The following is a 57,671-nucleotide window of genomic DNA, read 5'->3' on the forward strand; positions in this document are numbered from 1 at the left end:
TGCATGACTTCTGCAAAATGATTCATCACAAAATAACCTCGCCCATAGATGGGCTCATTTAAAGGCTGCGCTGATAAATACAACATGTGGCTATCTTCGACAGCCGTCAATTCGACATTTTCACCTCGGCTCGACATGACTGCCATATGCTGTGCATTTAACGGTTCATCTGTTTCAGTAAATTTCAGTTTGCCTGAGCGTAAATATACCAGCGTGGTATCCCCTTCTTGTGCAGGTAGTGTGATACTTTGATTGGCACTGACAAAGACATCAAATACTTGCATAGGTGTATGTGTTTCTGCGGGGCCTTGGGCTGTTAAATATTGCCCTGCAATGATCCTTACATAACCAGCATCTTGGGCTAAATCGACCTTTGGAATATTGGCTTTGGCTAAGCTCTGATAGCGCGCAGGATTCATTTTATCTTTAGCAGGTAAATTGACCCACAATTGCAATATTTCAAATGCTCCGCCCCGCTGTGCAAAGGCATGGCTAAAGACTTCTTCGTGTTGTATGCCTGAAGCAGCAGTCATCCACTGCACATCGCCCTCACAAATGACACCACCGCCGCCAGTCGTATCATGATGTTCAAGTTCACCTTTAAACACTAAGGTGACGGTTTCAAACCCTCGATGTGGATGTTCCAGCACACCTTTTTTCAGTTTGGTTGGTTGCAGTACTCCAGGCCCTAAATGGTCGAGCAATAAAAACGGCGAAACGGTATTACCCAATTCATAATGGGAAAATACTGATGTGACCGGAGCAAAGTCACCAACGGGTGAACCTAAGTCATTGACGTGAATAAAAGCGAGGGTTTTCATCATAAATTTGAAATCTGATCATGATTTGAATTCGGTTCAATATTATTAAAAACTATACGAACTCACGAGAAAATTTTTAGGATTGAATATTCTATGTTTAGGATGAAAATTAAGATACGCGAAAACTCATCCGCAACTGTCCGAGTCAGGACACATTCAATATGTAAAGTTTCTGCGACCTACACAATTGAAGATGGTATTTGACGAGTTTTGCGGATGAAAGATGGTTTTGCTACTTTTGCCGAAACAAAAGTAGATACGAGCTCCAATCATCGAATTTAAAATGAAATGACCCCGTCATGCTGAACATTTAATAAGAAATTTAGACCTTAACTTTTTATAATTTAAGGACACTTCGCCGACTGGAAAGTCTTAGTATTTTTACCACGTTGGCACTGATATTCCTTTTGCGTATTTACACGCTGCCAGTCACCATCCACCAATCTAAAACTATAAATAGTACGAATTGATTTCACCGAATCATCCATCAAACCCGTTTCCGTCACTTTCACCTGCCCCGCATTTGGCGACTCGACACGGTTAAAGTACTGACGAATTTCCACAGTCGACAGCTCTTTACGTAAATCAGGACGTTCTTTTAATACCTGATCGAGTGGCGTAGCAGAAGAACCGACTTTAGACACAATTTTCTGCGTTGTCGCACAACCCGCCAACATCCCCACACACAATGCAGACACAGCAATTAAACGATACATAGAAGCAACTCAAATTTATTATTCAGACCTATCATGCCGAACATTTGTCCAAAACACTATTTAAGCAATGTAAAAGAAGTACCCCATTCCACAAAATCAATGTGCTGTTTCTCATCCATAGGCGGCTACAAAGTCGTGCTATAACCATAAAAAAACGCATCTGAAGATGCGTTCTAGTACGTCTTTAAAAAATTAAAGATCGAACAATTTACCTGGGTTCATAATCGCATTTGGATCGAATACTTTTTTCAATGCTTTCATATATTCGATTTCTTCTGCTGAACGTGTGTAATCGAGGTAAGGCTTTTTGGTCATACCCACGCCATGTTCTGCTGAAATTGAACCGTCATATTTTTTCACAGTTTCAAATACGTATTTATTTACCACTTGGCATTTTGCAAAGAATTCATCTTTACTTAAATCCGCAGGTTTCAAAATATTTAAGTGCAAGTTACCGTCACCAATATGACCGAACCAGCAAATTTCAAAGTCTGGGTAATTCGCTTCCACAATTGCATCAATTTCTTTAATAAATGCAGGCACATGTGTAATCAGAACTGAGATGTCATTTTTGTATGGTGTGAACGGTGCGATTGACTCTGAAATGTCTTCGCGTAAACGCCATAAGCTATGTACTTGGTCTAAGCTTTGGCTCATCACGCCATCCAGTACCCAACCTTGTTCCATGCAATGTTCAAAAATTTCCATTGCCGCATCCATGATCGGTTCAAATGGTGCTTCAAACTCAAGTAATACATAGAACGGACATGGTGTTTCAAACGGACGTTGCACATGACCATTGTCCAATACTTTTTGCATCGCAAGCTCACCAAAGAACTCAAATGCAGTCAGGTCGATTTTCTTTTGGAAGGCATGTAGAACAGGCATAATCGCATCAAAATCAGGCACACCGAGAACCAACACTTGTAAGTCATGGGGTTGACGTTCAAGTTTGATTTCAGCTTCAGTCACTAAACCTAGTGTACCTTCACCACCAATAAATAAGTGTTGAAGTGCATAACCAGTCGCGTTTTTGATCATGCCTTTGTTCAAGCGCAGGACGTCACCTTTACCTGTGACCACAGTCATGCCCAACACCCAGTTACGTGTCATACCGTATTTGATGACTTTAATACCACCGGCATTGGTACCAATGTTACCGCCAATTTGAGATGAACCTGAAGATGCAAAATCAACTGGGTAGTACATGCCTTGTTCTTCAGCATAGTTCTGAAGTTGTTCAGTCACTACACCTGCTTGTACGCGAACCATACGGTCAGCTGGGAAGAATTCCAAGATTTGGTTCATCTTGTCCATGCTTACCACGATTTCACCGTTGGCAGCCACAGCACCCGCAGATAAACCTGTACGACCGCCACTTGGTGTGATCGCTACATTAAATTGGTTGGCAAGTTTTACAATCTGTTGAACTTGTTCTGTGCTTGAAGGGAAAACGACGACCGACGGGTTTGGATCGAAGTGCTTAGTATGGTCACGACCCCAATTTTGGAGACTATCCGCATCGGTTTTAATTCGGCTTTCGCCAACAATAGCGGTCAATTGGGTCAATAACTCTGGGGTTAAAGCGACTGGAGCATTCATCGTTTTCAGACCTTGCAAGAAGTAAACAAGTTTTTTTAAAGGTCCAGACTTCATTCAGTCAAAACTGCGGTAACGCATATTTCAAGGGAAAAAGCCTGAAACAGAGCGCATCAAAATGTCAGGGAATTGGTCATGATGATTTTGAGCGGCTCCATTATAAGCTATAACTGGGCTTTTTTTGACAAAACCCAAAGAAAAACGTGATTTCAAAATGTCACGAGGAATATGGCCAAGTTAATTAGACCAAATCTAAAAAATATTGACTCATCATTCGCCAAAATAGCCATGACGTCGGTCATAAAGGAAATGTATATCAGGCGACTTCCTATGCTATTATATGCGCACTAAATTTGGCCTTTGTAGCGGAGCCGTAATGAGCCAACATCTTTCTTTACCTAAAGATAAAATTCGTTTCTTGTTGTTAGAAGGCGTTCACCAAAACGCAATCGACACTCTAAATGCTGCTGGATACACCAACATTGACTACCGTAAAACTGCGCTTGAGGGTGAAGCGTTGAAAGAAGCGGTTAAAGATGCTCACTTCATTGGTATTCGTTCACGTACTCAATTAACTGAAGAAGTTTTTGAAGCGGCGAACAAACTGATTGCTGTGGGTTGTTTCTGTATCGGTACAAACCAAGTGAACTTAAATGCTGCAATGATTCGCGGTATTCCAGTATTTAACGCACCATACTCAAATACGCGTTCAGTTGCTGAACTAGTACTTGCTGAAGCGATTCTATTACTTCGTGGTGTTCCTGCAAAATCTGCTTCAACTCACCGTGGTGGTTGGAACAAGTCTGCAGTTGGTTCATTTGAAACTCGTGGTAAAACTTTAGGTATTGTTGGTTACGGTTCGATTGGCTCGCAACTTTCTGTACTTGCTGAAAGTTTAGGTATGCACGTAATTTATTACGATGCTGTAACTAAACTTCCAATGGGTAATGCACGTCAAGTCGGTTCTATGGGTGAACTTCTTGCCAATGCAGATGTCGTATCTCTACACGTTCCAGACGTTCCATCAACTCGCAACTTCTTCGGCAAAGACCAATTTGCTCAAATGAAAGAAGGCGCAATCTTCCTCAATGCTGCACGTGGTACATGTGTCATCATTGAAGATCTTGCTGATGCAATCAAATCTGGTCATATTGCTGGTGCAGCTGTAGACGTATTCCCGAAAGAACCTAAAGCAAACGGTGAAGAATTTGTTTCTCCACTTCGTGGCTTAGACAACGTGATTTTGACTCCTCACGTGGGTGGTTCAACGATGGAAGCGCAAGCGAACATCGGTCTAGAAGTAGCTGAAAAATTCGTTGCTTACTCTGATAAAGGTATGACTTTATCTGCAGTGAACTTCCCAGAAATCGCGTTACCGTTGACTGAAGGTAAACACCGTTTACTTCACATCCACAAAAACGTGCCGGGCGTCCTTTCAAAAATCAACAACTTGTTTGCTGAACACGGTATCAACATCTCTGGTCAGTCTTTAATGACTAAAGGTGATGTGGGTTACTTAGTGATGGACGTTGACGCAACTGCTTCTAAAGAAGCATTGGATACACTTCACGAAGTTGAAGGTACCATCCGAGTTCGCGTATTGTTCTAATCGCATTAGACACTGAAGCCACAGCCTTCGGGCTGTGGTTTTTTTATTGTTATAAACTTTTAAAATCTGGCTAGTGCCACTCTCCCGCTCTTCGAGTCATCGAAACAAATTTAGTTTATGCCAAATTTTAAAGTTGCACCGGCTGTCCAAGCACCGCTGATCTTGCTTATTGCCATGATCAGCATGCAAAGCAGCGGTTCATTTGCCAAATATCTTTTCGGTCAATTTCCCATACTGACCGTTTCGGCCATGCGATTAATGCTAGGCGCTTTGATTTTGGCGATTATTTTTAAAGTTTGGCAGATCAATTTTAAACAAGTGAAATGGTCGTCGATCCTCAGCTATGGCTGTGCCTTAGCAGGGATGAATGTATTATTTTACTTGTCGATTGATCGTCTCCCGCTCGGCATTGCCGTCTCTTTTGAATTTATTGGCCCGCTCAGTGTCGCACTATTTGCTGCACGCCGAAAATTTGACTTTATTTGGGTCGGACTGGCTATTTTAGGCCTTATCCTACTTTTTCCTTTTGACCAAGCTGCACAAAGACTTGATCCCGTTGGCATTGCCCTCGCCCTTGGTGCAGGTGCCTGCTGGGCACTCTATATCGTGGCAGGTCAGAAACCTTCTGGCGTTTCAGGCAACCATACAGTTTGTTTAGGTATGTTTGTCGGCATGTGTATGCTTATGCCGATTGCATTATTTGTAAGGATTCCTGCGCATGCCTTTGAACCGATGAGTCTCCTCTATTTTCTTGCTTTAGCCACCTTGGCCAGTGCCATCCCCTTTAGCTTAGAAATGATTGCACTCCGCAATTTAACGGCGCTCAGTTTCGGAACGCTTATGAGCCTAGAACCTGCAATTGCAGCACTCTCTGGTTTTGTCTTTTTAAATGAACAATTACTTTGGACCCAGTGGTTAGCCCTTGCTGTCATTATCTGTGCCTCGATTGGCTGTACCTATACCACGCAAAAAGCCAAAGCCATTTAAATTCAAAATATGTTCCCATGACAATGGATGAACTACATGAATCTCAGACTCAATTTTTTGAATTCAAATTGAATCATGACGTGCTCAGTCCTGCTCTTACATCAGCCGAGCCATAGAATTTTAAATTCAAAATCCATCATGATTTGATCAAATGTTAAAATTCACTCAATTGTTAGCATTAACCGCTATACTGTACTGACTCAAAAATAGGGCTCAACACCGCCCAACAACTGTGTGCCGCATGCCAAATTCACAACTTCTCGCTGTTGTTTTCATGGTGCTCTCCATGATTTCCTATCAGATCAGTGCATCATTCGCCAAACAATTATTTTTGGTGCTTGATCCACTCAGTGTGACCATTTTACGACTCTGTTTTGCTTCAATTATTATCTGCTTAATGTTTCGTTCATGGCACATTTTAAAACGGCTGTCTTTTTTAAAATGGCGGGATCTGCTCTGCTATAGCGCGGCACTCTGTTTGATGAATGTGTTGTTCTATATGTCACTGGGTAAATTGCCACAAGGCATTGCCGTGGGTTTAGAGTTTATCGGCCCTTTGGGTCTGGCATTGTTATCCATTAAAAACAGCAGTGATTATATTTGGGTCTTTTTAGCAATCTTAGGCATTACCTTGATGGTGCCTTGGGGACAAGCTCATGATGGTAATTTCTCAATACTTGGGGCAGCCTGTGCCTTAGCAGCGGGACTCTGTTGGGCATTCTATATTTACTTTGGACAAAAAGTGGTACATCAAAATATTGGTATGCATGCGCTAACGATTGCCATCACACTGTCCGCACTGACCTTGCTCCCGATTGGACTATATAACAATGCACCCGCCCTACTCGATACCCAATATTGGCCGAAAGCCTTATTAATTGCGATTTTAGCCACGGCCATACCTTATGCACTGGATTTAAAAGCGTTAAAAATCCTCAGTAAACTTAGTTATGGGACTTTATCGAGTTTGTCGCCTGCATTAGCTGCCATTACAGGTATGGTTCTGCTTGGCGAAAATATTGGGACGTGGCAATGGCTTGCTTTGGTGTGCATTATGCTTGCCTCGGTCGGGGTGACGATGCGCTCCTCTCGCAATACAACGACTAGCGGATCAGACTAAATTTTTATCTTTATCGTTAAAATAAAAAGACGGCCTCTGCCGTCTTTTTTTGAATTTGTATGAGTCTTCAGGCTTCACTTGCATTTATCCCGTCAAACTGTCTTTATCCGCTTTCTTGTATTTTTTATATTCTGCCAAATATTGTTTGGCTAAACTTTCCTTTTGTTTTTCATCTAAGATTTTACCTGCTTGCTGAAAAAAGCCGTGTTCTTCCTCCTGCAAATGATGATGTACCGTTTCAGATAACTTTTTCGCAATTGCCAACCAACTTGGATTATTAAATTCAGTTTCCGTCAGTTGCTCTAATAATTCATCCATCTCATGATGTTCAGCCAAGGCATGACGGGTAATATTCAGCCCCGAATCGGTCATCATTAAAGGAATATAAAAATATCGGTCTTCTCCGACAGCATGCGCGAATAATTCATTTTTAAGTCGGTCAAACAAATCCCGACGTTCTGGACTATCACCAGAAGTTTGTACTAATTGTTCTGCAAGCGCTCTTTGTTGTTCATGACTTTGACGTAAAGCTTCAAAAATATTCATTCTGATGATGTCCTCTGATGCTTAGCGATAGCTGAGTATTTTTTTTAATTCAGCAAAATAAAGTGCTTCATTTTTATACTAAACATATCAGCATCAGAATACAGCGCAGCTCTGTTAAGTTTTGTTTTAAGCTTGTCCCGTAAAGGTTTGATACCCTAGCCGTACAATCAAAATACTCACCAAAATCAAAAATAGAATTCGAATAAATCCACTGCCGTATTTAATCGCTGCACGTACACCAACGATCGAGCCTAATATATTCGCCACAGCCATCATTAAGCCTATCGCAAATAACACATGGCCTGTGGGCGCAAAAAAACTCAGTGCAGCTAAATTGGTGGTTAAGTTAGCCACTTTAGACAAAGCAGAGGCATGTAAAAAGTCTGCTTGTAGATAACGAATAAAAAAGAAGATAAAGAAACTGCCCGTGCCCGGCCCAAAAATGCCGTCATAAAAGCCAATCACTAAACTACCCAGAGCGGCAAGACCGAGAATTTTAGGGGTCAGTTCTTGGCGTACATGCACCTGACCAAATTGTTTTTTGGCAAAGGTATAAATTGCAATCACGATCAACATGACCAAAACGAAAGGACGTAAGACTTCTTTTGGAATCATTGATACACAGGCTGCTCCCACAAAGGAGGCAACAAATGCACAGCTTGCAATGACCGCAAGTAATTTCCAACGGAGTTTGACTTGGCGTAAAAAAGAATAGGAAGCTGACGCTGTACCAAAAATCGAAGACAACTTATTGGTGCCAAATACAGTCGCTGGAGATAAGTGCGGCATGGCATTCATAATGGCTGGAATTTGAATTAATCCTCCGCCCCCCACTGCTGCATCAATTGCACCGGCAAAAAATGCAAAAAATAAGAGGCTTAAAATAATTTCAAAGTCCATAAGAAGTCTTCAATGCTGTATCAGCTACTCTAGATTTAACACACGCTTAGGCACCAAACGTTTACGGTCTGTAATTTCAGCCAGCCCTAAACAACGCTCACCATCAAATACCAAAACCTGCGCTTCCGCAGCATGCTCAATATTACTTTCCATTCCACGACTAAAATATTCAGCTCGACCTTCCGGCGCTTGCACTTTGCAGAAATGATCGACAGGTGAATACACTGGCAGCAATAATGCTTCACGTTCCCCTTCGGTCAGACTCTCTAAATATTCAATAGTGTAAGTTGGATTGAGATCAAAATGCCCAGTTTGCGTACGGTGTAGATAGGTCAAATGTCCAAAAGTACCCAATGCTTTGGCAATATCTTCGCCTAAAACACGAATATACGTGCCTTTGGAACAGGTGATGTCGAGTGTAATACTATTCTCATTAAATGATAATAACTCGATGGCATAAATCGAAATTGGACGTGCTTCACGCTCTATTTCTATGCCTTTACGCGCCAACTCGTACAGCGGGCGACCTTCTTTTTTCAGCGCAGAATACATCGGTGGAATTTGTTGAATATCCCCTACAAATTGCGCCAAGACATTTTGAATATTTTCTTCAGTCAATGTTGGAACAGCTTGCTCTAATAGTATTTCACCTTCCACATCACCCGTCGTGGTACTGTGTCCTAAAAAGACGGTGGTTTTATAACGTTTAGTCGAATCCAATAAAAAATGCGAAAACTTTGTTGCTTCACCTAAGCAAATTGGTAATAAACCTGAGGCTAATGGATCTAGCGCACCAGTATGTCCTGCTTTTTGTGCACGAAACAACCAACGCACCTTCTGTAAGGCTGCATTCGAGCTAATACCTAATGGCTTATTCAAAAGAAATACACCATGTACAGGACGACGTTGGATCTTAGGAGAGGCTTTTTTCATGTCAAAATTTGGCTAATACAGGAACAGCGCAATGGTAACAACCCACCTCTAACGTTTACAACTCTTCTATGTTTTTATCTGCATTTTATGTCATATTGAGTTCGCATTTAGAACTCTAGAACAATTAAAAACGGAATAAAGGTGCATTGGGATATGCAAAAAAATAAACTTTGGCTCATCATTGCCTTGGTCGTTATCGCTGTTGCTGCATTCATATATTGGCTTGCGCCAAAAGCATCACAAAATGATCCTTCAGATCAATCGATTCAACAACAAAATACGCCTTTAGCTCAGGGCGAAACCGCTACGGCTCAAGCAACAAGCGGTTCTTCGCTGCTCAGTCCAAGTCAACAAGACACGGAAGTTAACTGTCAAATCAGTATGGATGGTTCAAACCGTTTGATCGTGAATGAACAAACACGGAATTGCTTTGAATATTTCATTACTCAGTATGGTGAAAAGTCGATAGATCAAATTAAAAAGGATTTTAAAGCCTACATTGCACAAGGTCATAAAGAACCTGCGCTGTCCCAAATTTATGATTTGTGGGATCGTTATATGAAATATCGTGAACAATTAGGTCATTTACAGCCACCAAGCGACGACAAAGAATCACCACAATATTATCGCTCGATCTACAACAGCACACAAAATTTAAGAAAACAGTTCTTTTCTGATTATGAAATTGAAGGTTTATTTGGCAAGGAAAATACCTATCACGAATACACCCTAAAACGTATGGAAGTGGTGAATGACAAAAAATTGTCTGAATCGGAAAAAGCCAAAAAACTAAAAGACCTGTTTGATGAACTCCCAGAAGATTGGAAAGAAAATCTGGAACAAATCAATAAACTTGAAGATTTACGCAAGCTCACAGCAGACATTAAAGCCCGTGGTGGTTCAAGCGAAGAAATCCATCAAATGCGGTTAAATTTAGTGGGTCCAGAAGCTACTCAGCGCCTTGAAAATCTAGACAGCCAGCGCAGCTCTTGGAAATCTAGCGTAAATCAATACCTCACAGAGCGTGACAGCATTGTGAAAAGCAATATGAGTGACAGTGCGAAACAACAAGCAGTACAGCAACTCCGTAATCAACATTTTAAATCGAAGGAAGATCAGCTCCGCGTCAGTACCTTTGAATCTGTGCATGATCAAGGTGGAAAATTACCTTTCGCAGAATAAGTACAAATAACAATTTAAAAACAACCTCAATTTCAGGATGAAATGATGAAAAAACCACAAGCTCTTTTATGCGCAATTATGGCTGCATCAGCAGCGATCGCCAGCACACAATCCCAAGCTGCGGCTGGACTCCAACATGTCACCGCCAATAGCTCGGCAAGCTATGCCAAGACCAAATATCCGATTGTATTTACTCATGGCATGTTCGGGTTTACTCGCATTGGTTTTGACAGCTTTGGCATGGATTATTTTTATCAAATTTTGCCGGATTTAGCCCGCAACGGGGCAAATACCTTTGCTGCCCAAGTTTCTCCGCTAGAGTCTACAGAAGTTCGTGGTGAACAGCTCCTGAGCCAAGTCGAAGAAGTCCTTGCCCTGACGGGTCAACCTAAAGTGAACCTCATTGGTCATTCACATGGTGGGCCAACAACGCGTTATATTGCAGCGATCAAACCTGAGTATGTAGCATCAGTGACTGGTGTTGCAGGAACATACCGAGGTTCTTTAGTCGCAGATAAAATTCAAGCCAACAAAACCATAGACTCAATCTTTGGCATACTTGGAGATCAACTTTTAGCACCTATTATTACTTGGGCTGAGGGCAACTCTAGTCTACCTAACAGTGTTGATGCATCACTTACCGCGATCAGTGAAAAAGGTTCGGCTGAATTTAATGCAAAATTTCCAACCGCAGCACTAGCAGCGAACTGTAATCAATCGGGTGCCAAAGTCGACAATGGCGTGTATTACTACTCATGGACGGGTACAGCGCAAACCACGAATGTATTAGATGTATTAGATACGGTCATTAGTCAGCTTGCCCCTTTGGTCTATGGAAATCGTGACAATGACGGTTTGGTTGGACGCTGTAGTACTCACATCGGACAAGTAATCCGTGACGACTACAATCACAACCACTTAGATGAAGTAAATATGGTCTTTGGTCTACGCAGCCTATTTTCACCTGACCCAGTTGCGCTCTACCGCCAACATGCCAATCGTTTAAAATTACAGGGTCTGTAACCTCAAAAGTTGGTTCCCTTTCAGCACTGAAAAGGATGCCTTTAAGCGTCCTTTTTTGTTTACAATGTTTTTATTTGTAAGTATTAAACAAGCTAATTCAATAAGTTATTAAATCATAACAACTAAAATAAATAGCAAAAATAAAAGACGAATGTATATAAATATACTTGTCACCTCAACGCCGCCCATGTCCTAAAATGACATGGAATTTCAAACCGAGCATGAAAAAATGGCAAGGCATCTTTGTCTATTCAAACTCTCTAAAATCAAAGATATGGCCTGGCCAGTCACAAAGATGTTGCTTAAAAACAGAGAGTATTTTCATGATTAAAAAGTAATAAAAACAACATCAGATCAAGGAACATTTATGCGATCTTTAGTAAACACGGCCAAGATGGCCTCTGTAGCTGCAGTTGCAGGCTTAGCGATGAGTATATCGGCAAGCACTCAAGCTGCGCCTAGCGTCCTCCAGGTGAAGGAAACGGCAAAATCGGACTACGCAAAAACCAAATATCCAATTTTAATGGTGCATGGTTGGCTCGGTTGGTCACGTATCGGCACCGACACCATCGGACTGGATTATTGGTACCAAATCTTGCCAGATATGGCACGAAATGGTTCAACCGTATTCGCAGCGCAATTATCTCCTGCAAATACCACAACACATCGTGGCGAGCAGTTAATTGCACAAGTTGAAGATGTTTTGGCTATTACAGGGAAACCAAAACTTAACTTAATTGGTCACTCTCATGGTGGTCCAACTGTATTGTATGTTGCTCAAACAAAACCACAGTACATTGCGTCTATTACAGGTGTTGCAGGTACCTATCACGGCTCTAAAGTAGCGGATGATATTCAAGGCAACTCACTTTCTCGTACTGCCTTCAATATTTTAGGTGATTATATTGTCGGCCCACTGATTGCTTTAGGTCAGGCAAAACCTGAGCTTGAAATTGATTTCGATGCTTCTATGAAATCATTATCACAAACAGGTTCTGCTGCATTTAACAGTACAGTTGCAAAATCTGCTGTAGCTGACGGTGTTTTGGCATCTTCAGAAAATTGCAGCAAAAACTTAAAGCAAGTCGACAGCAAAGGCATTCAGTACTATTCATGGACCGGTGTTGCGCAAACCACAAATCTACTTGATATCGATACGATCCTAATGCAACTCGGGCCATTGTCGTATGGCAATAAAGACAATGACGGTATGGTTGCACGTTGTAGTGCTTATATCGGTAAAGTCATTAACGATAGCTACAAACTTAACCATACCGATTTAGCCAATATGATGTTTGGCTTAACAGGGCTATTTGCACAAGATCCTGTGGCGCTGTACCGTCAACATGCAAACCGTTTAAAACTGCAAGGACTTTAATTCTTATCGTTGAAATTTAAATGCAATAAGGGGGCTTCGGCCCTCTTATTTACTTTAATCGATCTGATAAATCATGCTCTTTTATTTTGTTACATTTAGCGTCACAGTTAATCTTTTTCAATTTGCAACAGGTGATCTTTATTGCTTTATTAGAAGTGACAATAAATATTGTCATAAAACAATAATACATTGAGGATCGCTCATGAAATACGGACCATTTTTAGCAGGTTTAATTGCAGCTACATGCATCGGTAATGTATCTGCATCGCAAGCAACCCAAGTCACCGCCAAAGCTAGTTCTAGCTATGCAAAGACAAAATATCCAATCGTATTTAACCATGGTATGGGTGGTTTCATTACCGTTGGTACGGACTCTTTTGGACTCGACTATTGGTATCAAATCCTGCCTGATCTTGCCCGCAATGGTGCAAATGTCTGGGCAACGCGCGTATCGCCGTTTAACTCCACCGAAGTACGTGGCGAACAACTTTTACAACAGGTCCTTGAAATCCGAGCACTCACCGGTGCAGATAAAGTGAATTTGATTGGACATAGTCATGGTGGACCAACGATTCGTTATGTTGCCGGTGTGCGCCCAGATGTCGTGGCTTCATTAACCAGTGTTGCAGGACCTCATCAAGGCTCCCCTGTTGCAGATTTAATTTTAAAAGCTGAAGGCACCGCTGTCGAAGCACCCTTGGTCGGAGCTGTGAATTTTGTCTCTAAAGCCATTGTTTGGGCGCAAGGTCTAGATCCAACGACTTATCCTCATGATGCATTGGCAGGTGGTTCAAGTTTAACGCTAGCGGGTTCTGCAAAGTACAATACCGCATTCCCTCTGGGCTTGCCTAAATCCAATTGTGCTGATGGTAATAGCGTGGAAAAAGGCATTTATAACTATTCATTTACAGGTGTGGGCCAAATCACCAATATTTTAGATTTAGACTCAGCCCTAAAAGTGACCGCATTACTGATCGATGGCGGAAAAGACAATGATGGCCTCGTATCACGCTGTAGTGCCAAGTTTGGTAAAACCATTCGTGATAACTATAACTGGAACCATTTAGATGAAGTTAACCAAGTGCTTGGTCTCAAAGCGCTATTTGCACCAGATCCTGTCGACGTCTATCGTCAACATGCAAATCGTTTAAAACTTCAAGGTTTATAATTTAGTAAAGCTATACATTAAACCCTGTAAATTCAGGGTTTAATGATATTTTCATTAATCAATATACAAAATATCTTTCATTCTGTCGATTAGTTCTCACATTTTACTTTCCTTTTTTTATAATCCTTAATGACAATAAAAATTGTCAGATAGGCAATTTTGTCTATTTGCAAACTGAACTGAATCAAAGTTTGAAAACCAAAACAAAAAGAAAGGAATGAAAAATGAAAGGAAAATTGCTCTGCGCCACGTTCCTTGCAAGTATGGCAGTGACCCAAACGCATGCTGCATTGGGTATACAACAAGCGACCACTAAAAAAGTCATCGACAATTCTGCTGAAACCCAATACCCCCTAGTGTTTGTACACGGGATGTTTGGTTTTAATCGCTTAGGCGGTGCCGTTTTTGGTCTGGATTATTGGTATCAAGTTCTTCCCGATTTGGCAAGCCATAAAGCTACGGCCTTTGCTACACAAATCTCCCCGTTGGAATCCATTGAAGTTCGTGGAGAACAACTGTTAGACCAAGTTGAACAAGTAGTTGCCATTACTGGCAAACCCAAAGTGAATTTAATTGGTCACTCACATGGTGGCCCTACGGCTCGATATATTGCTGGCGTACGACCTGATTTGGTTGCCTCTGTCAGTACAGTCGCAGGCACTAATGACGGTTCACCTGTGGCGGATTTAGTACAGAGCGTACCGATTTTAAATGGCGTATTAGCGACTGTTATGGATGCATTAATGACCCCAGTGATTAACTTCGCCCAGCAGTCCAATCTGCCTTCAAATTTTAAAGCTTCGATCTACAGTATGTCTCAACCGGGTGTGAAAGCCTTTAATGCAAAATTTCCACTCGGTATGCCTGCAACTAAATGTGCTGATGGCCCAAGTGTTGCCAATGGCATTAGCTTCTATTGATGGACAGGTATTTCCAACACCACCAACTTACTTGATCCAGACACGATCTTTACCGCAATGGGGCCAATTGCATTTAGCGGACAACCGAACGATGGCTTAGTGAGCCAATGCAGCAGTAAATTGGGTAAAACCGTCCGTGATAATTATAAGTGGAACCATTTCGATGAAGTCAATCAAGTATTAGGCTTGAAAGGCTTATTTGCACCAGACCCTGTTTCAGTCTACCGTCAACATGCCAATCGTTTGAAACTTCAAGGGTTATAATTTTTTTTTTGCATAAAAAAATGCGCCTAAAGGCGCATTTTTTTACAGCGTTGTAAAACAAATTATTTTGCTTTACGAGCTGGTAATTTTTCACGAATACGTGCAGCTTTACCAGACAATTCACGTAGGTAGTAAAGTTTAGCACGACGAACGTCACCTCGACGTTTCACTTCGATACCAGCAACGATTGGTGAGTGAGTTTGGAATACACGCTCAACACCGAAACCGCTAGAAATTTTACGTACTGTGAACGCAGAGTTCAAACCACGATTTTTCTTAGCAATTACAACACCTTCAAATGCCTGAAGACGTTCACGCTCACCTTCTTTTACTTTAACTTGAACAACTACTGTGTCACCAGGAGCAAAAGCAGGGATGTCTTGTTTCAACTGTGCATTTTCAACAGCTTGTACTAAAGGATGTTTACCGCTCATGGGGTATCTCCGATTATGCGAGTTAGAAGAGGTCTAATCATCGCTGGGGCTAGAGGCTAAAGCGCATAGACCCGATTGACTTTCCCTTTATGCTTGACCGCTTCAATGCATAAAGAGCCTAATATAAGATTTAAAAAATTAAACCTTGGAATCTTTTAGCCATTTCTTTTGCTGCTTGGTCAATTCAACTTTTTCAACCAACTCAGGTCGGCGTTCTAAAGTGCGTTGATATCGCTGCAAAAACCGCCACTTCTCAATATTGGCATGATGTCCCGATTTTAATACTTCAGGAACATCTAAACCTTCAAAATGGTCTGGCTTGGTATATTGTGGGCAATCTAAAAGACCATCCACAAATGAGTCTTGCACATGTGATTGCTCATCAGACATTGCACCCGGAAGTCTCCGAATCACACTATCCAATAAAACCATCGCAGGGAGTTCACCACCAGATAAAACGTAATCGCCTATTGACCATTCCTGATCAACATATTGTTGGATCAAACGCTCATCAACTCCTTCATAACGACCACACAATACAATTAATCCATCATATTTGACGAAATCTTGTACTGCAGGTTCATTTAAGGTCTTACCTTGCGGTGACATATACACCACAGGGACATGAACAACACCCGCTTGCTTGGCAAGCTCTTTGGCACGATGAATTGCTTTCGCTAATGGCTCAGCCATCATCACCATACCTGGACCACCACCAAATGGACGTTCATCCACTCTTTTGTAGTTGCCCTCAGCAAATTCGCGTGGATTGATACAATGAACTTGCACAATGTCACGTTTTGCTGCGCGCCCGCTAATACCGTAGGCTGTAATCGCTTCAAACATTTCAGGAAAAAGCGTAATGACTGCAAAAAACATCGCAGACTCCTCTATTTTCCTGCTGCGTCAATCCTTAAAGGATTAATAATCTACGCCCCAATTTACGTAGATACGACCAGCTTCGAGATCAACACGCTGTACTACATCTTTATGCCATGGAATCATTCGCTCTTCGCTATCGACACTGTCAGCAGTAGCGCGAACTACCATCACGTCGTTAGCACCTGTTTCAAACAATTCGTGGATTTGACCGAGGTTGACTTCTTGTTCATCTTCTCCAAGACCTAACACGGTTAAGCCCTTCAAATCTGACCAGTAGTACTCGTCCACGCCTGCTTGAGGCAGTTGCGATTTAGAAATCCAGATATTTGCGCCAACCAAGTTATCTGCCGCGGTACGATCACTCACACCTTTTAGCGAAACAACCAAGCCTTTGCCATGTGGTTTCCAACGTTTTACATCTACTGTTTGCCAACCTGCTTTGGTCTCAATGTACCAAGGGAGGTAGTCAAAAATATTGCTCATAGGTTCTGTATTGGAATAGACCCAGAGCCACCCATTTAATCCATATGCTGAACGTAGCTGTCCAATCTGAATACGATCTTCGGGAACATTCTGTGTTGGTGTCATGGGTAACCTACTACTAATTAAGCAGTAGCTGCAGCTTTCTTAGCTTCAGCAGCTAAAGAAGCAACACGTTCTGAAGGTTGAGCACCTTGTGAAACCCAGTGAGCAAAACGGTCAGCATCTAAACGAAGTTTTTCTGCTTTACCTTGAGCTGTAGGGTTAAAGAAACCGATACGTTCGATGAAACGACCGTCACGTGCATTACGGCTATCAGTCACAATGATTTGATAGAACGGACGTTTTTTAGCACCACCGCGTGCAAGACGAATAACAACCATGATAGAACCTTATAGTTTTTACGGATTATCCCTGTACCGACCATCGATACATTTCAAACCCCTTTCATAGAGGGCAATATTTTACGTGAAATTTGCCCTGAATGAAAGATCAAAAAGTGTTTATCCACAATTTTGAATTTGAGGTTATTTGCCGTCCCATGGTTCACAAGCGCCAGAAGTTTTTTCCCAACATTGTTTGCCGGTGCTATCTAAGGTTAAGTTACCAGTATTTTTCATAGCGCTAGTACTTTTAGGAGCCGCTGTGAGTGTCCAAGTTTGATTATCCGTAATTAAAGTAATCTGATAAAGAGCATTATACGCAGGGTAATCCTTTGTGGTCGCACCGTTGTCTAAAGTTGCTGATGTATAATTATGATTTACAACATAGTATCTCTGTAAATTTTGGGCGATTTGCAGCATTTCAGACTGTGTATCAGTTCTGTTCGTCCTTTTAACATAATGTTGATACGATGGATAAGCAATTGCTGCCAAAATAGCAATAATTGCCACAACAATCATAAGCTCTATTAAAGTGAAACCATTCTTTAAATGCATTACCAATCCTCCGTATCAGCGGACGTTCCACAACCGGCAAAATCTTTCACAATATTTGGTGTCTTAGTCATACAGCGAACACCATTGCTGTTCAATAAAAGATCATAAGCATTTGGTTGCTTTGGTAAGGTATCACTGCCTATTGCACGCTCGACTTTAATTACCCATCCAAGCCCCCTTATCGATTGAGAGTCTTCAGTTTCATTGCCCTCATTATCTCTTAATATTGTTAATGCTGCTTTTTCTTCTAAATCAACTAACGTTAGCTTATATTTCGCATTTGCCACTGTTGAGCCTGCGGGCAGATATAGTTCCCCCGTAGCATTATCATAAGTAGGGTACGCAAAAGTAGCATCAAAGCCTTTATAACTGAAATTTTTAGCTTTAAATCTCTCAAGCTCATTTGCTATACGTAGCGCCCCCTGCTTTGCTACTGATAAATCCCTCTTTTCCATATAACGCTGGTAGCTTGGTATTGCGATTGCCATAAGAATGGCAACCATAACAATAACAACCATCAGTTCAATAAGGGTAAACCCAAAGTTTTTATTCATCACGCCCCCTTATCTAGATTCATACCAACGTAAATGCTGCAATCTAGCCCCAGTGTCAAAAAGCTGGCATTCCGGTTTATTTTTATTTGCCGCATCATCGCAATCTAAACTCTCTGGTTTAGGCGTCACCAAACCAGTTTCGTCTAACTTGTTAGTATAACCCTGCCCCAAACTCGTCCCTAAAATACCCCCACCCAAAACTACTTTATTTGGCGTAGTAGAACCATTTGTGTAAAATTTACATTTTCCTGTCGGCAAACAGAATTGATAAAGTTCTGTATCACCTATTACGCCTGAACCACATGACCCTGTAATTCCTGTACCATCTTTATGAAATACATTCACATACAGCATATTGTCAAGAGCATACAATTCATTCATCCCCTTGTATTTTCCTGCCGTATTACTGTAATGATATTTCCATCCACCATTATAAGCGCCAACTGTCGTTTTTTGAGCGACGCCATCTTTTAAAACGAGCGTTGATAAGTTTACGCCAAGATTAGTTGGTGACGTTCTAAGGGTAATATTTCCATATAAATCCGAACGAGCCACATCATTATCGTAAATCACATAAACAGCATCATTTGAACTAGTTGTGATCACAGTAGAACCACTAACAGAGTTTGTACCAGCTAATGGAGAACTGCGATTACCTGAACTCAGTGCAAGTGCACCAAATAAGCCATCGACACCACTATGAACTGAAAAACTTGGCATTTCATAAAAACGTGGGCTTGCACCTGTAATCACATGGGCATTATATAAACGCACTACGCGTTTAGCGAAGCCACCTTTAGTTATTGCTTTATTATTTATATCAATACGAAATGCCTGACCACCAAGATCTCCAAAATATAAATGATCAACCAAACCATCACTATCACGATCTACTGCATTAATCTGACTGACTACACTATATTTTAAATTGTCATCCTTCGTTGCTATGATTCCAGAATTTGTTTCAGCAGATGTTGTGTTTCCTACATTAGCACTAGACCACCATAATAATGAGCCATCACCCGCATCAAACATATAGACGCCTGCACCTTTTTTATTGCTTTGTTCATATGCTGGATTTTCATAACCTTTACCATCTGTGCCGCCTGTTCGATCATAACCTCCACCAACAAACATCACCAACTTACGCACGCCGCCCCAATTCACCCATGCAATGGTTGGTTTTGACCAGCTTTCGCCCATATAGCCCTGCGGGTTTGAAGATGATCCATCACCAATTGGATTTATATGGAACTTCAACGTAGGCTTATCTATCGTACTCAAATCTAATGCATAGTAACTTCTGCCTCCCATGCGTAAACCGCCATACGCCCACTGCAAACCTTTTAACGCTAAATCATTACCATCATTATCTTTACGACCAGAATCACTTACAGTTAAAGTCTGATCTACTTTAGATACATACTGGGTATATGCAGCCCAAGGAGCATCAACACCATAATACAGATGTTCTTTTCCTAAATTGGTATTACCTTCACTTAAAAAGGCTTTAGGTTGATTTTCCATCATTTCATTTGGCACAAATGCAAAAACCTCTTTCCCTCGATCTGCGCCGGTATCTGTACCAACCTCTACAACATGCAGTATCCCTTGGGTAGTACCAAATAACATGTAATCTTTACGATCCGAGGTCGTCACTGTTGGTTTCGTTGCCCCAGCAGCTCTAGTAACAACAATTTTTCCTGATTGAGTAAGCAAAATAGGTTTTGAATGCATAATAGCACCCAATTGACGAACCTCTTGATCTGGCAAGTTTGCTACCGTTAAAGACGTTGCATTTTCAGCTACTCCATAACCAAGTACATTCAACCAATAATTTTTCTTTGGATCATTTGCAAATTTAGCCTTACTTATATCTGCTGAAAATAAGCTTTCAAGATTTACTTGTTGTAAGTCTGTTACATCTGATGCAACACCAGCTTTAATCTGACGATTAGTAAATACCTTACGTTTCGAGTACTGCACCCCATCTGTATTTAAACCATCTCTTAGAGGAATTTTCCCAGAAACACCTTCCGCTCCAAAAATACCTTGAGCATTCGTATTAATTCGACCATTATCTAATATCAACTTTACAGTCTTTGCACTGTTGTATAACTCGCCATTATGTATATGGTATTTATTTAAATTCCCTAACCATAGTTGATAACTTGATTGTGGTTTTGGAGTAAAATTAGCATAATAACCATAAGGTTGAAGCTGGATTGGATTCAAAGCATCTACTGGAAGCGTAGGTGAACCTGTAGCAACAGGTTTAAATCTTGGACGAATATCTTCAATAAAATATTTAATACTGTTTACAATATCTTGAGTCGACTGAGCGGAATAAAAACCACCATTACCATATCCACCAACACTATTTGGCAAATCCTTATGCGGTTTAGCTCCCCAGTTACATGTATTCTTTACAGATTGCTCATCCTCAGTAGAATTTGGTAATTTGGAACAATCATAAAAACGTCGATTTACTGTTTCAACCACATCACCATCTTGATCTAGGATATCAACTGGTAAATCTTTTACATAAGTTGAACCGTTGGGGAAAGATGAACCAAACCCAACTACAGCAGTTTTAATATTTCGATTACCACTGCGTAACAACTTTGAATACTGTCCAATTTCAGTCCAACCTGCTGAAGAAGACCCACCACTCATACCTGCTCCAGACAGTGTGATCGACTTATTCATGATTGCTTGAGTTTTAGATGAATCGGAGTTATTGGCAACACCGTCTGTGAGAAAGTATATCCCTTGGCCATTACAGGTATTTGCCATCTCTGTTGTGCTTAAAGGAGCTTTATATCCTAGCTTACCATTTCTAGAATCAGTATTAGAATATGAATAACCACTATAAGTTAAACCTGATGTGTTTGCTCCCAAAAAGTAGGCTCCAGACTCACCATAAGCTGATGCTGATGGTGTACTGTTATAAGCTTCCAACTTCGTCATTTCATCAATTAAAGCCTCACGATTCATTTCTGTCAGTGCTACTGCAGGGTAAATTACTCGTCCACTTCTTCCATCATGACCATATATAATTCTTCCCGTATAATTCTTTGATGTTGTAGTTGTGGCAGTTATCGGTGTTGAAAACTGCCCTAGTCCGATGCGAACCGAGCTGTCAATTTCAGTACTTGAGAGCACTTGTGTGAGAGCCATTTTTAACCGGGATAGACGGTCATAGCATTTATAGGTATTTGCTGTTGCACTGGTTTTAGTACATTCATTTGTTATACGTGATTTATATGTATTATCTAAATTATTAAATGTTGATGCTGACACATCACAATAATCTACGGTATAGCTTTTTTCTGCTCGATTCCCTACTTTATAAGTCTTAGACTCAGACTTGATATTACTATTTGTCCATGTATTATTACTCCAAGCACATATATTATAATCTTCGACCAAACTACTTGCATCATTTGCACTTTTAATAGAATTATATCCTTTACCAACCCCCATACTCCCAGACGTATCAAACATTAGAAACAATGTCATTTTTGTCTGATCAGGCAATTTATAAATCTCAATATCACTCGCCTGAGTGGTGGCTACATGACAAATGCTCGCGGTCATAAACATGGATACCGCTGCAGAAAGTAACTTCTGATTAAATTTTTTCATCTTTTCATCCCCTTACAGGTAGATATCCGTTAAGCCTTAAGTTTCGGTGAACTGCCCACAATATAGTCGGCATGCTGTAAGTTGTAAGGAATTCCTAATTTCTCAAAGCATTCCTCAACTGTTTCTGTGTCTTCAGTTTTTTTAATTGCTGTCTTATGAAAACACGCTGCGATTTGCGTGCTTTTTGCACTTGCAAAACTAGGTAAAATTGAAATAACCGTTACACCAATATTTAATGCCACGACAGGAACTTCACTTTGTCCCAAACTCGTACCTATAGGCGCAGTAGAAAATGCGGATGCATTTTCTTCTCGATTTTTTCGTAAATAAATTTGTGCTTGCACTGCGGAGCGAGCAGAAGAAAACTCCTTTCCATCGCAAAACCCAGTGACTCCTTTTTTAGTTGTTGCCCCATCTTGAGCAATTACACTGACTTTATCTGATGAATAAAAATTAATCATTGCAGAAGGGCGATAACAAAAAACTAGTTCATCATTTTGATTCGCTGATGAATTAAAATAACTAAACATACCATCCAGAGCCAATTGCCTTGCAATCTGACTCGGATCTTCAATATTAAATAGAGCTGAATTTGAATTTTCTAGCAATAATGAACCAGCTTGACTATTTGTAGATATTTTTAATCCCAAAATACTCGACTTGATCGCCCAAGTACCCACAATTGTTACTAAAACCAATATTATTAAAACTACAATTAATGTAGCACCAGTTTGCTTATTCATCATGATGCTCCCAGCGTATTTCTGAAGGCCACTACTTGACTAAAAACTTCTCTTAAATATTTCCCCCCGCTCTTCTGAGTACTATTTAATTCCATTTCATTTCCGGCCATTTTATATTTCTTTGCGTTGTTTATCAGGCCTTCAGAATTAAGCTGACTTGTAGATCGCGCTAAAACACTGATTTCAACTGATATAATATTGGAGAAATTCGAAGCATCTGTCACAGTAATAGGCATAGAAGTTAAATAATCTTTGATAGTCATATATCGAAGCTTTTTATCTTTATCTTTCACACCCAATATAATTTTAAAAGCATCTATACGCTGCATTAATTGCTCACCATTACCAGTATTACTCATACCACTAATTTCAGTATCACCATCCACATAGTCTCCAGCGTCACAATATAATGAATACATTGGCGGCTGACCTGGGATTTGTTTAGTGTCTTGTTTCAAGTGATAGCGCTGTACAACAACTCGTGGCTCTGAAAATTCAAGCTTTCGCCCCTCACAATCATAAGTACTGGCCTTATAAATCACTACATCTTCTTGATTCTCAGGAGTACACTCCCCACCTGCTCCAGCAGTTCCTGCTTTACACTGTTTACTTGTTACTTGTCGATATTCAGGAATGTATTGAATTGTTAATTGATCACTTGCTATAACAGTAGCACCACTATCAGATGATTCTTTTGTAAATAAATTTAGATCAACAGCACTTAGAGATGATGGTAAATTTGCATTGGTGAATATAATCCCCGAGCCAACTTGCTTGTTATTTATTTTTTGAGTTGAGGGGGTATTTAGATTTGCATGGCGTAAATCATGCGTTAAGACTGCTAAACCAAAATTTGCATTTTGCTGTAACTCATTCAGACCATTTTGCAAGTTCAATGATTTTTGCCCACCGATAAAAACAGATATTCCGGCTGCCACTATCAAAAGCCCCAACACAAGAGCCACCATAAGCTCTAATAAAGTAAAACCTTGTTGTCTATATTTATTTATCATAGTTATAAGTCTCTACAATAATACATTTTGCTTCAGGCAAATAAGCTGCGCCATTTGTACAATTGGGGTTTCCACTACCATTTGTAGCCGTAGTTCCAGCCCATGCCACATATATGCATTTTCTCTCTAAAGCATCGTTTCCTTGACAATCCAATACTGCAAGTGTCATTCCAAAATCATCAGCTTTATTTGATACAACTTGAAAATCATATGCCGCCATCTGTTTTGCATCACATGGCTCATCCTTACTACTACAATCTTTTACAGTATCAGCCTTCTTATAATCTAATAATCCTTCTCGATTAACACGTATTCGTTCTGAAAGATCTCTAGCAATATTCATAGCTTGTATATTACTACCCGCTTCTTTACTCGCAGCCAGCGCCCTCATTTGTAAAGCAGAAAAACCTAAAACAGCAACTGCCAACAGAATCAGGGCAACCATAACTTCTACAAGCCCTATACCTTTCTGAGTTTTATTCATTATTTATTATCCTTGATTCTCAGGTTGAGCAAATTGTTGCTGTTTTACCAAATAAAACGATCCCACTTTTTTGTACGTAAACATAAGTTTTTAAAGCTGCATCTTTTTCATGTTTAAAGATAAAGCACTGTCCACTATCTAAATTTGCTGATTGACCTAATCGCCCAAAAGTCACACTACTATCACCACTAACTTTATCCACATATTTCGGAACCCATTTTTTATATGAACTGGAAGTACCACTATCAACGGCTAAAATCAAAGTTTTTTGCTTAAAAATAGCCTCAGACCTCGTTTCGGCTAATAAATCCACAAAATCTCGAGTATCACTCATTAATTGATTATTTCGAATAATTTGGGCAAACGAAGGCGCAGCCATCATGGCGATAATCGCCATAACAGCAATTGTCACAATCAGCTCTATTAACGTAAATCCATTATTTTTCTGCATACTCCCCCCAAGGCGCGCCAAACTTTACCCTATTAAAAATAATATCTAATTAAATTACAAAACAAACACAAATTAGGATAAAAGGCATAAAAAAACAGATAATTGCCAAAAAGCAATTATCTGTCAATTCTTAAAAAATTCAGAATGTTAAGTCATTAACACTTTATGCCTGAGTTACAGGAATACGTAACTCTTTTGGTAAACTAAATGTAATATTCTCTTCACGACCATCCAATTCTTGCGGAGATTTAGCCCCCCAATCTTGTAAGCGCTGAATTACCTGTTTAATTAAAATTTCAGGTGCAGATGCTCCTGCAGTTACACCAATTTTTGTGTGCTCATTAAACCAGTCTTGCTGCAACTGATCGGCATTGTCCACCAAATACGCATGCTTACCCATCCGTTCAGCCAATTCACGTAATCGGTTCGAATTCGAAGAGTTCGGCGAACCCACAACCAGTACAACATCACATTGCTCGGCAAGATCACGTACGGCATCTTGGCGGTTTTGAGTGGCATAACAAATATCATCTTTACGCGGCCCCTGAATTTCAGGGAACTTCTGACGTAGAGCATCAATCACTTTTGCTGTGTCATCTATAGAAAGCGTTGTCTGAGTTACAAACGCTACTTTTTCAGGATGCACCACTTTGAGATCAGCAACATCTTGTTCATCTTCAACCAAATAAATCGAACCACCATTTTTGGTGTCATATTGGCCCATCGTCCCTTCAACTTCTGGGTGACCTTCATGACCAATCAAAATCGCTTCCACACCTTCACGTGCATACTTGGTCACTTCTATATGCACCTTGGTCACCAAAGGGCACGTCGCATCAAAAACTTTTAGCCCACGGCGCTCAGCTTCTTGTTGTACCGCTTTAGATACACCATGCGCACTGAAGATCACAATATTGTCATCTGGCACTTCATCCAGTTCATCCACAAATATCGCACCGCGTTGACGCAAGTCGTCCACCACAAATTTATTATGTACTACCTCATGACGCACATAAATTGGGGGGTTAAAGCATTCCAGTGCACGGTTCACAATCGCGATGGCGCGATCAACACCTGCACAGAAACCGCGTGGATTAGCTAAAACAATTTCCATAGAATCCTCAATGCCCACTCAATTTTACGGGTATCACTTGAAATAAATGTAAACAATAGACGTCTGACTATTTTGTTTGGCGCGCGTCTGCTCTAAAATAGAGAAGATATTTTATCATATCAGGAAAAATATCATGTCGGGTCTCTTGTTTGTCGTTTCTGCTGCTTCGGGAACGGGCAAAACATCCCTCGTTAAAGCCCTGCTTGAACGTGTAAACAATTTACATGTCTCTGTTTCTCATACCACTCGTGGTCAGCGTCCTGGCGAATTAGACGGCGTACATTACCATTTTGCTAAAAAAGAAGATTTTCTATCTTTGGTAAATGAAGGCGGCTTCATTGAATATGCAGAAGTTTTTGGTAATTATTACGGTACTGCACAGCGCACAGTAAAAGAACAATTGGCCAAAGGTCATGACGTTTTACTTGAAATTGACTGGCAAGGTGCTGAACAGGTTCGTAAACTTTTTCCTGAATCTAGACAAATTTTTATTCTTCCTCCGAGTCAGTTCGATTTACGTCAACGTTTATCCAATCGTGGTACAGACTCTGTCGAAGTCATTGAACATCGTCTTAGCTGTGCCGTAGAAGATATGCAGCAATACGTTAATTTTGACTATATCATTATTAATGATGACTTTAATAAAGCACTGCATGACTTAGAGTCCGTTATTATTGCCAATCGTCTTGTTTTAAAACAACAAGCTATGCGCCATGAAAAACTGATTGAGAAATTAATCACCCCTACGGAACAGTGATTAAAACTTGAGTCTATAGACAAAGCACCTTATACTGCACAGTCTGTTAAAATTTTATATTCAAACGAGAATTCTTATGGCACGCGTAACCGTTGAAGATTGTTTAGACCATGTAGACAACCGCTTTGAGCTTGTACTAGTGGCAAGCAAACGCGCGCGTCAATTGGCACGTCAAGGTATCGAACCTACTGTTGAGTGGGACAATGACAAACCAACCGTTGTTGCTCTTCGTGAAATCGCAGCGGGTCACGTTTCTAAAGACATTTTGAAACAACGTGAACAAGACTACCAAACTTCAAGTTTAGACCTTGCACTTTCTGCAAATAACCTAAACTTAGACGGTTTTTCTTTCCAATAAGATAAACCTGACCTTAAAAGCCTAGTTTTTAACTAGGCTTTTTTTATGGATTCTCTTTAATATTTTACTCAGAACAGTTATAACATAAGCTTAAGAAGTGCAAAGCAAGCAAAAAAGATTTTCATTTTTTTAAACTAAAAAATTGACAAGTCATGCAATATGCATTTCATTAAAGTATTAACCGTTTCATTTGTAAATTAGTAGTAAAAGGGTGTTCTATGCCAGGCCCAATGGTCAGCCAAGCCAAGCAACAGTTAAATGTGATTATCGACGCTTACCTTTCAGTAAGTGATGTCGAACGCGTGCTTGAAGCTTGCGACTATGCGGATATTGCCCATGATGGCATTACACGTAAAAGTGGCGAACCCTACATCCTTCACCCAATTGCGGTGAGCTGTATTTTGGCGCATATGCGTCTTGATGCGGAAACTTTAATGGCTGCTTTACTACATGATGTCATCGAAGATACTGAATTTACCAAACAAGATATTACTGAAAAATTTGGTCTGACCGTTGCTGAACTCGTCGACGGCGTCACAAAACTCAGCCACTCTAGTGATAAAGAATATAATAAGGCAGCATCTTTCCGTAAAATTCTGCAAGCCACACTACAAGACCCACGTGTCATTATTATTAAACTAGCAGATCGCTATCATAATATGACCACACTAGGTGCTTTACGCCCTGACAAACGTGCTCGTATTGCCCAAGAAACTTTTGAAATTTTTGTGCCTATGGCACGCCTTGTCGGTATGAATGAAATGGCCGACAACCTTGAACATTTGTGTTATCAAAATCTCGACTTAGATATGTATAACAATGTTCAAGAAGCTTTATTACAAACCAAACCGAAACGCTGCGAATACCAAACCAAGTGGGAAAATAACCTCACCGCCTTACTAGAACAACACCATATTTCAGGTCGAATTAAAAAGAAGAATAATAATATTGAATTACTTCGCCACTTTGTAAAAAACGATATCGATCTGCAAGAGCTCACCCATAGTCATGCCTTTGAAATTATTTTACAAAGCATCGCAGACTGTGACCGACTTGCAGACATCCTCAAAGAAAGCTTTAAAGTTCTAAATTACACCGATCATATTCGCCGCCCGTTACCCGGTGGCAACCAGTCACTGATGATGCGCTTAAAAGGTGAAAAGACCATTTTATCTCTGACTATCCAAACGGAGTTGATGCGTAAAGCGGCGCGCTTTGGTGTGGTTCTCGGTGAAAATGCACCACAAGCTTGTCGCTCAGCGATCCAAGCCTCAATGCAAAATTTAAACGTGTTAGTCGATGGCGCATGTGCCAAGACCACATTTAGTGAATTACTCGATTATCTACATCAAGAAAAAATTTGGGTCTACACCCCACACGGTCATTTGCATGAACTCCCTCAGGGTGCCACAGCGGTTGATTTCGCTTATTCAGCAAGCTTATTTTTGGGCAACCATGCCGTTGGTGCGAAAATTGATGGGGAAACCAAGCCCCTTTCAACACCATTACTGAGTGGTCAAGTGATTGAAATTATCACTGATGTTCTTGCAACACCAAACCCTGACTGGCTCAGCTTTATTAATACCCAAAAAGCCCGCCGCGCATTACAAAATATCCTCCGTGACCAAGACCAAGATGAACAACGTTTAGTTGGTCAGCAAGCTTTAAATCGCGCATTAAAACTCTTTAACCGTTCTGTAAGTGATTTGACATTAGGGGATTGGGAAAATGTGCTGAATTGGCGTCATTTAAATGATAAAGAACAATTATTTGAACAGATTGCCGTGGGTGATTTACTGCCTCAATTGGTTGCCAATCATTTATATGCTCAAGATACTATTCAGACTTCAAATTCTGCACGCTTAATCTTGGGCACAGATGGTGTCGACGTTAAATATGCGCACTGCTGTAACCCGGTTTTAGGTGATCCAATACAAGGGCATTTATCACGTCGTGGTTTGATTGTGCACCGTTCACGTTGTCATAATTTATTGCATGAACAGCATTTACATCCTGAAAATATCATGCCTTTACACTGGACAACAGAAGACAGTGAAGACATTAGTTTTACAGCCTATTTATGCTTAAACATGCTGTTAAATGATGAGCAAATTTCAGAACTGATCTATCTATGCCGTAAAGAAAAAATAGGTGTAGAAACTGTCCGCTCACATGAAGAAAAAACCTATGTGAATATCGTTGTACACAATCGTAAACAAATTGCCGAAATTATCCGTAATTTAAGAATGCATTTTGGCTTCCCACGCATCAGTCGTTTGGCACAACCTGTTGCCATTGCTGAGCCTGCGAAAGTTGCCAGCTAACCTGACACCATATGTATATGTGACGTGTCTGTGATGATAATAGGAGAAATAGATGTCCCGCCAGGTAATCCATACTGAAAATGCACCCGCTGCAATTGGTACTTACTCACAAGCCATTTTAGTGGGCGACACTTTGTATTTATCAGGTCAAATTGGCTTAGATCCATATAGCATGGAGCTGGTAGAAGGCATTGAAGCTCAAATTCGCCGTGTATTCGACAACTTAAAAGCGGTATGTGAAGCTGCAGGTGGTACGCTAGCCGATATCGCTAAGTTGAATATTTTCCTCACTGACCTTTCTAACTTCCAATTGGTCAACCAAATTATGGGCGAATACTTTGCTCAACCCTACCCTGCACGCGCAGCACTCGGTGTTGCTAGCCTTCCAAAAGGTGCACTAGTTGAAATGGATGGCGTGGTGATTATTAATCAATAATTTAGTAAACTCTGATTAAGCCTTTCGCGAAATATCTCATACTAAAAGATCAAAAGCCTTTCATGGAAATCTGAGCATTACTCAGATTTCCGCTTAAATGACATTTTTTTATTCAAAAACTCAATCAGCATTATAGTATTTTTAAATGATTTTTATTGACAAACGATAATAATTATCAATAATATTACTTATCCCATTTATTCACTTGGTTTTATTTCATGTACGTTTGTTTGTGCCGTGGTATTACTGATCAAGACATTAAAGATGCAATTGCCAATGGTGCAGAAAGCTATCGTGAAGTTCGCGATATGCTCGATTTAGGCACCTGTTGTGGTCGCTGTGCTCCTGAAGCACGTATGATCATCAGTGATGAAGTTGCGCAAATTGCAGCTCGGATCGCAATTGCTGCATAAACTAAATTAAATTTTCTCAACAATCATAATTATAAAACCAATGGTCTCAGACCATTCCTCCTCCCCCGCTTCTGACTCTAAGCGGGTTTTTATTTATTAAAGCACTGAAAATTAGCGCCTTGTTTTGATTGTGATTTTCATTTGCTGTTCAATAAACTACTCGCCATTGTTTTGCTTCTTGTTTAAGATAATTGCAATAATAATTTTTTTGATTGCCTGACCCTTTGTGAAGGCAAAAATTGTTGATGGAGAACTTACAATGAAAGGCAATCGTGACGTCATTAATCAGTTAAATCAGGTGCTTTATCACCAGTTGACTGCCATTAACCAGTATTTCCTGCACTCACGCATGTTCAATGACTGGGGAATTGAAAAGCTGGGTTCGGCAGAATACAAAGAATCGATTCAGCAAATGAAAGATGCGGATAAAATTATTGAACGCATTCTATTTCTTGAAGGCCTGCCCAACTTACAAAATTTAGGCAAGTTATACATAGGCCAGCATACTGTTGAAGTACTTAATTGTGATGTGCGTAAAGTCAACGAAAATATTGAAGCCCTGCAAAAAGCAGTCAGCCTGGCTGAACAGGAAATGGATTATGTGACTCGCGATCTTGTTCAGGAAATTCTAGAAAAAGAAGAAGAATATCTGGACTGGACCACCACCCAGCTTGATCTAGTCGAGAAAGTCGGTATCAAAAACTATATTCAAAGCCAGATTTAAGAGTTTAAAAAGCCAGTCGATTGACTGGCTTTTTTAGTTGTTAGATTCGCTTTTTGACCGTCTTATTTTTTGGCGGCAGGCTGGGCCAATGACGCATAGTCCCAATCGACTTTACGTAATTTTTTCAACAACCAGAGCTGATGTCTGGCTTCCTGTTCATAGCCATTAAAAGCCAGTATTTTGGCATACTTCAGCAGATCATAGGAGGTTGGATAATTGAGTACCATCTCCCTAATTTCTTCAAGCTGTTGTGCACTCACCTTGCTATAGGGATTCATACGAATCCAGTCTATACGCCGGTTAAATTCTTCCAGCAAGTAAACCTGATCTTGATTGGTGATTTTTTGCGGTACTTTTTCGTAGCGTAGCGTTTGGTTGAGTTTAGGAACCATCACCGAATAATCCCGCACGATCAGAATCAGCAGCAAGAAAAATAAACCGTAAGCAACCCGCATATAATTGGGTGAAAGGGTCAGGATTTTGGTATCTGCCTGTTGTGACTGAACCAGACCAATAATAAAACCAACCGGGAGCAGGAAATAGGCATAATACTGTGGGAATTCCAGCATGGCGTGAATCAATACTGCACCCACCATTAAAATTCCGACTACCGATTCTACAGAATTGATACGCTTATTTAGCTGATAACCCCAATAGCCAAAATAAGCCAGAAACGGCAAGCCTATAATTACGCCATTCCACAAAATAAAATCGAGAATAAAATTATGTGCGCTACGAATCCACACCGGTCCCTGGAAATGATCACTGACCAGGGTATATGCAACACTGGTCTGGTTCCAGCCATAGCCAAACCATGGACGATCCATAATGGCATGCAACATTTGCTGCCAAATCGCTAAACGCGACATATCCCCTGTAGCGCGTCTTGCCACATCGACAGCTTTAATCTGTATATCCAATAATTGGGTTAAATAGCTCCCAATCACAGGCAATACCAAAACTAATCCTATAAATACGGCTAACCATGCAGCTAAGGAATACCATTTAATATGGATATAACCTTTAAATTGCTGATAAGCCAAATAAACCAGAATAAAGACACAAGCCACCCATGAGGTTCTGGATTGGCTTAATGCCACGCTCACCAACATAATGAATGCCGCTGGAACCAGCCATTTGGTCTGGACTTTTTTGGTTTCATATAAATATAAACAAGCCAAAAGTGACATGAGCAAAAAAGTAGCCATATTGTTTGGCTGGGCAAAATTGGCATAAGGACGAACAGCACGTTGCATATTCACCATCCCGGGGATATAGGCATCGAGCGTTAACCATTGGCAGATCGCAATGACACCTGTCGCTGTTCCGGCCATGAGAAACACATAACTGAGTCCGGTAAAAATGTTTGCCCGGTCTGCTTTTTCGCTCGACAAGTTATAGCCAAGCACCATGCTCAGCCAGAAGCCAGAAGCCAAGGACAAACAAGCTACATATCAAGGCTTTATCAAAGAAAAAAAGCTCACCTGCCCCATACTGAACCAGCGGGATAGCTGCGAGAAACAATAACGGCAGACTGATCACTGGCAATTTAATTTTGTCTTTTAAATAAATGGCAGCCAATGTAAAGAGTGATAAAAAAGCAAACAGTTCACCCGTGTAGGTGACCCACGGGCGGTAATGGATAGGCAGAAGCCAAGCCAGGGAGATGAGAACACTGGCTAAGAGGAGTAGAAGGAATTTCATACGGTATCACAGTTAAAGTGCTGCGCAATATGATAATTCAAAAGGCTATTATTTTCCGTGCTTTTGAATTATTTCCAAGGTCGCAAATCTACAATTTTAATAATTTCAGCTGTATCTTTATTCACCAATACAGTCATATCTATGGCACTTGCCTTTAAAGGTAAATAGGCATTTGCTTCAGGATATTTCGCCAGAACATTTGCAACGTCTTCTTTATTATTTACCTCATTTAATTCTTTTAAACTGATCCCACGTTGTTGAATTTTAGATTTTGCTTGACTCATTTCAACATAACGTTCTGGTCGTTGTGCAATCGAAATACCACTAAGCATAAAGTCAAAAGTATTACTATTTCTTATATTAGGATCCTCTGCTAACTCAGCAGCGACATATTTTGGTTTTAACAAAGATGGAGTTTTAAATTGAAGGTTAGCATTCTGAAGCCCCTCTGTAATTATAGAGTTTGACTGAATTAATTCGAACTGATCACCATTCAATACAATCCATACTGGGCGAGCCTGAGCAATATTAAATACCCCGTAAAAAAGTGCAATGAGTTGAACTATGATAATACAGCTTAGATCAAACTTTAGAGTCTTTTTTCCTTGCTTATAAACTAATAAACCTAAAATAGGTCCAATAATTACATCAATCGCTAGCATCATAAGAAAAATATGAGTCACTCCAACAGCTTTTGCTAAAGGTGTTGGATACCAAATAAAGAATACCCATATAACAATAAATACGGCAATAAATAAAGAAATTAATAAATGACTAAGAAAAAATTTAAGACGTTTTAACATATTTTCCTTATGTATTTCCTTGATTAATATTTAGATCAATCCTATTTTGTGCTTATTAATGGCGACTGTTAACAAAAAAATTTTAAATATTTAATGTCATTAATTTACTACAATCCCGCACCTTTTTTACACTGTTGCAAAGTTGCTTTTACGCTGTTTGCTGTATCGGCTACATAAGCTAAAGCCCCATTTGCATCAATATTAATAGTTACTTTACATACGCCATTATTATAAGTAAGTTGTGCTGCCGTATTGGCAATCAATGGGCTAGGAACAGAGCTTAGAGCAGAGTTTGCTGATATATTATTGTTAATAATACCGCAGTCTCCTGCATTAAGCACACACATCTGTAAATTTATTGCATGAGCTGATATAGTATACATTGCTGAAGCACCATAAGATACAGAAACATACTCTCGATAACCTGGAATAGCTACCGCAGCTAAAACACCAATAATTGCCACTACAATCATTAGTTCAATTAGTGTAAATCCTTTTATTTTTTTCATAGGCCCTCTCCCTAATAATAAATTACCAACAAAAATCATGCCATATTTAACTTAGTATCAACTTTAAATAAATTCAATATCCTTTTATACTCAGTTAAAAACATACTAATAAACTGCATATTTAATTATTTTACGAAAATTATATTCTTGGGATCTTTATATTCACAAATTTTCGAACCATTCCTGTTTTTTTCAAAAGCTGTTCTAACTTGGAAGCTTTATCATTTATTATATTTTCTTTATATAACAGTCAAAAATAAAAAACGCACCTTTATAGATGCGTTTTTCAAAAAATTTAAATTTTATGAGATAGCTGTAATAGTAGCAGTCAATGTAGAATCATAATTACCACCTGATGCCTTCGCTGTAGCATCTAACTTCGCTCCTTTAGCGCATTGATCTTTATTAGCAGCTGTATTTTCTTTGAATGACCATCCTAACGAACCATCTTCACCAACTGTTGCAGCAAGAATACAACCATCATTTACACCTTTGAGTACAACAGCCGTTTGTTCAGCAGGATTAACACTAGCCATAATTTTAGTCGTACCAGTATTAGCTGCGTTGATTTCGGCCTTTAAAGTAGCACCACATCCTATACCTGTTTGTACACAAGCTTGTATCTTAGGCAAGAAATTATTTACACCCGTTTGTGCAGCCGCTCCATAAGAAGTAGCTACATAATCACGATAAGCCGGAATCGCAACCGCAGCCAAAATACCGATAATCGCTACAACGATCATTAATTCGATAAGGGTGAAACCCTTTTGAACTGATTTCATAACATTCTCCACAAATGTTTTTTAATTTAATTATTTAATAAAGCTATGTAGCTTGTTTTATAAATAGCACAGAGCGTGCCAAGATTTATTATAGTTAAAATAACAGAAAAAACAGCACTTTAAAAAAATATTTTTATTTTTTGTAATCATTACGTCTCTTTTTGTGTTTAAAAGTGACGATTTGTGTCACTTTATCACCGTTTTTTAGCGCAAAATAATAGGCGCATTTGCGATTTCATTCGTTCTATCTACAGACTTTCCTGCATAAAAGTGATCCATCACTTCACCAATCTCTTTTACGCCTGCCGTCAAAGCTGTTCGGTATTGTTTATCTTGCATGTTTTGGATAATTCGCGCGCAAATAGCCTGCCACACTTGGGCATCGGTTGCCTGTCTCATCCCGCGATCAATCACAATTTCCACCTGACGTTCACATAAGTTTAAATAAAGCAAAACACCACTATTAAATTCCGTATCCCACACACCCAGTTCAGCAAAAAGCTGTTCAGCACGGGCACGGGTATTTTGGTAATAGGCTTGGTTTGACGGAATATGCCCTTCGATCACCACCTGTATTTCACCCACATGGCCATGCTCAGCTTCTGTCACCGCTTGCGCAATGGCCTGCTGATCTTGCTTATTAAAAAACCGGTTTGCTGCAGGCATATAAAAGAAGTGCTTCAACCAGCGTTTAAAACTTGGTTGTTGTATTTCCTGTGTTTTAGGACAGGTGACAATTTCTGTTGTTTCTGTTTTCGTTACCATGAACCTGATGCTCCCCCACCGCCAAAGCCACCACCGCCTCCGCTATAGCCGCCGCCACCAAAGCCACCACCTCCGCTACGACCTCCACCGCCCCCACCACCAGCAAGGAACATTTGAAAAATGGTTTGAGCAATAGCCGTAATCAGTAAAAAGAAAATTGCTCCACCCATCAACAGACTGGTGAGTAGACCTGCACCGTTGACCAAACCCGCAACGGTACCTGCAACAGCAGCAGTTGACGCACTTAAGCGCTTACCCACTATAAATGATGCAAAAATACCAATCACCAAAATGATGAGAACCGTTGTAAACGTTTTCTCTTTGGCTTGTTGCTCGTGTAAGGCTTGTTCCTGACGTTCTTTTAACTCTTGGGCTGCTTGAGCTGCAACTTCAGGGTCTTGATTTAAAATACGTGTTATTTCCGTTAAGCCAGCATCAATGCCTTGAGCATACTGAGCTTGCTTAAAATACGGTGTGATTTGATTTCGAATAATGCGACTAACGATGATATCGGGCATAATTCCTTCTAACCCATAACCCGTTAATATTTGTATGCGACGATCATTCACAGCGATCGCCATCAATATCCCATTGTCACGTTTTGCTGAACCGAGTTGCCATTTTTCTGCAACACGCATGGCGTAATCAAAAATATCTTCTTGACCTGTGGTTGGCACAATCACGACGCCAATTTGTGCCTTGCCTTGTTCGTGTAACTGTAGAATTTTCTGGCTAATGGCTTGCTTTTCAGCAGCGGAAAGTAAATTTGCCTGATCAACTACCGGTTCATTGAGCGTCGGCAAGCCACGAATCGACTCGCCATCTGCCATATCATTGGCAATACTCGGCTGCTGAATTTTGATTTCAGGCTGTGCTGTTGTATCTTTTTGCGTAGCTGACTGTTGATCTTTTAATATTTTGCCGACAACAACTGTTTCAGCATCTACATCTGTAGCGGTGGCAGTTTCTGCATGTGTGAAACCCACCACACACAATAAGCATGCTAAAACCATGCGCTGCAACCACAACAAACCTGTATGTTTTAGCTCAAAATCCACCATCAGCCCACCTCACAATGCAGTGATGCCAATTAATTAAAATCAACTTTTGGTGCAGTTTGTGCACTTTGCTCTGCGCTAAAGTTAGGCTTGGTATCCATGCCAATGACTTTAGCCGTCATCACTTGCGGGAACTGGCGTGCATAGCCGTTAAAGTCTTGTACCGTAGTAATGTAGCGATTACGTGCGACAGCGATCCGGTTTTCAGTGCCTTCTAACTGAACCTGTAAGTCACGAAATTGCTCATTGGCTTTTAAGTCTGGATAATTTTCCGAAACAGCAATTAAACGTGATAGTGCGCTGGTCATCTGCGCTTGAGCTTCTTGATATTTTTGGAACAGTGCTGGATCTTCCAAAACTTCCTTATCCACTTTTAAGCCCGCAACATTGGCACGTGCTTGAGTCACTTCGGTCAACACTTGTTCCTCATGTTTCGCGTAGCCTTTCACCACATTGACAAGGTTTGGTACCAAATCTGCACGGCGTTGATATTGGTTTTGCACTTCAGACCATGCTGCTGTAACGGCTTCGTCTTTAACTTGTAATGTGTTATAGCCACAACCACTCAGGGTCAATGTACTGACTAATGCGATTGCGAGCATGCTTTTTTTCATTGAATTCATAACCCTTAACCTCAAGTATTTATTTGTAATTGTTTAAATAAATTCATTCTAACCCTATTTTTCGAATGAATTATGTATTTTCTTTGTGATTAAATTCATCTACTCCTAAGATATCTAGCATTAAAAAAAGCCCATTATTCGGGCTTTTTTTAACATGTTGAATTAGCTATACAATTGCGGTGTAGTTTCAGTCTGAAAACTTTCCATTTGATATTCATCAGCAAGGCGTTCTTTCCAATATTTCACGATCTGACTGTAATCAATTTCGCTCGGATGGAATTCTGCTTTGTAATATGACAAATATTCTGGCGTCAATTGAATAAACATTTTTGCCAATAAATACGCCCCGAAAATATTTACGCCCAGCTTTGGCAAACTTTTTTTCTTATCCTGCATAAATAGCTTAGTTGCAGAATAAAACGTGAGACTAGCAAAACCCGTGGTCACACTGCGCATAATCATGCGACGTATTTTGTCATCACCATACACATGTTGATATACATCGAATGCCACTGCGCGATGCTCAATTTCTTCAATCGCATGCCACACCCAAAGTTTAACCGCATCATCATCTAAAGTACTGAGCACTTCAGGATGTCTTAAAATATAGCCACCAAGCAAAGCGGTAAAATGTTCAAATGCACAGGTAATTGCCAACTGTATTTTTGGATGTAAGTTTTTTACATAGCTATCTTTACGTGCCAGCCATGCTTGGAAACGATCTAAATTATAGCTTTCACTGCGCCAAGCATCGTTAAATTCAGCATGGGCTTTGGAATGCATCGCTTCTTGCCCAATGAATGCCGCGATCTCAGCTTGTAATTTTTCATCACTGACTTTATCGCGTACATTACGCACGCTATGCACAAAGAATTGCTCACCAATGGGAAAGGTCGATGACAATGCCGTCAACAAATGCGACATCACCGGTGAGTTGGCAAAATAATGCCGGCGAATCGCTTTAGGATTGAATTGTGCTCGACGTACCGTAATGCCAATGGCTTTAGGACGATTTAGATATGTTTTTTGTGTCGTCACTTGCGTCATGCTCGCTTCCTAAGATTTAGATCATGATCGCAGTATGTAATTCCTAAGCTCTTTCACACATGGCAAAATGTGCTAGCACATTTGCATAATTCACCATTCTAAAGCGCTGTCTGACAACTTTTCAGCGTATTTATCTGCAAAATCTATTCACGTGTCATTTGAGGTAAATTCCAAAAAATAAAAACCCGCCGAAGCGGGTTTTCGAATGAATCCAGTTCAATCACTGGCATGTCATGACTTAAACATCTAAGTAGTCAAGAATACCTTCGGCAGCTTGGCGACCTTCCCAGATTGCGGTTACCACAAGGTCAGATCCACGTACCATATCACCGCCGGCGAAAATTTTCGGATTCGATGTTTGGAACTTAAATTCTTGCTGTTCAGCAGCAATGACGCGGCCTGAACCATCCATACTGATGTTTGATGTAGTAAACCAATCTGCGGGGCTTGTACGAAAACCAAAGGCTAGCAATACTGCATCTGCTGGTAAAATTTCTTCTGAACCCGGAACTGGTTCAGGGCTACGACGACCGCGACTATCAGGTGCGCCAAGCTGTGTAGTCACAACTTTAACACCCGTCACTTTGCCATTTTCACCCACAATTTCAATCGGCTGACGATTAAATTGGAAATCTACACCTTCTTCGCGCGCATTTTTCACTTCACGACGTGAACCCGGCATGTTTTCTTCGTCACGACGGTAGGCACAAACAACGGATTCGGCACCTTGACGGATCGAGGTACGGTTACAGTCCATCGCGGTATCACCACCACCGAGAACAATCACTTTTTTGCCTTCCATACTGATGTATTCAGATGGATCTTTTTCCCAACCTTGCGTACGGTTGACATTAGCAATCAAGAAATCCAGTGCATCATGCACACCAACAAGGTCTTCACCCGCGAAACCGCCCTTCATGTAGGTATAGGTTCCCATACCCATGAATACAGCGTCGTAATCAGCCAATAGCTGATCTATCGTCACATCTGTACCAATTTCGGTGTTTAGACGGAATTCAACACCCATGCCCGAGAAAATCTCACGGCGACGTTTCATTACGTCTTTTTCCATTTTGAATTCTGGAATACCAAATGTCAGCAAACCACCAATTTCAGGGCGTTTGTCGAATACAACTGGCTTCACACCATTACGTACAAGAATATCTGCACAGCCAAGGCCAGCAGGACCTGCACCAATAATCGCAACTTTTTTGTCTGTCCACTTAACGTGTGACATATCTGGACGCCAGCCCAATGCAAAGGCTGTATCGTTAATGTATTTTTCAGCATTACCAATGGTAACTGCACCAAAGCCGTCATTTAGCGTACACGCGCCTTCACATAAACGGTCTTGCGGGCACACACGACCACAAACTTCAGGCAAGGTGTTGGTTTGATGACACAATTCTGCCGCTTGGAAAATGCGACCTTCTGCAATCAGTTTTAACCAGTTTGGAATGTAGTTATGTACTGGACATTTCCATTCACAATACGGGTTACCGCAACCTAAGCAGCGGTGTGTTTGGTTTTTTGCAACTTCAGCTGTAAACGGTTTATAGATTTCCACAAATTCTGCTTTGCGGACAACTAGATCTTTTTTCTCTGGATCTTGGCGTGCTACATCCAGGAACTGAAAGTCATTATTTAGGCGCTCTGCCATGTCTCTCTCCGTGGGTAGGTGTAAGCATGTTTGGACTTACACCTGCCTATCAAATCTGCAGTAGTGGAATTATTGTGGATCAGCTTGAGTTGTTTTCAACAAAGTCTGCAAATTAGCAGCTTTTGGTTTCACAAGCCAGAATTTGCGGCTATAGAAGTCAAACTCGTTGCGGATCTTATACGCCCAAGCACTACCTGTTTCTTTAATTTGTTCATCTAAGATACGGCACAAGAACTCTTTGTGTTCTTCCATCGATTCTGTAGAGATACGGTTCAATTCAATCAGTTCGTGGTTGTAATGGTCAACAAAGTCATTGTCGAGGTCGAGCACATAAGCGAAACCGCCTGTCATACCCGCACCAAAGTTATGACCCACTTTACCCAATACAGTCACGATACCACCTGTCATGTATTCACAGCAGTGGTCGCCTGCACCTTCAATCACGGCAAACGCACCCGAGTTACGTACTGCAAAACGCTCGCCTGCTGTACCTGCAGCAAACAATTTACCGCCTGTTGCACCATATAAACAGGTGTTACCAATGATTGCAGTATTTTGCGTTTGGAATGGTGAACCTTTCGGTGGGAAGATCGAGATACGACCACCAGCCATACCTTTACCCACGTAGTCATTCGCATCACCCTCTAGGCTGATGTGTAAACCGCCGGCGTTCCAAACACCCAATGACTGACCTGCAGTCCCTGTTAATTTAACTTTAACAGGGTGCGCTTCCATACTGAGGTTGCCATAACGTTTTGCAATCTCACCCGAAATACGCGCGCCAATTGAACGGTCACAGTTACCGATAGTGAAGCTATATTCACCGCCTGTGCCTGCTTCAATCGCTGGCAGCATTTCAGCTACCATTTTCTCAGCCAATAAGCCTTTATCAAATGGTGCATTGCCTTGTACTTCACAGTACTGTGCTTTACCTTCAGCCGCAGGATGCGATTGGAGTAATGCGCTCAAATCAAGGTGTGCATGTTTTTCAGTTTCACCTGGAAGCATTTCCAGTAAATCTGTACGACCAATCAAATCTTTCAGACTTGAAACGCCTAGCGCTGCTAACCATTCACGTGTTTCTTCCGCAATAAAGTGGAAGAAGTTGATCAGCATTTCAGGCTCACCAATGTAGTGTTCCTGACGTAAGTGATCTTGTTGAGTTGCAACACCTGTTGCACAGTTATTTAAGTGACAAATACGTAGGTATTTACAACCCAATGCGATCATTGGCGTAGAACCGAAGCCAAAGCTTTCTGCACCTAAAATTGCTGCTTTAACCACGTCTAAACCTGTTTTCAAACCACCATCTGTTTGAACACGTACTTTGCCACGCAGATCGTTCACACGTAGCGCCTGATGCGCCTCAGATAGACCAAGCTCCCATGGAGAACCTGCATGGTGAATTGAAGAAAGTGGAGAAGCCGCTGTACCACCGTCATAACCAGAAATGGTAATGAAGTCTGCGTATGCTTTTGCTACACCTGCCGCAATCGTACCAACACCCGGCTCAGAAACCAGCTTAACGGACACCATCGCCTGTGGGTTAACCTGTTTTAAATCGAAAATTAACTGTGATAAATCTTCGATTGAGTAGATGTCGTGATGCGGCGGCGGAGAAATTAATGTCACACCCGGTACTGAGTAACGTAAACGTGCAATTAAGCCATTCACTTTACCGCCCGGCAACTGACCACCTTCACCTGGTTTTGCACCTTGTGCCACTTTAATTTGAAGGACTTCTGCAGAAGTTAGATATGCAGGGGTCACACCAAAACGGCCAGATGCAATTTGTTTGATTTTCGAGTTACGGATAGTGCCGTAACGCGCTGGGTCTTCGCCGCCCTCACCCGAGTTCGAGCGACCACCAATGGTATTCATTGCGATTGCAATGGCTTCGTGCGCTTCAGGTGATAAAGCACCTAAAGACATCCCTGCCGAGTCAAAACGCGGCAGAATTTCTTCTACGGATTCAACTTGATCGAGTGCAATCGATTGATCTGTTTTCAGCTTGAATAAGTCACGAATCGTCGCGATTGGACGGTTATTCACTAGCTCTGCGTATTCTTTAAAGTCCGCATAATTACCAGAACGCACAGATTTATGCAGTGCATTGATCACGTCTGGGTTAAATGCGTGATATTCCTTACCGAATACAAATTTCAGCATACCGCCTTGATCAATTGGTTTACGTGATTTCCACGCCAAATCTGCCAATTTTTTCAAGTCATTTTCTAGATCAGAGAATGTTGCGCCTTTAATACGGCTCGGTACGCCAGTAAAGCATTTTGCAACCACTTCATCAGAGAGGCCGACCGCTTCAAACAACTGACCGCCACGGTAAGAAGCAACAGTAGAAATACCCATCTTAGAAAGGACTTTCAATAAGCCTTTTTCAATGCCTTTACGGAAGTTCGCTTGCGCATGAATTGGATCACCCAATAACTCACCTTTCGCGATCAAGTCATTGATCACGTCATAAGCTAGGTACGGATAGATCGCAGTCGCACCGAAACCAAGAATCACCGCAAACTGATGCGCATCACGCGCCAAACCTGTTTCGACAATGATGTTGGCATCTGTACGTAGACCCACATTGATTAAATAGTGGTGAACCGCGCCTGTTGCCATTAATGCATTTGCAGGTAAGAAGCCTTGACGGATTTTCTTATCAGACAATACAAGTAAAGTTTTTCCGTCTCGAATCGCTTGTGCAGATTCTTCACAAATACGCGCGATGGCAGCTTCTAAGCCTTCATCTTCTGCATAGTTCAGGTCAATGTCTGCAATCTCGTAACCTTTACGACCAAGGGTACGGATTTGATGCATTTTCGAATTTGACAGTACTGGGCTTGAAATGATCAGACGATCTGCATGCTCTGGACCTTGTTCAAATACATTTTGTTCACGGCCGAGACATGTCTCTAACGACATTACGATCGATTCACGTAATGGATCGATTGGCGGATTCGTAACCTGAGCGAACTGCTGACGGAAGTAGTCAGACACATGGCGCACTTGACGAGACAATACTGCCATTGGCGTATCGTCACCCATTGAGCCCACGGCTTCCTGACCGCTTTCAGCGATTGGACGTAGCAATTGGTCACGTTCTTCAAATGTCACCATGAACATTTTTTGTGAAGCTTTCAGGTCATCACCTTTTAAGCCTTGATCACATAAATATTCTTCTAGCTCTGGACTACCTTGCACACGTACTGAGTTTTCACGTAACCACTGACGGTACGGACGCATACGTTTGAGGTGATTACTCACATCTTGAGTATCGAGCATTTTGCCGGTAAAGGTATCGATCACCAAGATTTGACCCGGACCGACACGACCTTTAGATACAACGTCTTCAGGTTCATAACCCCAAACACCAATTTCTGATGCCAATGTGATGTAACCATTTTTGGTAATTACCCAACGTGCTGGACGTAAACCATTACGGTCAAGCATACAAATCGCATGACGACCATCTTGAATTACCAGACCTGCTGGACCATCCCATGCTTCCATATGCTTCGAGTTGAATTCGTAGAATGCACGTAAGTCCGCATCTAAAGTTTCAACGTTTTGCCAAGCTGGTGGAACCAACATGCGCAGCGCACGGAACAAATCCATGCCGCCACCGACAAGGATTTCCAGCATATTATCTAAGCTTGAAGAATCCGAGCCTGTACGGTTTACAATTGGATTCAGCTCAGTTAAACCTGGCAATAATGGGTTTTCAAATTTTGGTGTACGCGCCATCGCCCAGTTACGGTTTGCGGTAATGGTATTAATTTCACCATTGTGCGCCAAGTAACGGAACGGCTGTGCCAAAGGCCAACGCGGCAATGTATTGGTTGAGAAACGCTGATGGAATACAACAATGTGTGACTTTAAACGCTCATCAGCAAGATCGGTATAGAAATCAGCAATGGCTGCTGGCATCATCAAACCTTTATAGCTGATCACAGTTGAGCATAAAGTGGTTACATAGAAGTATGGGTCAGCAGTCAGCTGTTGTTCTGCACGACGACGTGCCATCACCAACTTACGGTTGAATTCAACCTCTGAAACACCCATTGGGCAATTCACGATAATTTGTTCAAATGCAGGCAATGACTGCATCGCGATTGAACCCAACGCATCGTTATTGGTTGGCACAACACGCCAAGCGATGACTTTACAACCTTCGTCTTCGATTTCTTTGGTTAAAATTTGTTTTGCATGTGCGGCTAATGCAGGGTCTAGATTTAGAAATACCGTACCCACAGCAAAGATTTCACTCAATGTAATGTCACTGAGTTTTTTCGCTTCTTCACGGAAAAATTCTTTTGGCATAGCAAGGAGTAGACCACAGCCGTCACCGGTTTTGCCATCTGCGGCAATACCACCACGGTGGGTCATACAACTTAAACTATGCATTGCGGTTTTGACGAGATCATGGCTTGCATCACCCTGCATATGGGCGATTAAACCGAAACCACAGTTATCTTTAAACTCATCCGGTTGGTATAAACCTTGAGCGGGAGCTACAGTATTAGGCGATGGCATGTGCATAGCGTACCCTTCTTTTCTTTACAGCTCTTTCGAGCACTTAACAAACTAATTTCTTGTTGCGATTCGTCTTAACTTACTCACATGAATTGTTCTGTCGAGCAAAATTATTTCTTATTCACACCCTTAAGATAAACCGAATTCACCTTTGATGCATGAATAAAAAGTCAAATTTTCTGCTTTTGCAGTTCAGATCAGGGATAACGACTGGATTAATGACTTCGCACTTTTATCGAATCATTTTCGCGCCAAAACAGGGAGAAAAGTTCAATTTACGCACCAATTAAGCAATTTGTATGCCAACTTGATGCATTTTCTCCTAAGATGGCTGATTACAAGCATTTTTTAGTTATAACAAATAATTCAAATTATTCTTTTTTTATTTTATGCACTTTTTCTGTGCAGTTTAAGCTTTTCCTAAGACGTCTTGCGCTATTTTAGAACTAATTAAAAGGATCGGTTACTTCTTGTTCTACCGGTGCAGGTTTTGGACGTGGTGCATCTACACTACTTTGTGATTTTTGCACATCAATCACATTTCCTTCAGCATCACGACGTGTCACCGTAGTACTTGTCGTTGCATTAGTTGGTGTTGTTACCGTCGCTGCAGCCGCTGCTTTTCGTGCGGCGATTTGAGCTTCATCAATTTTCGGTAAAGGCACAGATTTTAATTTAACAGCATATAACTTTTGACTCGACGACATTTCTTCCGTGCCCAAGTCATTCACATATGCTTGATATTGTTTAAATTCCACAACTTCAGGTTTAATTGAAGCAGGCAAAGCGATGTTGAGGCTCGACATTGCAGCTTTGGCATCATTTTGCGACGAATATGGTCCAGTTAAAATGACGTATTGCTCAGGATGGTCTTCACCAGAAAGACGTAGATAAATAAATTTATGACGCTCAGGCTGCTTGCGTAAGAAGCTTTTTAAAATATCTTCTTCAGAAACCCGAAATAATTCAACACCATAAAGCTTGGCAGAGTCATTAATAAATTTAGTGCCACGAAATTCTGGCTCATGTTGAGCTGTAGCAACCACACGGGTCGTCATATCAAGTGGACGTACTTCTTCATTTAATGCACCAAGATGGGACATTGCTGCCACTTTCTCTGGCTGAATTTGCAAATCCACTTCAGTTTCAGCTTGTTTTTCAACTTCAACCAATTCTTTGGTATCTGTAATCGCCCAGAAAACCAATGCAGCGAACAGACACACAGCTCCACCCACCAACCATGCGTAGTGATGAACTTTTTGCCATTGAGACTGCCGCGCTGCCATGATGTACCTACTCTGCCTGATTTGCCAAAATTGCCTGTTTCATTAACTCAACATCAAACTCTTTGGTGATGATGGCCTGACCTAATGATTTCAGTAAAATAAGTCGTAATTGCCCATTCAATACTTTTTTATCATGAGACATATACGCCAAAAACTCCTCTAGCGGAATTTTAGGGCAAACTATCGGTAATTGTGCACGTAAAATGATTTTTTTTGTACGTTCTAAATCTTCAGCTGTGATCCAGCCCATGCGATGGGATAAATCTGCAGCCATCACCATACCAGTTGCAACGGCTTCACCATGCAACCATTCACCATATCCTAAGTATGATTCAATCGCATGACCAAAGGTATGACCCAGGTTTAATAACGCACGTTCGCCTTGTTCTTTTTCGTCATTGGCCACAATACGCGCTTTATGGGCACATGAACGATATACTGCTTCAGCCAACAAAGTTGCATCACCTGCAACTAAAGCATCCATATGCTGTTCAAGCCAAGCTAAAAATTCAACATCACCTAACAATGCATATTTGATCACTTCGGCCAAACCTGCAGAAAGTTCACGCGCTGGTAAAGTTTTTAATTGCGCCATATCCGCAAGGACCACTTGGGGTTGCTGGAAGGCACCAATCATGTTTTTACCCAGTGGATGGTTAATCCCGGTTTTTCCACCGACACTTGAATCCACTTGAGAAAGTAACGTCGTCGGCACTTGAATAAAATATACACCACGTTGATAGCATGCAGAAGCAAAACCGGTCATATCCCCAATGACACCACCACCTAATGCCAAAACCGTACAATCGCGGTTAAAGCCTGCTTCAAGCAAGGCATCAAAAATTAAATTCAAATGCTCTAAATTTTTATACTTTTCACCATCAGGCAAAATACATGTCGCAACAGTTTTCCCTAATGCCTCAATTGCTTCTACATAATGTTTTAAATAGAGCGGTGCAACTGTGGTATTAGAGACAATCATCACTTGTTTACCCTGAACATAAGGCTCAAGTAAAGTTTGTGGATCGAGGTCACTCCCAATAAAAATAGGGTAGCGACGATCACCGAGTTCAACATGTAAGGTTTGCATGAATTTAACCTTTTCTAACGAGATATATTTTGTGAAACAATTAAATTAAAAATTTTTTGCGCAAGATCTCTCGCAGCACCTTGATTGGTTTCAATAATATAGTGCGCGACTTCACGATAAAGAGGATCACGGGCAGCCAATAAATCTCGTAGCTTTTGCTCTGGATTTTCCACTTGAAGAAGTGGGCGATTTTTGTCTCGGTAGGTTCGTTGTAACTGAATTTCCACCGGAGTATATAGATAAACAACAATACCACGTTGTTTTAAAAATTCACGATTTGGGGGCTGAGTCACAGCACCACCGCCAGTCGCCAAGACCAGTTGTTTTTTTGCAGTTAACTCATCAATGACATTCGTTTCACGACTTCTAAAGCCTTTTTCCCCTTCCTTTTCAAAAATCCAAGGAATGGTCGCACCTGTTTTACGTTCAATTTCATGATCACTGTCTAGAAATTCACGTCCTAACAATTCTGCTAAATGTCGCCCTACGGTTGTTTTTCCTGCCCCCATTGGCCCTACCAAATAGATATTTGGTAGGGTTTCAAACTCTTTGCTTGGCAAGGAGTCACCTATTTCTTTTGTTAAATTGAAAATATATTAATGATTTCTTGTAACACTGTCATTAACAATTCGCGGAGTAACAAAAATCAGCAACTCATTTTTTGCATCGCTTTTCATATCTTTACGGAATAAGCGCCCCACGTAAGGAATATCACCTAAGAACGGTACTTTAGTTTGCTTACTTTGTGTTTCCTGATTAAAAATACCGCCGAGCACAACAGTTTCACCATTGTTGACTAGTACATCGGTATTAATTTCATTTTTATTCAGGATAATTTCACCATTTTGTGCATAACCTGCTGGTGAGTCGCTCTTGATATTCAGCTTCATTTGCACTTTCCCATCCGGTGTAATGCTAGGCGTTACATCCAGACTTAATAAAGCTTCTTTAAACTCGGTAGAAGAAGTTGCATTTGAACCTGTACCGGTTGTGGTTTGATACGGAATTTCTTGACCTGAAGCCACTTTGGCTTGTTGTTTATCCGCTGTCAGTACTTTTGGTGTGGAAATCACTTCACCATAACCATCCGCTTGTAAAGCAGAAAGCTCTAAATCCAACATAAAATCAGAAAGACTAATCAAACCAAACGCAATTCGACTCGCACCTGTAGTAGTCACACCTAAATCCACGTTTAAATTTTGAGGACGTTGAATGGTATATTTCCCATCATCATCCGGGGTTTTTAAGTCCCAAAGTGTGGTATCACTACCACCCACCAATAAATGGTCATTTTGGTTAATCCCTTGAGACAATAGCCCCCATTTCACACCCATTTCTTTGGTAAAGTCGGTAGATGCTTTTACAATCCGTGCTTCAACCATGACTTGCTTGACTGATACATCTAGCAAATCGACCATTTTTCGAATTTGATCAATGTTTTGCGCGGTATCATTGATAATCAGTGTATTTGTACGCGTATCTGCAGAAATTGTGCCACGTGGGCTTAACAAATTACCACGGTCCTCATCAGTATTATTACTACTATTTGATGAACCAGTGTTGCCTGCTGTTTTAGACTGCGTAATCAGCTTCTCTATCTCAGCAGCTTTTGCATAGCTTAACGTTAAATATTCAGTCTGTAATGGTGCCAACTTCATACTTTGACGTAAGGCTTTTGCTTCTTCTTCTTCCGCTTTAATCAACTCAGATACAGGCGCAATCCAAATCACATTACCATTACGACGTTTGTCCAAATTCTTGGTTTTCAATACGATATCTAGTGCTTGATCCCAAGGCACATCTTTTAAGCGAAGTGTAATATTTCCTTGAACCGTATCAGCAGCAACCATATTGATTTCAGTAAAATCAGCCAAAAGTTGCAGCACACGACGTACTTCAATATCTTGGAAGTCTAATGAAATCTTCTTACCGATATAATGATTGGCAGCTTTAGGACGTAATGGATTTTTATCTTCCGGACGTTTCAAACTTACCGTTAATTTATTATCAGTTTGGTACGCCATATATTCATAGCTGCCCGTCGACTGAATGGTAATCACACCATTACCGCCATCATTATGTGCATCCACCGTTGCAACAGGTGTTGCAAAATCATTGACATTTAAACGGCGAGTCAAATGTGCAGGTACTTTATTGCCTAAAGTACGGATCACCACTTTACTGCCTTGCTGTTGAACATCAACGGGAGTATTTCCACCCAGTAAATCAACAACAACTTGACCTTCACCATTAGAACCCCGGTGGAAACCAATATTTGAGATGCCCTGTTGCTGACGTTGTGCTACAGGCTGTACATAATTTGCAGCTTGTGCAGAGTTGATTTTTAAAATAAAGGTATTACCTTCAACACGCGTGGTAAAAGCGCCAGCATTGGCTAAATTCACAGTTAAGCGCGCACGTTGTGCATCCGAACTCACATCCACAGTGCTCGCTTCAGCCGTTGCAACAGGAATTGAACTTTGTTTTAAATTTTGCTGTGCTTTATCAAAATCTAAGACCAGTCGTGATGGTTGATCGAGTTGATAAGCTTGTGGTTGCGGCGGCAAGCCATTAAACATCACGCGAATTTCAGTCCCTTGACCTGGAATTTGCATTGGTACCACATTGGTTACACTCACCTGAGCATTGGCAACTTGCATCATCGCCATTGCAACAGCCCCCATCGAAAACTGACGAAACACATGATTCATTGTATTGCCATCCCCAAAAATAAAATCTTGTACACTATTCTTCATTTTTATTCCTTTAAGCTTAAGGTGCTGGTCCAATTAATATGAGACTTCTAGGACGCTCTACATATCCTTCTCGCCCATCCGGAATAATCTCAATCAAATCAATTTGCGTCGGGGTAATATTTACCACTCGACCATGATTGAGCCCCATATAACTTCCACGTTGAATACGCTCAACTTCACCATCCGGCGTCTGAATCAAGGCTAAAATTTGCCCAGATTGGTTACGCATACTCCCCTTCATATTCAGGGTTTCGAGTGCATAACTTTCCAAAGGTTGAGGCTGACGACTCAAGTTTGGATAAACACGCTTACCTGCCATGATTTTAAGTTCTGCTGCCAATGAACTTGGCAAGAACGGACTTTTTAAAGAGTGCGCCGCATAATTAAAAGTTTCGACAGGTACAAAATCTGGCGCAGGCTCAATCGCTAATGGCGCTTGATTGCGTATATTTGCCATCTCTTGATTGACCACATCAATACGTGATTCACAACCTGCTAATACAAATCCAACCATCACAGAAAGTGCCAATTTATTCATTTTCATTTTGGAGCCTCCTGTGTGCTTGCTGAATCTGCAGCTTTCGCAGCACTTTCAGTATTTCCTTCGTAACGATATGTTTTCGCAGAAATTACATAATCAATTTTTGGAATATCTGAGTTCTTTTCTTTATTTTCAGTTGCTGTAATCGTTAAATTATGCAAAGTCACAATCCGTGAAAGCCCGGCAATGCCACTAACAAATGAACCAAAGGCATGGTAATCACCCGTTGCTTCAATACGAATTGGCTGTTCCGTAAAGAACTCTTGCTTCACTTCAGGCTCAAGACGAATAATTTTAAATTTCAGTCCAGAATTCACACCAGTTAAGTTGATATCTTCAACCAAACCTGGAATTTCAGTTTCTTTCGGCAATTGTTCTAATTGTTGATTAAAACGTGCTTCCATATCCTGCAACTGCAACTGATATTGTTGCAAATTACGCAGTTTCGAATCTTTCTCACGAAACTCATTCAACAAATTTTGTTCTTGCGCATTAGCACTTGAAATAGCTTCAATCTTGCCTTTAATCGCCAAGAAATAGCCCAAAATTGCCACAAGAATAATGATAAAAATCCAACAGGTAATTTTGACTGAAATTGGCCAACTACCATAGTTATTCGGATCTAGCGTATTGAACTGCTGTACAAACTTATCAAAAGTCATTTTCTTTTTCGGAATGACAACAGCATCTTGATTCAATTGCTCAAATTCATCACGACTCATTTTGCAACCTCCGGAGTTGGTGTTGCTGCAGTTTGTGCGTCAGATTTTTGCGCCGATGAAGCTGACTGTCCTGCATTTGCTGCTGGATCATTAATGGTCGGCTGCGCAATTTGCTCCAAATCAGCAGTCACAGTAAATGCACCATAAGATTCTTCTACGCGAGGAACCACAGATGTCGGCGCTTTGTCTTTTTTCTCTTCAGCCACAAGGAATGAGCTCATGAAGGCATTACGATACCAAGGTGACGCTTCCAAATTACGCAGTAAATCTGCAACAGTATTTGGACTTTCCGCACGCCCTTCGATCATAAATTTGTCGCCATTACGCTCAAATTTTGTGATGTACATATTGGCAGGTGTCACACGAACCAATTCATCTACAAGATGTACAGCGATTGGACGTTGACCTTGTAAGCCTTGAATCAACTTCATGCGTTCAATAATGGCATTACGCTGTTCTTGTAAACCATCCAAAGACTTTAATTGAACATCTAAATTTTGGTTATGACTGATAATCAATTGGTTCGCTTGTTCTTGATCTTTTAATTTGTGATCAAAATACAACCATGTCAAACCAACCCCAATTACCCCAATTAAGAAAGCCCCAATACAAAGTGCAATAAATTCTTTTTTTCGTTTCTCTCTTAGCTCATCACGCCAAGGGAGCAAGTTAATTTTTGCCATTAATCAAAACTCCTCAATGCTAGACCGCATGCCACCATGAGTGATGAGGCATCATTTTCAATTTTTTTAATATCAATTTGAGGTGAAAAACCCATTTGTAAGAATGGATTGGCAATCGTGACGCGGTAACCCAATTTTTGTTGAAGTAGTTTTGCAAGCCCCGGAATATTGGCATTCCCCCCTGCCAATAAAATATGGTCAATTTCGTTGAACTGTGAAGATGAGAAGAAGAACTGTAAAGAACGCGCTGCTTGTTGCACGACAGCTTCTAAGAAAGGTTCTAAGACTTCAACATCATAATCATCTGGCAAAGCACGTGTTTTTTTCGCACGACCCGCTTCTTCGAAAGACAATGCATAGCGATTTTGAATTTCCTGTGTCAATTGTTTGCCACCAAACACTTGCTCACGGGTATAAATCACTTTGTTATTCTGCATGACAGATAAGGTCGTCATACTATGACCAATATCTAAAATGCCCACGGTATTTACACCCATTGGCAAAGTATCTGAGAAAACTTTAAATGCATTTTCAATTGCAAAGCTTTCTACATCGCCAATTTTTGGTGTCAGACCCGCAAGCTGAATAACTTCCGCACGCGCTTCAACATTTTCAATACGCGTAGCGACAAGTAAAACATTGACACGATTTGGATTAGATAGACGATCCGGCAAGACCTCAAAATCAAGGCTCGCTTCATCAAGTGGGAAAGGAATATATTGCTCAGCATCATCACGAATCTGAATTTCACGTTCATCATCGTTCATATCTGCGTCCATTTCGATGATTTTTGTAATCACCATCGATGTTGGAACCGCTAAAGCTGCATTAGTGGTCTGCGTATTGGCCAAATTAATTGCGCGCTCTAAACAGTCACCTACAGCTTCCGGATTCAATATGTTCTTTTCAACAACACTTCCTTCTGGTAACGGGACCAAAGCATAGCTTTCTACCCAATACCGTCCACTTTTTACAGAAAGTTCCAAAACCTTAACAGAAGTCGAACTAATATCTACTCCTATTAACCCCTTATTTGGCTTACGATATAACCTGAGCACAATATAATTCCTATTATTTTTTTATCCCCAAAAAAATTAACCCACTAATTAGCATTGGTCTATAATTTTATACAGATACAATAACTCATCTAACAATCCGTATATCGAAAGGATATACTGACCACCAATTAGTTTGCCATTAGCTCTTATTAAAACTTACTTGTTATGAAAAAGCTATCTTGTTCAGGCCTTGTTCATCCATTTTTTTTGGCCATTATTATTATTTTGGTCGCAATTCCAATGGGTTTCTATGGCATGTATCTCTATATTGCCCCGTCTTTGCCTGAAATGTCCATCTTAAAAAAGGCTCCATTATTAAAACCATTACAGGTTTATAGTGCTGATAATGAGCTGATTGCAGAATATGGTGGCAAACTTTCGGTCCCTGTAGAGTACGACCAAATCCCGTCTCATTTCATTCATGGCTTTTTAGCTGCGGAAGATTCTTCGTTTTTTGAACACAGCGGCATTAGTTTCAAAGGATTGGGGCGTGCCGTCAGTGAAAGTATTACCGGTTCCGATGTGCAAACCGGTGGTTCAACCATTACCATGCAGGTTGCAAAAAACTATTATCTGACTCCAGAGCGTACTTTAAAACGTAAACTGACCGAAGTTTTCCTTGCTCGAAAAATTGAACAAAATCTAAGTAAAGAAGAAATTTTAACGCTGTATGTCAACAAAATCTTTTTAGGAAAAAATGCCTACGGGATCGCAGCAGCAGCAAAAATTTATTATAACAAGAGCCTGCAAGATTTAAGTTTGGCTCAAATGGCAATGATTTCAGGCTTACCTAAAGCACCTTCAAAATACAATCCTGTAGCCAACCCAAAACGTGCTTTAGAGCGTCGTAATTGGATTTTAGGCCGTATGTTGCAATTGGGGTATATCAATCAATCTGAATATCAAAAAGCGATTGCTGAACCGATTAATCTCGATATGCCTGACCGCGGGGTCAGCAACAAATTCCCCTACGTCGGGGAAATGGTTCGCTCTGAGCTCGTAGAAAAGTTTGGTGAACAAGCGACGGATTCTGGCTATAAAGTCTACACCACTATCAACAGCCAACGCCAAGCCTATGCTGAGCAGGCTGTACAAGAGGGTCTCGAAGCTTACGATAGACGACATGGTTGGCGTGGTGCAGAAGCACATGATGAACCCTTAAAAAACTTTATTCCATATGCCAACACCTATCCTGCCGAAGTAACCAAAGTCAACAACACCAGTATCGTAGTGTTGATGCAAGACGGCAGTAGTGTGACAGTTCCATGGTCAGGTTTATCTTGGGCACGCCCCTATCGCAATGCCAATAGTGTAGGCAATGCGCCTAGCAAAGCCTCTCAAATTGTAAAAGTAAAAGATATTATTCGCCTACGTCCGAATGCGGACAAAAGCTCATGGGCTTTGGTGCAAATTCCCAAAGCGCAAGGTCAATTAATTGCACTTAATCCCAATAATGGTGGTATTGAAGCCATTGTGGGTGGTTATAATTTTTATCAATCTAAATTTAACCGTGCTCTACAAGGCTGGCGTCAGCCGGGTTCAACCATTAAACCCTTTGTTTATGCTTTAGCACTTGAACGTGGCATGACTCCGTATTCCATGGTCAATGACAATCCAATTACGATTGGCAAGTGGACGCCTAAAAACTCTGACGGTCGCTATTTAGGGATGATACCTCTACGCCGTGCCCTCTATTTATCACGTAACACAGTTTCAGTACGCTTATTACAAGTTGTCGGGATTGAACGTACTCGCCAATTATTTATGGATTTTGGCTTACAAGAAAACCAAATTCCACGTAACTACACCATTGCTTTAGGTACCCCACAGGTGTTGCCGATTCAAATGGCGACAGGTTATGCGACTTTTGCCAACGGTGGATATCGTATTCAACCCCATTTTATTAGCCGTATTGAAGATGCTTATGGCAAAGTCATTTATCAAGCCAATCCTGAATATGCATGTATTCAATGTATCAATCAAAAGGACGAAGTTGAATCTGCAGATCCGACCACGCCGGATGATGAAGTGATTGAAGTCACCAATCAGGATAACAAGCCCGCTGAATCAAAAATTTCCGATACTGAAGCAGCAAACTATAAACAAGCTCAGCGGATTTTGAAGTCAAGTTCAGCCTTTGATATGGCGAACATCTTGCGTGACGTGATCCAACACGGTACAGGTCGTGCGGCTTTAAAAATTGGTCGCGGTGATTTAGGCGGTAAAACCGGTACAACCAATGATGCAAAAGACGCGTGGTTTGCTGGATTTAATGGAAAATTGGTCACTGTGGCTTGGGTCGGTTTTGACCAACCCTCTACTTTAGGTCGCCGTGAATATGGTGGTGTTGCAGCATTGCCTATTTGGTCAGATTTTATGGCGAAATCACTTAAAGGCACACCTGAAGCTTGGGTGCGTTTAGACACCCATGCCAAGAATCCAATCAACCGTAATTCGGCTAAAGCGACTCAAGGTCAACCTGAACAAGATCGTGCAGCAACGCCACCAATGGCTCAACCGCTGTATCGTCCTGCTCCTGTTGCACCGAAGCCTCAGGCTTCGCAAAATGATTTTGACGACCTTCCTGGGTCTACTGAAACCAATCTTGCACCGACTCGAACTGCGCCTCCGCCAATGCAGCCTAAACCACAAGGTGCAGAGCATAAAACGGACGCACTTGATCATCTCATCGATCAAGTTCAGTAAATACTGCATAAAAAAAGCCCTCAAACGAGGGCTTTTTTATCACTTCCAATGCATTATTTCTTTTTAAAGAGATAAATTTGATACTGCGCTTGCAACTCAAATTGTTCATTTTTTTCTAGAGCTTCTCGACGCTCAGCTTTCACTTTATAGGCATAAGGTGTCATTGCAATTAAGTTTTTGAGATCCTGCTGAGAAAGTGACATTTTCGCTTGTACCACTTGCTCACTTTCCAATTCAAAATCATTCGCCAGTTGTTCCACAAATTTATGCGGTTCATGTAGTTTTACTTCTTCAAACAGGGCTTCACGCATTGCATAAAGATGCTCTGGCGCAGGTGTAACCACCATCAAGTGCCCTTCAGGCTTTAACACACGAAGGATTTCTTCTTGAGGAATAGGACTAAATAAACTCGTACACAAGTCAATCGAATGATCTAATACAGGTAAGGTTGCCCCTGTCCCAACCACCCAAGTCACCTCTTTATTCAGTTTAGCGGCCACTTGTACTGCATTTTTAGCAATATCGACACCCACACACTGTAATACTTCAGCTTGCATTGCATTGGTGTAATAGCCTTCACCACAGCCAATATCCAACAAGTTTTCAACACGTAACTTTTGAATCAAAGCCACTACTGCCTGTTGCAAAGGTGCATAGTGACCTGCACTTAAAAATGCTCGACGCGCCTGTACAGATTCAGGCGTATCACCCGGGTTTTTACTGTGTTTATGTTGAACCACATGTAAATTGACATAGCCTTGTTTTGCAACATCATAGCTATGATTATTTTCACAGCGCCATGTCCGCTCTGTGAGTTTCAATGCTTCACGGCATACAGGACACATCAACAGGTTCATCATTTACTCCACTATATTTTTGAAATAAAAAAACCGGCATCTGTGGGAGCAAATGCCGGTTTCGTTTATTTATTTGCTTAACGTAATTTTAAAGTCATTAGACCCAAAACTACCAGCATAATTGTGATAATCCAAAAACGAATCACCACCTGAGTTTCACGCCATCCCTTTTTCTCATAGTGATGGTGCAGCGGTGCCATTAAGAATACACGCTTGTTCCGCATACGCAGTGAGCCAATTTGCAAGAAAACAGAAATAGCTTCAACCACAAAGACACCGCCCATAATGGCAAAAACAATTTCTTGACGAACCATGACTGCGATCGTACCGAGCATCGCACCTAGAGATAAGGCACCGACATCACCCATAAACACTTGAGCAGGATGTGCGTTAAACCATAAGAATGCCAAACCAGCACCGATCATTGCCGCACAGATCACGACAAGTTCAGATGCGTATTTCACATAAGGGATATGTAAATAATCGGCAAAACGAACATCACCAGCCAGATAAGCAAATACACCTAAACCTGCGGCAACCAGAACGATTGGCATAATTGCTAGGCCATCTAAACCATCGGTTAAGTTCACAGCATTAGATGCACCGTTAATCACCAAATAAGTAAAGACAATAAAGCCAATACCGAGTGGAATAATAGACAACGGAATGCTAATTTCTTTAAAGAATGGAATCAGCAGATCCAACATATTTGAGGTATGTACTGGGTTTGCTTGCTGTGTCGCAATCACATAGAGCGCAATACCGGCGCCTAACGATGCCACAGAAGTCCAAAAGAATTTCTTCTTCGCAGGTAGACCGGCATTATCTTTATAACGGATTTTAATCCAGTCATCGGCCCAGCCAACAGCACCAAAGATCACCATCACGCCAAGTACAATCCATACATAAGGGTTTGAAAGATCGGCCCAAAGTAAGGTTGAAATCCCAATAGACAGTAAAATCAACACACCGCCCATAGTCGGTGTGCCCATTTTTTTGGCATGATTTTCAGGTGCAAATGAACTGACTGCCTGACCATATTTGAGAGCTTGCAATTTGCGGATCATCACAGGTCCAAGCAACAGACCAATGGCCAATGCCGTTAAGACACTGAGTAGCGAACGAAGCGTTAAATAACGAACAACCTGAAACGAGCTGTGATAACCCGCAAGCTGCTCAAATAACCATAACAGCATTAAAGTTTCTCCATCAATTCAGCCATCAAAGTTTCCATGTGGGTATAACGAGAACCTTTAAACAGGAAACTCATGGACTGAGGCTGATGTGTTTTGACTAGACTAATTAATAACGGTAAAGCCTGTTCTTGAGTAAGAAAGGCCTGTAATTTTTTACCATATTGTGTACTGCGCGCGCCTTCTTGCACAGCAGGTGAAAACTCACCGACAGCAACGACAAATTGAAGACCAGAGTGTGAGACAAGATCACGTCCCAACATGTAGTGCTGCTGTGCAGCAGATGAACCTAACTCACCAATATCCCCAATGACCATGACTTTGATGCCATCTTGCTGCGCAAGTACATCAGCAGCAGCACGCA

52 protein-coding genes and 2 pseudogenes (2 of these 54 cut by a window edge) are annotated in these 57,671 nt (G+C 41.0%); 15 read left to right on the plus strand and 39 right to left on the minus strand.

Features of this window, described 5'->3' with window-relative positions:
• The 3 genes from FTV11_RS04255 to FTV11_RS04265 all read right to left on the minus strand — a co-directional run.
• Positions 1 to 821: the 5' portion of a pirin family protein gene (locus FTV11_RS04255; RefSeq protein ID WP_180073475.1), read on the minus strand. Its footprint begins 61 nt before the window's first position; only the first 821 of its 882 coding nucleotides appear in the window; it begins with the start codon at positions 819 to 821; the stop codon falls past the left edge of the window.
• A gap of 344 nt (positions 822 to 1,165) precedes the next feature.
• The gene (locus FTV11_RS04260) at positions 1,166 to 1,537 is read right to left on the minus strand and encodes a hypothetical protein (protein WP_078192499.1); all 372 of its coding nucleotides are present in this window, start codon (positions 1,535 to 1,537) and stop codon (positions 1,166 to 1,168) included.
• Positions 1,538 to 1,729: 192 nt separating this feature from the next.
• Positions 1,730 to 3,139, minus strand: coding sequence for an FAD-binding oxidoreductase (locus FTV11_RS04265; protein ID WP_180026080.1), 1,410 nt, complete (start codon positions 3,137 to 3,139; stop codon positions 1,730 to 1,732).
• 373 nt (positions 3,140 to 3,512) lie between these two features.
• Here FTV11_RS04265 and serA point away from each other — a divergent pair, with 373 nt between their 5' ends.
• From serA to FTV11_RS04280, 3 genes are all read left to right on the plus strand, one after another.
• On the plus strand, positions 3,513 to 4,745 hold the full coding sequence (gene serA, locus FTV11_RS04270; RefSeq protein ID WP_078192852.1) for a phosphoglycerate dehydrogenase: 1,233 nt from the start codon (positions 3,513 to 3,515) through the stop codon (positions 4,743 to 4,745).
• A 117-nt stretch (positions 4,746 to 4,862) separates the two neighbouring features.
• On the plus strand, positions 4,863 to 5,732 hold the full coding sequence (locus FTV11_RS04275; RefSeq protein ID WP_180073436.1) for an EamA family transporter: 870 nt from the start codon (positions 4,863 to 4,865) through the stop codon (positions 5,730 to 5,732).
• A gap of 241 nt (positions 5,733 to 5,973) precedes the next feature.
• Positions 5,974 to 6,852, plus strand: a complete 879-nt coding sequence (locus FTV11_RS04280; protein WP_180004764.1) for a DMT family transporter — start codon at positions 5,974 to 5,976, stop codon at positions 6,850 to 6,852.
• A gap of 84 nt (positions 6,853 to 6,936) precedes the next feature.
• Here FTV11_RS04280 and FTV11_RS04285 read toward each other — a convergent pair whose 3' ends face one another.
• The 3 genes from FTV11_RS04285 to truB all read right to left on the minus strand — a co-directional run bounded on the left by FTV11_RS04285 (position 6,937) and on the right by truB (position 9,231).
• Positions 6,937 to 7,398 (minus strand): hemerythrin domain-containing protein, encoded by a 462-nt coding sequence (locus FTV11_RS04285; protein WP_180073437.1) that lies wholly within the window; start codon positions 7,396 to 7,398, stop codon positions 6,937 to 6,939.
• Positions 7,399 to 7,524: 126 nt separating this feature from the next.
• Positions 7,525 to 8,298 (minus strand): TSUP family transporter, encoded by a 774-nt coding sequence (locus FTV11_RS04290; protein WP_168378157.1) that lies wholly within the window; start codon positions 8,296 to 8,298, stop codon positions 7,525 to 7,527.
• Positions 8,299 to 8,322: 24 nt separating this feature from the next.
• On the minus strand, positions 8,323 to 9,231 hold the full coding sequence (gene truB / locus FTV11_RS04295) for a tRNA pseudouridine(55) synthase TruB (RefSeq protein ID WP_180073438.1): 909 nt from the start codon (positions 9,229 to 9,231) through the stop codon (positions 8,323 to 8,325).
• A 153-nt stretch (positions 9,232 to 9,384) separates the two neighbouring features.
• On the opposite strand from truB, the gene FTV11_RS04300 reads away from it, so the two are divergent.
• From FTV11_RS04300 to FTV11_RS04320, 5 genes and pseudogenes are all read left to right on the plus strand, one after another.
• Complete coding sequence (locus FTV11_RS04300; protein WP_180055418.1) at positions 9,385 to 10,413, plus strand: lipase secretion chaperone; 1,029 nt, start codon at positions 9,385 to 9,387, stop codon at positions 10,411 to 10,413.
• 78 nt (positions 10,414 to 10,491) lie between these two features.
• Positions 10,492 to 11,436, plus strand: coding sequence for a triacylglycerol lipase (locus FTV11_RS04305; RefSeq protein ID WP_257223163.1), 945 nt, complete (start codon positions 10,492 to 10,494; stop codon positions 11,434 to 11,436).
• A 367-nt stretch (positions 11,437 to 11,803) separates the two neighbouring features.
• Entirely contained in the window at positions 11,804 to 12,814 is a 1,011-nt protein-coding gene (locus tag FTV11_RS04310; RefSeq protein WP_180039415.1) for a triacylglycerol lipase, read from the plus strand.
• A gap of 202 nt (positions 12,815 to 13,016) precedes the next feature.
• Entirely contained in the window at positions 13,017 to 13,982 is a 966-nt protein-coding gene (locus FTV11_RS04315; protein WP_180073440.1) for a triacylglycerol lipase, read from the plus strand.
• A gap of 224 nt (positions 13,983 to 14,206) precedes the next feature.
• A pseudogene (locus FTV11_RS04320) lies at positions 14,207 to 15,166 on the plus strand (esterase/lipase family protein).
• Between the two features lie 62 nt (positions 15,167 to 15,228).
• On the opposite strand, the gene rplS reads toward FTV11_RS04320, so the two are convergent.
• From rplS to ispH, 12 genes are all read right to left on the minus strand, one after another.
• The gene (gene rplS / locus FTV11_RS04325; protein ID WP_078189351.1) at positions 15,229 to 15,600 is read right to left on the minus strand and encodes a 50S ribosomal protein L19; all 372 of its coding nucleotides are present in this window, start codon (positions 15,598 to 15,600) and stop codon (positions 15,229 to 15,231) included.
• Between the two features lie 138 nt (positions 15,601 to 15,738).
• The gene (gene trmD / locus FTV11_RS04330; protein ID WP_180073441.1) at positions 15,739 to 16,479 is read right to left on the minus strand and encodes a tRNA (guanosine(37)-N1)-methyltransferase TrmD; all 741 of its coding nucleotides are present in this window, start codon (positions 16,477 to 16,479) and stop codon (positions 15,739 to 15,741) included.
• 42 nt (positions 16,480 to 16,521) lie between these two features.
• Positions 16,522 to 17,070, minus strand: coding sequence for a ribosome maturation factor RimM (rimM, locus tag FTV11_RS04335; RefSeq protein ID WP_078189353.1), 549 nt, complete (start codon positions 17,068 to 17,070; stop codon positions 16,522 to 16,524).
• Between the two features lie 17 nt (positions 17,071 to 17,087).
• Positions 17,088 to 17,345 (minus strand): 30S ribosomal protein S16, encoded by a 258-nt coding sequence (gene rpsP, locus FTV11_RS04340; protein WP_078189354.1) that lies wholly within the window; start codon positions 17,343 to 17,345, stop codon positions 17,088 to 17,090.
• A gap of 144 nt (positions 17,346 to 17,489) precedes the next feature.
• Positions 17,490 to 17,900, minus strand: a complete 411-nt coding sequence (locus FTV11_RS04345; protein WP_180073442.1) for a type IV pilin protein — start codon at positions 17,898 to 17,900, stop codon at positions 17,490 to 17,492.
• Positions 17,900 to 18,454 carry a type IV pilin protein gene (locus FTV11_RS04350; protein ID WP_180073443.1) on the minus strand — a complete coding sequence of 185 codons (555 nt, stop codon included), beginning with the start codon at positions 18,452 to 18,454 and terminating at the stop codon, positions 17,900 to 17,902. The genes FTV11_RS04345 and FTV11_RS04350 overlap by 1 nt, the downstream gene beginning before the upstream one ends.
• Before the next feature lie 9 nt (positions 18,455 to 18,463).
• Positions 18,464 to 22,102, minus strand: a complete 3,639-nt coding sequence (locus tag FTV11_RS04355; RefSeq protein ID WP_180073444.1) for a pilus assembly protein — start codon at positions 22,100 to 22,102, stop codon at positions 18,464 to 18,466.
• 29 nt (positions 22,103 to 22,131) lie between these two features.
• Complete coding sequence (locus FTV11_RS04360; RefSeq protein WP_180073476.1) at positions 22,132 to 22,845, minus strand: pilus assembly protein PilX; 714 nt, start codon at positions 22,843 to 22,845, stop codon at positions 22,132 to 22,134.
• Positions 22,845 to 23,858 (minus strand): PilW family protein, encoded by a 1,014-nt coding sequence (locus FTV11_RS04365; protein WP_180073445.1) that lies wholly within the window; start codon positions 23,856 to 23,858, stop codon positions 22,845 to 22,847. The genes FTV11_RS04360 and FTV11_RS04365 overlap by 1 nt, the downstream gene beginning before the upstream one ends.
• Positions 23,848 to 24,342 (minus strand): type IV pilus modification protein PilV, encoded by a 495-nt coding sequence (gene pilV / locus FTV11_RS04370; RefSeq protein WP_180073446.1) that lies wholly within the window; start codon positions 24,340 to 24,342, stop codon positions 23,848 to 23,850. The genes FTV11_RS04365 and pilV overlap by 11 nt, the downstream gene beginning before the upstream one ends.
• Before the next feature lie 19 nt (positions 24,343 to 24,361).
• The gene (locus FTV11_RS04375) at positions 24,362 to 24,793 is read right to left on the minus strand and encodes a Tfp pilus assembly protein FimT/FimU (protein WP_180073447.1); all 432 of its coding nucleotides are present in this window, start codon (positions 24,791 to 24,793) and stop codon (positions 24,362 to 24,364) included.
• 163 nt (positions 24,794 to 24,956) lie between these two features.
• Positions 24,957 to 25,907: a 4-hydroxy-3-methylbut-2-enyl diphosphate reductase gene (ispH, locus tag FTV11_RS04380; protein ID WP_180073448.1), complete on the minus strand. Its 951-nt coding sequence runs from the start codon at positions 25,905 to 25,907 to the stop codon at positions 24,957 to 24,959.
• 133 nt (positions 25,908 to 26,040) lie between these two features.
• Here ispH and gmk point away from each other — a divergent pair, with 133 nt between their 5' ends.
• The 6 genes from gmk (at position 26,041) to bfr (ending at position 30,919) form a co-directional block, all read left to right on the plus strand.
• Complete coding sequence (gmk, locus tag FTV11_RS04385) at positions 26,041 to 26,664, plus strand: guanylate kinase (RefSeq protein WP_078192517.1); 624 nt, start codon at positions 26,041 to 26,043, stop codon at positions 26,662 to 26,664.
• 76 nt (positions 26,665 to 26,740) lie between these two features.
• Positions 26,741 to 27,022, plus strand: a complete 282-nt coding sequence (rpoZ, locus tag FTV11_RS04390) for a DNA-directed RNA polymerase subunit omega (protein WP_067762989.1) — start codon at positions 26,741 to 26,743, stop codon at positions 27,020 to 27,022.
• 218 nt (positions 27,023 to 27,240) lie between these two features.
• Complete coding sequence (locus FTV11_RS04395; protein ID WP_180073449.1) at positions 27,241 to 29,346, plus strand: bifunctional (p)ppGpp synthetase/guanosine-3',5'-bis(diphosphate) 3'-pyrophosphohydrolase; 2,106 nt, start codon at positions 27,241 to 27,243, stop codon at positions 29,344 to 29,346.
• 52 nt (positions 29,347 to 29,398) lie between these two features.
• Positions 29,399 to 29,782, plus strand: a complete 384-nt coding sequence (locus FTV11_RS04400) for a RidA family protein (RefSeq protein WP_078189365.1) — start codon at positions 29,399 to 29,401, stop codon at positions 29,780 to 29,782.
• Positions 29,783 to 30,000: 218 nt separating this feature from the next.
• The gene (locus FTV11_RS04405; protein ID WP_078192519.1) at positions 30,001 to 30,195 is read left to right on the plus strand and encodes a bacterioferritin-associated ferredoxin; all 195 of its coding nucleotides are present in this window, start codon (positions 30,001 to 30,003) and stop codon (positions 30,193 to 30,195) included.
• A gap of 259 nt (positions 30,196 to 30,454) precedes the next feature.
• The gene (gene bfr / locus FTV11_RS04410) at positions 30,455 to 30,919 is read left to right on the plus strand and encodes a bacterioferritin (RefSeq protein WP_180073450.1); all 465 of its coding nucleotides are present in this window, start codon (positions 30,455 to 30,457) and stop codon (positions 30,917 to 30,919) included.
• Between the two features lie 62 nt (positions 30,920 to 30,981).
• On the opposite strand, the pseudogene FTV11_RS04415 reads toward bfr, so the two are convergent.
• From FTV11_RS04415 to FTV11_RS04500, 18 genes and pseudogenes are all read right to left on the minus strand, one after another.
• Positions 30,982 to 32,623 (minus strand): annotated as a pseudogene (locus FTV11_RS04415) (Wzy polymerase domain-containing protein).
• A 68-nt stretch (positions 32,624 to 32,691) separates the two neighbouring features.
• Positions 32,692 to 33,426: a TfpX/TfpZ family type IV pilin accessory protein gene (gene tfpZ / locus FTV11_RS04420; protein ID WP_180073451.1), complete on the minus strand. Its 735-nt coding sequence runs from the start codon at positions 33,424 to 33,426 to the stop codon at positions 32,692 to 32,694.
• 107 nt (positions 33,427 to 33,533) lie between these two features.
• Positions 33,534 to 33,935, minus strand: coding sequence for a prepilin-type N-terminal cleavage/methylation domain-containing protein (locus tag FTV11_RS17260; RefSeq protein WP_180073452.1), 402 nt, complete (start codon positions 33,933 to 33,935; stop codon positions 33,534 to 33,536).
• Positions 33,936 to 34,237: 302 nt separating this feature from the next.
• On the minus strand, positions 34,238 to 34,717 hold the full coding sequence (locus FTV11_RS04430; RefSeq protein ID WP_180073453.1) for a prepilin-type N-terminal cleavage/methylation domain-containing protein: 480 nt from the start codon (positions 34,715 to 34,717) through the stop codon (positions 34,238 to 34,240).
• A gap of 204 nt (positions 34,718 to 34,921) precedes the next feature.
• A complete protein-coding gene (locus FTV11_RS04435; protein WP_180073454.1) occupies positions 34,922 to 35,482 on the minus strand; it encodes a TPM domain-containing protein in 561 nt (186 codons plus the stop codon).
• Positions 35,476 to 36,543, minus strand: coding sequence for a TPM domain-containing protein (locus tag FTV11_RS04440; RefSeq protein WP_180073455.1), 1,068 nt, complete (start codon positions 36,541 to 36,543; stop codon positions 35,476 to 35,478). The genes FTV11_RS04435 and FTV11_RS04440 overlap by 7 nt, the downstream gene beginning before the upstream one ends.
• A gap of 29 nt (positions 36,544 to 36,572) precedes the next feature.
• A complete protein-coding gene (locus FTV11_RS04445; RefSeq protein ID WP_078189372.1) occupies positions 36,573 to 37,163 on the minus strand; it encodes a LemA family protein in 591 nt (196 codons plus the stop codon).
• Between the two features lie 162 nt (positions 37,164 to 37,325).
• On the minus strand, positions 37,326 to 38,210 hold the full coding sequence (locus tag FTV11_RS04450) for a metal-dependent hydrolase (RefSeq protein WP_180073456.1): 885 nt from the start codon (positions 38,208 to 38,210) through the stop codon (positions 37,326 to 37,328).
• Between the two features lie 238 nt (positions 38,211 to 38,448).
• Positions 38,449 to 39,870: an FAD-dependent oxidoreductase gene (locus tag FTV11_RS04455; protein WP_078189374.1), complete on the minus strand. Its 1,422-nt coding sequence runs from the start codon at positions 39,868 to 39,870 to the stop codon at positions 38,449 to 38,451.
• A gap of 69 nt (positions 39,871 to 39,939) precedes the next feature.
• The gene (gene gltB / locus FTV11_RS04460) at positions 39,940 to 44,415 is read right to left on the minus strand and encodes a glutamate synthase large subunit (protein WP_180073477.1); all 4,476 of its coding nucleotides are present in this window, start codon (positions 44,413 to 44,415) and stop codon (positions 39,940 to 39,942) included.
• Positions 44,416 to 44,861: 446 nt separating this feature from the next.
• The gene (locus FTV11_RS04465) at positions 44,862 to 45,701 is read right to left on the minus strand and encodes a hypothetical protein (RefSeq protein ID WP_168378178.1); all 840 of its coding nucleotides are present in this window, start codon (positions 45,699 to 45,701) and stop codon (positions 44,862 to 44,864) included.
• A gap of 7 nt (positions 45,702 to 45,708) precedes the next feature.
• Positions 45,709 to 46,791: a 3-dehydroquinate synthase gene (gene aroB / locus FTV11_RS04470; protein ID WP_180073457.1), complete on the minus strand. Its 1,083-nt coding sequence runs from the start codon at positions 46,789 to 46,791 to the stop codon at positions 45,709 to 45,711.
• A 14-nt stretch (positions 46,792 to 46,805) separates the two neighbouring features.
• A complete protein-coding gene (gene aroK, locus FTV11_RS04475) occupies positions 46,806 to 47,351 on the minus strand; it encodes a shikimate kinase AroK (protein ID WP_078189378.1) in 546 nt (181 codons plus the stop codon).
• A gap of 36 nt (positions 47,352 to 47,387) precedes the next feature.
• The gene (gene pilQ, locus FTV11_RS04480; protein WP_180073478.1) at positions 47,388 to 49,502 is read right to left on the minus strand and encodes a type IV pilus secretin PilQ; all 2,115 of its coding nucleotides are present in this window, start codon (positions 49,500 to 49,502) and stop codon (positions 47,388 to 47,390) included.
• Between the two features lie 61 nt (positions 49,503 to 49,563).
• Positions 49,564 to 50,091 carry a pilus assembly protein PilP gene (locus FTV11_RS04485; RefSeq protein ID WP_078192530.1) on the minus strand — a complete coding sequence of 176 codons (528 nt, stop codon included), beginning with the start codon at positions 50,089 to 50,091 and terminating at the stop codon, positions 49,564 to 49,566.
• Positions 50,088 to 50,810: a type 4a pilus biogenesis protein PilO gene (locus FTV11_RS04490; RefSeq protein ID WP_168378181.1), complete on the minus strand. Its 723-nt coding sequence runs from the start codon at positions 50,808 to 50,810 to the stop codon at positions 50,088 to 50,090. Before FTV11_RS04490 ends, FTV11_RS04485 begins: the two co-directional genes overlap by 4 nt.
• Complete coding sequence (locus FTV11_RS04495; protein ID WP_168378182.1) at positions 50,807 to 51,493, minus strand: PilN domain-containing protein; 687 nt, start codon at positions 51,491 to 51,493, stop codon at positions 50,807 to 50,809. Before FTV11_RS04495 ends, FTV11_RS04490 begins: the two co-directional genes overlap by 4 nt.
• Positions 51,493 to 52,551, minus strand: coding sequence for a pilus assembly protein PilM (locus FTV11_RS04500; protein ID WP_078189383.1), 1,059 nt, complete (start codon positions 52,549 to 52,551; stop codon positions 51,493 to 51,495). The genes FTV11_RS04495 and FTV11_RS04500 overlap by 1 nt, the downstream gene beginning before the upstream one ends.
• 165 nt (positions 52,552 to 52,716) lie before the next feature.
• On the opposite strand from FTV11_RS04500, the gene ponA reads away from it, so the two are divergent.
• Positions 52,717 to 55,257 (plus strand): penicillin-binding protein PBP1a, encoded by a 2,541-nt coding sequence (gene ponA, locus FTV11_RS04505; protein ID WP_180073458.1) that lies wholly within the window; start codon positions 52,717 to 52,719, stop codon positions 55,255 to 55,257.
• Positions 55,258 to 55,310: 53 nt separating this feature from the next.
• Here the strand turns inward: ponA and FTV11_RS04510 are convergent, their stop codons facing one another.
• The 3 genes from FTV11_RS04510 to murF all read right to left on the minus strand — a co-directional run.
• Positions 55,311 to 56,114, minus strand: coding sequence for a putative RNA methyltransferase (locus FTV11_RS04510; RefSeq protein WP_180021660.1), 804 nt, complete (start codon positions 56,112 to 56,114; stop codon positions 55,311 to 55,313).
• A gap of 77 nt (positions 56,115 to 56,191) precedes the next feature.
• Complete coding sequence (gene mraY / locus FTV11_RS04515; protein ID WP_078189386.1) at positions 56,192 to 57,310, minus strand: phospho-N-acetylmuramoyl-pentapeptide-transferase; 1,119 nt, start codon at positions 57,308 to 57,310, stop codon at positions 56,192 to 56,194.
• Positions 57,310 to 57,671: the final stretch of a UDP-N-acetylmuramoyl-tripeptide--D-alanyl-D-alanine ligase gene (gene murF, locus FTV11_RS04520; protein WP_180073459.1), read on the minus strand. Its footprint extends 1,048 nt past the window's final position; 362 of the gene's 1,410 nt are visible here — the last part of the coding sequence; its start codon lies off the right edge, out of view — the gene reads right to left on this strand; it ends in the stop codon at positions 57,310 to 57,312. The genes mraY and murF overlap by 1 nt, the downstream gene beginning before the upstream one ends.

Origin of the sequence: Acinetobacter sp. YH12231, from assembly GCF_013417755.1 — a bacterium.
Lineage (GTDB): Bacteria > Pseudomonadota > Gammaproteobacteria > Pseudomonadales > Moraxellaceae > Acinetobacter > Acinetobacter amyesii.

What these genes read in the sequence shown, in the direction of transcription:
- mraY (WP_078189386.1), bottom strand. Translation starts at nt 57,310, where the DNA reads ATGCTGTTATGGTTATTTGAGCAGCTTGCGGGTTATCACAGCTCGTTT.
- FTV11_RS04350 (WP_180073443.1), bottom strand. Translation starts at nt 18,454, where the DNA reads ATGAATAAAAACTTTGGGTTTACCCTTATTGAACTGATGGTTGTTATT.
- FTV11_RS04260 (WP_078192499.1), bottom strand. Translation starts at nt 1,537, where the DNA reads ATGTATCGTTTAATTGCTGTGTCTGCATTGTGTGTGGGGATGTTGGCG.
- FTV11_RS04310 (WP_180039415.1), top strand. Translation starts at nt 11,804, where the DNA reads ATGCGATCTTTAGTAAACACGGCCAAGATGGCCTCTGTAGCTGCAGTT.
- rpoZ (WP_067762989.1), top strand. Translation starts at nt 26,741, where the DNA reads ATGGCACGCGTAACCGTTGAAGATTGTTTAGACCATGTAGACAACCGC.
- FTV11_RS04315 (WP_180073440.1), top strand. Translation starts at nt 13,017, where the DNA reads ATGAAATACGGACCATTTTTAGCAGGTTTAATTGCAGCTACATGCATC.
- FTV11_RS04305 (WP_257223163.1), top strand. Translation starts at nt 10,492, where the DNA reads ATGGCTGCATCAGCAGCGATCGCCAGCACACAATCCCAAGCTGCGGCT.
- rimM (WP_078189353.1), bottom strand. Translation starts at nt 17,070, where the DNA reads ATGACACCAACACAGAATGTTCCCGAAGATCGTATTCAGATTGGACAG.
- truB (WP_180073438.1), bottom strand. Translation starts at nt 9,231, where the DNA reads ATGAAAAAAGCCTCTCCTAAGATCCAACGTCGTCCTGTACATGGTGTA.
- FTV11_RS04450 (WP_180073456.1), bottom strand. Translation starts at nt 38,210, where the DNA reads ATGACGCAAGTGACGACACAAAAAACATATCTAAATCGTCCTAAAGCC.
- FTV11_RS04490 (WP_168378181.1), bottom strand. Translation starts at nt 50,810, where the DNA reads ATGAGTCGTGATGAATTTGAGCAATTGAATCAAGATGCTGTTGTCATT.
- FTV11_RS04375 (WP_180073447.1), bottom strand. Translation starts at nt 24,793, where the DNA reads ATGCAGAAAAATAATGGATTTACGTTAATAGAGCTGATTGTGACAATT.
- FTV11_RS04485 (WP_078192530.1), bottom strand. Translation starts at nt 50,091, where the DNA reads ATGAAAATGAATAAATTGGCACTTTCTGTGATGGTTGGATTTGTATTA.
- FTV11_RS04265 (WP_180026080.1), bottom strand. Translation starts at nt 3,139, where the DNA reads ATGAATGCTCCAGTCGCTTTAACCCCAGAGTTATTGACCCAATTGACC.
- trmD (WP_180073441.1), bottom strand. Translation starts at nt 16,479, where the DNA reads ATGTTTTTTGCAGTCATTACGCTTTTTCCTGAAATGTTTGAAGCGATT.
- FTV11_RS04275 (WP_180073436.1), top strand. Translation starts at nt 4,863, where the DNA reads ATGCCAAATTTTAAAGTTGCACCGGCTGTCCAAGCACCGCTGATCTTG.
- FTV11_RS04510 (WP_180021660.1), bottom strand. Translation starts at nt 56,114, where the DNA reads ATGAACCTGTTGATGTGTCCTGTATGCCGTGAAGCATTGAAACTCACA.
- FTV11_RS04345 (WP_180073442.1), bottom strand. Translation starts at nt 17,900, where the DNA reads ATGCATTTAAAGAATGGTTTCACTTTAATAGAGCTTATGATTGTTGTG.
- aroB (WP_180073457.1), bottom strand. Translation starts at nt 46,791, where the DNA reads ATGCAAACCTTACATGTTGAACTCGGTGATCGTCGCTACCCTATTTTT.
- FTV11_RS04405 (WP_078192519.1), top strand. Translation starts at nt 30,001, where the DNA reads ATGTACGTTTGTTTGTGCCGTGGTATTACTGATCAAGACATTAAAGAT.
- FTV11_RS04280 (WP_180004764.1), top strand. Translation starts at nt 5,974, where the DNA reads ATGCCAAATTCACAACTTCTCGCTGTTGTTTTCATGGTGCTCTCCATG.
- rpsP (WP_078189354.1), bottom strand. Translation starts at nt 17,345, where the DNA reads ATGGTTGTTATTCGTCTTGCACGCGGTGGTGCTAAAAAACGTCCGTTC.
- FTV11_RS04495 (WP_168378182.1), bottom strand. Translation starts at nt 51,493, where the DNA reads ATGGCAAAAATTAACTTGCTCCCTTGGCGTGATGAGCTAAGAGAGAAA.
- gmk (WP_078192517.1), top strand. Translation starts at nt 26,041, where the DNA reads ATGTCGGGTCTCTTGTTTGTCGTTTCTGCTGCTTCGGGAACGGGCAAA.
- FTV11_RS04465 (WP_168378178.1), bottom strand. Translation starts at nt 45,701, where the DNA reads ATGGCAGCGCGGCAGTCTCAATGGCAAAAAGTTCATCACTACGCATGG.
- FTV11_RS04290 (WP_168378157.1), bottom strand. Translation starts at nt 8,298, where the DNA reads ATGGACTTTGAAATTATTTTAAGCCTCTTATTTTTTGCATTTTTTGCC.
- FTV11_RS04285 (WP_180073437.1), bottom strand. Translation starts at nt 7,398, where the DNA reads ATGAATATTTTTGAAGCTTTACGTCAAAGTCATGAACAACAAAGAGCG.
- bfr (WP_180073450.1), top strand. Translation starts at nt 30,455, where the DNA reads ATGAAAGGCAATCGTGACGTCATTAATCAGTTAAATCAGGTGCTTTAT.
- pilV (WP_180073446.1), bottom strand. Translation starts at nt 24,342, where the DNA reads ATGAATAAAACTCAGAAAGGTATAGGGCTTGTAGAAGTTATGGTTGCC.
- FTV11_RS04400 (WP_078189365.1), top strand. Translation starts at nt 29,399, where the DNA reads ATGTCCCGCCAGGTAATCCATACTGAAAATGCACCCGCTGCAATTGGT.
- FTV11_RS04395 (WP_180073449.1), top strand. Translation starts at nt 27,241, where the DNA reads ATGCCAGGCCCAATGGTCAGCCAAGCCAAGCAACAGTTAAATGTGATT.
- ponA (WP_180073458.1), top strand. Translation starts at nt 52,717, where the DNA reads ATGAAAAAGCTATCTTGTTCAGGCCTTGTTCATCCATTTTTTTTGGCC.
- gltB (WP_180073477.1), bottom strand. Translation starts at nt 44,415, where the DNA reads ATGCCATCGCCTAATACTGTAGCTCCCGCTCAAGGTTTATACCAACCG.
- FTV11_RS04360 (WP_180073476.1), bottom strand. Translation starts at nt 22,845, where the DNA reads ATGAATAAGCAAACTGGTGCTACATTAATTGTAGTTTTAATAATATTG.
- ispH (WP_180073448.1), bottom strand. Translation starts at nt 25,907, where the DNA reads ATGGAAATTGTTTTAGCTAATCCACGCGGTTTCTGTGCAGGTGTTGAT.
- FTV11_RS04440 (WP_180073455.1), bottom strand. Translation starts at nt 36,543, where the DNA reads ATGGTGGATTTTGAGCTAAAACATACAGGTTTGTTGTGGTTGCAGCGC.
- FTV11_RS04455 (WP_078189374.1), bottom strand. Translation starts at nt 39,870, where the DNA reads ATGGCAGAGCGCCTAAATAATGACTTTCAGTTCCTGGATGTAGCACGC.
- FTV11_RS04365 (WP_180073445.1), bottom strand. Translation starts at nt 23,858, where the DNA reads ATGATAAATAAATATAGACAACAAGGTTTTACTTTATTAGAGCTTATG.
- rplS (WP_078189351.1), bottom strand. Translation starts at nt 15,600, where the DNA reads ATGAGCGGTAAACATCCTTTAGTACAAGCTGTTGAAAATGCACAGTTG.
- FTV11_RS04300 (WP_180055418.1), top strand. Translation starts at nt 9,385, where the DNA reads ATGCAAAAAAATAAACTTTGGCTCATCATTGCCTTGGTCGTTATCGCT.
- serA (WP_078192852.1), top strand. Translation starts at nt 3,513, where the DNA reads ATGAGCCAACATCTTTCTTTACCTAAAGATAAAATTCGTTTCTTGTTG.
- FTV11_RS04355 (WP_180073444.1), bottom strand. Translation starts at nt 22,102, where the DNA reads ATGAAAAAATTTAATCAGAAGTTACTTTCTGCAGCGGTATCCATGTTT.
- FTV11_RS17260 (WP_180073452.1), bottom strand. Translation starts at nt 33,935, where the DNA reads ATGAAAAAAATAAAAGGATTTACACTAATTGAACTAATGATTGTAGTG.
- FTV11_RS04430 (WP_180073453.1), bottom strand. Translation starts at nt 34,717, where the DNA reads ATGAAATCAGTTCAAAAGGGTTTCACCCTTATCGAATTAATGATCGTT.
- FTV11_RS04435 (WP_180073454.1), bottom strand. Translation starts at nt 35,482, where the DNA reads ATGGTAACGAAAACAGAAACAACAGAAATTGTCACCTGTCCTAAAACA.
- FTV11_RS04445 (WP_078189372.1), bottom strand. Translation starts at nt 37,163, where the DNA reads ATGAATTCAATGAAAAAAAGCATGCTCGCAATCGCATTAGTCAGTACA.
- tfpZ (WP_180073451.1), bottom strand. Translation starts at nt 33,426, where the DNA reads ATGTTAAAACGTCTTAAATTTTTTCTTAGTCATTTATTAATTTCTTTA.
- pilQ (WP_180073478.1), bottom strand. Translation starts at nt 49,502, where the DNA reads ATGAATCATGTGTTTCGTCAGTTTTCGATGGGGGCTGTTGCAATGGCG.